At 48.6% G+C, this 57671-nt stretch carries 45 protein-coding genes and 1 tRNA gene (1 of these 46 running past the window's edge); 19 read left to right on the top strand and 27 right to left on the bottom strand.

All coding sequences use genetic code 11. The annotated features are described in order from the left end of the window. Window positions 1–565: 565 nt before the first annotated feature. The 3 genes from H4O21_RS11335 to H4O21_RS11345 all read left to right on the top strand — a co-directional run bounded on the left by H4O21_RS11335 (window position 566) and on the right by H4O21_RS11345 (window position 5394). On the top strand, window positions 566–1837 hold the full coding sequence (locus tag H4O21_RS11335; RefSeq protein ID WP_182808988.1) for a GGDEF domain-containing protein: 1272 nt from the start codon (window positions 566–568) through the stop codon (window positions 1835–1837). A gap of 44 nt (window positions 1838–1881) precedes the next feature. After that, entirely contained in the window at window positions 1882–2511 is a 630-nt protein-coding gene (locus H4O21_RS11340) for an SOS response-associated peptidase (protein WP_182808989.1), read from the top strand. A gap of 132 nt (window positions 2512–2643) precedes the next feature. Then, the gene (locus H4O21_RS11345) at window positions 2644–5394 is read left to right on the top strand and encodes an insulinase family protein (RefSeq protein ID WP_182808990.1); all 2751 of its coding nucleotides are present in this window, start codon (window positions 2644–2646) and stop codon (window positions 5392–5394) included. Window positions 5395–5466: 72 nt separating this feature from the next. Here H4O21_RS11345 and sbcB read toward each other — a convergent pair whose 3' ends face one another. The 5 genes from sbcB to phbB form a co-directional block, all read right to left on the bottom strand. Further along, complete coding sequence (sbcB, locus tag H4O21_RS11350; protein ID WP_182808991.1) at window positions 5467–6912, bottom strand: exodeoxyribonuclease I; 1446 nt, start codon at window positions 6910–6912, stop codon at window positions 5467–5469. 44 nt (window positions 6913–6956) lie between these two features. After that, window positions 6957–7217: a cell division topological specificity factor MinE gene (minE, locus tag H4O21_RS11355; RefSeq protein WP_182808992.1), complete on the bottom strand. Its 261-nt coding sequence runs from the start codon at window positions 7215–7217 to the stop codon at window positions 6957–6959. Further along, the gene (minD, locus tag H4O21_RS11360; protein ID WP_182808993.1) at window positions 7217–8026 is read right to left on the bottom strand and encodes a septum site-determining protein MinD; all 810 of its coding nucleotides are present in this window, start codon (window positions 8024–8026) and stop codon (window positions 7217–7219) included. The genes minE and minD overlap by 1 nt, the downstream gene beginning before the upstream one ends. A gap of 53 nt (window positions 8027–8079) precedes the next feature. Then, the gene (gene minC, locus H4O21_RS11365) at window positions 8080–8772 is read right to left on the bottom strand and encodes a septum site-determining protein MinC (RefSeq protein ID WP_182808994.1); all 693 of its coding nucleotides are present in this window, start codon (window positions 8770–8772) and stop codon (window positions 8080–8082) included. Window positions 8773–8994: 222 nt separating this feature from the next. Beyond that, window positions 8995–9732, bottom strand: coding sequence for an acetoacetyl-CoA reductase (gene phbB, locus H4O21_RS11370; RefSeq protein ID WP_182808995.1), 738 nt, complete (start codon window positions 9730–9732; stop codon window positions 8995–8997). Between the two features lie 176 nt (window positions 9733–9908). Here phbB and H4O21_RS11375 point away from each other — a divergent pair. The 5 genes from H4O21_RS11375 (at window position 9909) to trxB (ending at window position 15131) form a co-directional block, all read left to right on the top strand. Further along, window positions 9909–9985, top strand: a tRNA-Met gene (locus H4O21_RS11375). Window positions 9986–10299: 314 nt separating this feature from the next. Beyond that, a complete protein-coding gene (locus H4O21_RS11380) occupies window positions 10300–11112 on the top strand; it encodes an inositol monophosphatase family protein (protein WP_182808996.1) in 813 nt (270 codons plus the stop codon). Window positions 11113–11266: 154 nt separating this feature from the next. Then, on the top strand, window positions 11267–13288 hold the full coding sequence (locus H4O21_RS11385) for an ATP-binding protein (protein WP_182808997.1): 2022 nt from the start codon (window positions 11267–11269) through the stop codon (window positions 13286–13288). Window positions 13289–13563: 275 nt separating this feature from the next. Beyond that, window positions 13564–13767, top strand: a complete 204-nt coding sequence (locus H4O21_RS11390) for a CPXCG motif-containing cysteine-rich protein (protein WP_255487273.1) — start codon at window positions 13564–13566, stop codon at window positions 13765–13767. A gap of 410 nt (window positions 13768–14177) precedes the next feature. After that, window positions 14178–15131 carry a thioredoxin-disulfide reductase gene (gene trxB, locus H4O21_RS11395; RefSeq protein ID WP_182808998.1) on the top strand — a complete coding sequence of 318 codons (954 nt, stop codon included), beginning with the start codon at window positions 14178–14180 and terminating at the stop codon, window positions 15129–15131. A 120-nt stretch (window positions 15132–15251) separates the two neighbouring features. Here trxB and H4O21_RS11400 read toward each other — a convergent pair whose 3' ends face one another. The 6 genes from H4O21_RS11400 to nfo all read right to left on the bottom strand — a co-directional run bounded on the left by H4O21_RS11400 (window position 15252) and on the right by nfo (window position 22797). After that, window positions 15252–15977 carry a tRNA-uridine aminocarboxypropyltransferase gene (locus H4O21_RS11400; RefSeq protein ID WP_182808999.1) on the bottom strand — a complete coding sequence of 242 codons (726 nt, stop codon included), beginning with the start codon at window positions 15975–15977 and terminating at the stop codon, window positions 15252–15254. Between the two features lie 107 nt (window positions 15978–16084). Beyond that, on the bottom strand, window positions 16085–18541 hold the full coding sequence (locus H4O21_RS11405) for a putative bifunctional diguanylate cyclase/phosphodiesterase (protein ID WP_182809000.1): 2457 nt from the start codon (window positions 18539–18541) through the stop codon (window positions 16085–16087). Beyond that, window positions 18538–20181 (bottom strand): FecR family protein, encoded by a 1644-nt coding sequence (locus H4O21_RS11410; RefSeq protein ID WP_182809001.1) that lies wholly within the window; start codon window positions 20179–20181, stop codon window positions 18538–18540. The genes H4O21_RS11405 and H4O21_RS11410 overlap by 4 nt, the downstream gene beginning before the upstream one ends. A gap of 271 nt (window positions 20182–20452) precedes the next feature. Beyond that, window positions 20453–21184, bottom strand: coding sequence for an SIR2 family NAD-dependent protein deacylase (locus tag H4O21_RS11415; protein WP_255487274.1), 732 nt, complete (start codon window positions 21182–21184; stop codon window positions 20453–20455). Window positions 21185–21193: 9 nt separating this feature from the next. Next, window positions 21194–21943 carry a tRNA (guanine(46)-N(7))-methyltransferase TrmB gene (trmB, locus tag H4O21_RS11420; RefSeq protein WP_182809002.1) on the bottom strand — a complete coding sequence of 250 codons (750 nt, stop codon included), beginning with the start codon at window positions 21941–21943 and terminating at the stop codon, window positions 21194–21196. Next, the gene (gene nfo, locus H4O21_RS11425; RefSeq protein ID WP_182809003.1) at window positions 21943–22797 is read right to left on the bottom strand and encodes a deoxyribonuclease IV; all 855 of its coding nucleotides are present in this window, start codon (window positions 22795–22797) and stop codon (window positions 21943–21945) included. The genes trmB and nfo overlap by 1 nt, the downstream gene beginning before the upstream one ends. Window positions 22798–23321: 524 nt before the next feature. On the opposite strand from nfo, the gene H4O21_RS11430 reads away from it, so the two are divergent. Next, window positions 23322–24182 carry a sulfurtransferase gene (locus H4O21_RS11430; protein ID WP_182809004.1) on the top strand — a complete coding sequence of 287 codons (861 nt, stop codon included), beginning with the start codon at window positions 23322–23324 and terminating at the stop codon, window positions 24180–24182. Between the two features lie 66 nt (window positions 24183–24248). Here the strand turns inward: H4O21_RS11430 and H4O21_RS11435 are convergent, their stop codons facing one another. Then, complete coding sequence (locus H4O21_RS11435; RefSeq protein WP_182809005.1) at window positions 24249–25031, bottom strand: ParA family protein; 783 nt, start codon at window positions 25029–25031, stop codon at window positions 24249–24251. A 350-nt stretch (window positions 25032–25381) separates the two neighbouring features. On the opposite strand from H4O21_RS11435, the gene H4O21_RS11440 reads away from it, so the two are divergent. Continuing rightward, window positions 25382–27298, top strand: a complete 1917-nt coding sequence (locus tag H4O21_RS11440; RefSeq protein ID WP_255487275.1) for a beta-ketoacyl synthase — start codon at window positions 25382–25384, stop codon at window positions 27296–27298. A 78-nt stretch (window positions 27299–27376) separates the two neighbouring features. Here H4O21_RS11440 and H4O21_RS11445 read toward each other — a convergent pair whose 3' ends face one another. From H4O21_RS11445 to H4O21_RS11470, 6 genes are all read right to left on the bottom strand, one after another. Further along, entirely contained in the window at window positions 27377–27991 is a 615-nt protein-coding gene (locus tag H4O21_RS11445; RefSeq protein WP_182809007.1) for an OmpA family protein, read from the bottom strand. Window positions 27992–28054: 63 nt separating this feature from the next. After that, window positions 28055–29068 (bottom strand): OmpA family protein, encoded by a 1014-nt coding sequence (locus H4O21_RS11450; RefSeq protein WP_182809008.1) that lies wholly within the window; start codon window positions 29066–29068, stop codon window positions 28055–28057. A gap of 98 nt (window positions 29069–29166) precedes the next feature. Next, window positions 29167–30204, bottom strand: coding sequence for a hypothetical protein (locus tag H4O21_RS11455; protein WP_182809009.1), 1038 nt, complete (start codon window positions 30202–30204; stop codon window positions 29167–29169). Between the two features lie 90 nt (window positions 30205–30294). After that, on the bottom strand, window positions 30295–31320 hold the full coding sequence (locus H4O21_RS11460) for an alpha/beta hydrolase (protein WP_182809010.1): 1026 nt from the start codon (window positions 31318–31320) through the stop codon (window positions 30295–30297). A gap of 72 nt (window positions 31321–31392) precedes the next feature. Beyond that, the gene (locus H4O21_RS11465; protein WP_182809011.1) at window positions 31393–33006 is read right to left on the bottom strand and encodes a diguanylate cyclase domain-containing protein; all 1614 of its coding nucleotides are present in this window, start codon (window positions 33004–33006) and stop codon (window positions 31393–31395) included. Between the two features lie 7 nt (window positions 33007–33013). Then, window positions 33014–34144: an ABC transporter substrate-binding protein gene (locus tag H4O21_RS11470; RefSeq protein ID WP_182809012.1), complete on the bottom strand. Its 1131-nt coding sequence runs from the start codon at window positions 34142–34144 to the stop codon at window positions 33014–33016. Between the two features lie 353 nt (window positions 34145–34497). Between H4O21_RS11470 and H4O21_RS11475 the strand changes: the two genes are divergently transcribed. Then, window positions 34498–36672: a malate synthase G gene (locus H4O21_RS11475; RefSeq protein WP_182809013.1), complete on the top strand. Its 2175-nt coding sequence runs from the start codon at window positions 34498–34500 to the stop codon at window positions 36670–36672. Window positions 36673–36724: 52 nt separating this feature from the next. On the opposite strand, the gene H4O21_RS11480 is transcribed toward H4O21_RS11475, so the two are convergent. The 3 genes from H4O21_RS11480 to H4O21_RS11490 all read right to left on the bottom strand — a co-directional run bounded on the left by H4O21_RS11480 (window position 36725) and on the right by H4O21_RS11490 (window position 39036). Next, on the bottom strand, window positions 36725–37150 hold the full coding sequence (locus H4O21_RS11480) for a helix-turn-helix domain-containing protein (RefSeq protein ID WP_182809014.1): 426 nt from the start codon (window positions 37148–37150) through the stop codon (window positions 36725–36727). 64 nt (window positions 37151–37214) lie between these two features. Continuing rightward, complete coding sequence (locus H4O21_RS11485; RefSeq protein WP_182809015.1) at window positions 37215–37538, bottom strand: hypothetical protein; 324 nt, start codon at window positions 37536–37538, stop codon at window positions 37215–37217. Between the two features lie 103 nt (window positions 37539–37641). Beyond that, entirely contained in the window at window positions 37642–39036 is a 1395-nt protein-coding gene (locus H4O21_RS11490; RefSeq protein WP_182809016.1) for an RNA-binding domain-containing protein, read from the bottom strand. A 423-nt stretch (window positions 39037–39459) separates the two neighbouring features. Between H4O21_RS11490 and H4O21_RS11495 the strand changes: the two genes are divergently transcribed. From H4O21_RS11495 to mgtE, 6 genes are all read left to right on the top strand, one after another. Further along, window positions 39460–40689, top strand: coding sequence for a hydrolase (locus tag H4O21_RS11495; protein WP_182809017.1), 1230 nt, complete (start codon window positions 39460–39462; stop codon window positions 40687–40689). Beyond that, the gene (locus H4O21_RS11500; protein WP_182809018.1) at window positions 40689–41705 is read left to right on the top strand and encodes an arginine N-succinyltransferase; all 1017 of its coding nucleotides are present in this window, start codon (window positions 40689–40691) and stop codon (window positions 41703–41705) included. The genes H4O21_RS11495 and H4O21_RS11500 overlap by 1 nt, the downstream gene beginning before the upstream one ends. A gap of 221 nt (window positions 41706–41926) precedes the next feature. Further along, window positions 41927–42955 (top strand): arginine N-succinyltransferase, encoded by a 1029-nt coding sequence (gene astA / locus H4O21_RS11505; protein ID WP_182809019.1) that lies wholly within the window; start codon window positions 41927–41929, stop codon window positions 42953–42955. Window position 42956: 1 nt separating this feature from the next. Beyond that, entirely contained in the window at window positions 42957–44426 is a 1470-nt protein-coding gene (gene astD / locus H4O21_RS11510) for a succinylglutamate-semialdehyde dehydrogenase (RefSeq protein WP_182809020.1), read from the top strand. Window positions 44427–44438: 12 nt separating this feature from the next. After that, window positions 44439–45776, top strand: coding sequence for an N-succinylarginine dihydrolase (gene astB, locus H4O21_RS11515; protein WP_182809021.1), 1338 nt, complete (start codon window positions 44439–44441; stop codon window positions 45774–45776). 319 nt (window positions 45777–46095) lie between these two features. Further along, window positions 46096–47448, top strand: a complete 1353-nt coding sequence (gene mgtE / locus H4O21_RS11520; RefSeq protein WP_182809022.1) for a magnesium transporter — start codon at window positions 46096–46098, stop codon at window positions 47446–47448. A 130-nt stretch (window positions 47449–47578) separates the two neighbouring features. On the opposite strand, the gene H4O21_RS11525 is transcribed toward mgtE, so the two are convergent. Both H4O21_RS11525 and H4O21_RS11530 read right to left on the bottom strand, forming a co-directional pair. After that, complete coding sequence (locus H4O21_RS11525) at window positions 47579–50239, bottom strand: EAL domain-containing protein (protein ID WP_182809023.1); 2661 nt, start codon at window positions 50237–50239, stop codon at window positions 47579–47581. A 138-nt stretch (window positions 50240–50377) separates the two neighbouring features. Beyond that, window positions 50378–50860, bottom strand: coding sequence for an Lrp/AsnC family transcriptional regulator (locus H4O21_RS11530; protein WP_182809024.1), 483 nt, complete (start codon window positions 50858–50860; stop codon window positions 50378–50380). A gap of 271 nt (window positions 50861–51131) precedes the next feature. Here H4O21_RS11530 and H4O21_RS11535 point away from each other — a divergent pair, with 271 nt between their 5' ends. Continuing rightward, window positions 51132–52187 (top strand): arginine N-succinyltransferase, encoded by a 1056-nt coding sequence (locus H4O21_RS11535; RefSeq protein WP_182809025.1) that lies wholly within the window; start codon window positions 51132–51134, stop codon window positions 52185–52187. 444 nt (window positions 52188–52631) lie between these two features. Then, window positions 52632–53900, top strand: a complete 1269-nt coding sequence (locus H4O21_RS11540) for a tetratricopeptide repeat protein (RefSeq protein ID WP_182809026.1) — start codon at window positions 52632–52634, stop codon at window positions 53898–53900. Between the two features lie 242 nt (window positions 53901–54142). On the opposite strand, the gene H4O21_RS11545 is transcribed toward H4O21_RS11540, so the two are convergent. The 4 genes from H4O21_RS11545 to H4O21_RS11560 all read right to left on the bottom strand — a co-directional run. After that, entirely contained in the window at window positions 54143–54739 is a 597-nt protein-coding gene (locus tag H4O21_RS11545) for a hypothetical protein (RefSeq protein ID WP_182809027.1), read from the bottom strand. 4 nt (window positions 54740–54743) lie between these two features. Next, window positions 54744–55433 (bottom strand): hypothetical protein, encoded by a 690-nt coding sequence (locus H4O21_RS11550; RefSeq protein WP_182809028.1) that lies wholly within the window; start codon window positions 55431–55433, stop codon window positions 54744–54746. 383 nt (window positions 55434–55816) lie between these two features. Continuing rightward, entirely contained in the window at window positions 55817–56614 is a 798-nt protein-coding gene (locus H4O21_RS11555) for a DUF1338 domain-containing protein (RefSeq protein ID WP_182809029.1), read from the bottom strand. 162 nt (window positions 56615–56776) lie between these two features. Next, on the bottom strand, window positions 56777–57671 hold the 3' portion of the coding sequence (locus tag H4O21_RS11560) for a LysR substrate-binding domain-containing protein (protein ID WP_182809030.1). Its footprint extends 101 nt past the window's final position; the window shows 895 of its 996 coding nt (coding positions 102–996); its start codon lies off the right edge, out of view; its stop codon occupies window positions 56777–56779.

The raw sequence follows: 57671 nt of genomic DNA on the forward strand, positions 1-57671 counted from the left end.
ATCTGAGCCATGATCAAACTCTTCAGTTTAAAATCGTTGATTGACTGATCCGAAGACCGGCAATCCAAACTTAGCTCAAAGTTAACAACCCCATCAATTCGAAGAATTGACAGTGAACACAAAAATGAATTCGGGTTGCTTACTCTGATAATCTTGTGACTTTTCACAGATCATCACAGCAAGCGCCCACACGAATTATCTGACTGAATTTTTAAAGAGCAGGCTAAGCGACAAACTCGTCTCGCTCAACCGAGGCTGCGTATTTTACAGAAGCAGACCTCAGAGTCAATCATTTTTTAATCTTTTTCCGATTCTTCCTGAGAAGAGAGAAAAGAACCTGAGAGAGACTTAAAAGTAAAACTCAGTAAAAACAATTGGTTACTGCTGTTCATCGGGTCACCCCGTGACAGCGAGGGCGTATTATACGCACCTGGAAGCAGAGTACAACCCTTATTTTTAATTTTTTACATTCCAATCAAAATTTTATTCTCCTGGCTACGAAAAAACCTTGTTTTCCCTGACCGAGCTTTTAATCTAGCCTCAGCATATCGAAGGGGAATGCACAATGCATCGATTAATCAGCCAGCTAAAAGAGTCAACAATAATCCCTCTGGCACTCCTGATGATTACCATACCTGTTGCCCACTTCGGCTATCAGGAGTTTTCTGTCACAGTAAAGGGACTATTTTCACTGGCACCCTATATAGCATTCACTGCAGCAACAACACTTAGCCTGGTATACGGACGCCTCAGAGTTCTGATGACACTTCTGGTCCTTGTGATTTCTTACTGGGCATTTTCAACCCTGACAGGCCCTGTTGGCCTGTCATGGAACAAGTTCACAATAGAAACTGTATTTAACGCCATTACAATACTTGGCCCTCTGAATATCGCCCTCTTTGCATTCTGGGCTGAAAAAGGCTCACTGATCAGCGATTTGTTTACAAAAACAGCCGCTATAGCGATTCAGGTATTTTTTGTCTGGCTGGTGGCAGAAAACCACTATACGGGTGTCCTCCATTTTTTTACCCTGATTTTCTGGCCCTCTATGCACCCCGACTGGCTTAACATCGCTCCCTTTTCATTTATAGCCTTTATTATTGCTCTACTGGCGATGGCAATCCGCATTATTACTCAACCATCAACAACAAACGCCGCGCTGCTCTCATCCCTGGTCATTCTCTTTATTGTCAGCCAGCAATTATTAATTCCAGGCTACCTGCCAGTTTTTATGTTCCTGGCCGGTTTACTTCTGGTCGGCGCCATTGTGCATGAAACCTTTAATATGGCATTTAAAGATGACCTGACAGGACTACCAGGCCGAAGAGCATTGAACGAACAACTGGCTAAACTGGGTCGCCACTATACTATTGCAATGATGGATGTGGACCACTTTAAAAAGTTTAATGATACCTATGGTCATGACATTGGTGATCAGGTGTTGAAAATGGTCGCAGCAAAAATCAGAAAAGTGACCGGAGGAGGTAAAGCATTTCGTTATGGTGGCGAAGAGTTCACCATATTATTTCCAGGCAGAGACCTTCAACATACACTACCTCACCTTGAAATAGTAAGAGAAGTTATTGCAGGCTATCTGATGCGAATCAGAGATGAGGACCGTCCGGAGGATAACGATGAAGGTAAAAATATGCGTGGACGAAAAAATACAAGAATACAGAAGACACAGAAGAAAGACAGCTCCGTTGTTTCCGTAACCATCAGCATTGGAGTTGCCCAGAGAGAAGGGATGAATAAAACACCAGAACAGGTTATCAAAGCCGCTGATGAAGCCCTGTACCGCGCCAAGCATGGCGGAAGAAACAAAGTGAGCACCTGATGACCGGCCGATTGATTGTTACCCCATTTAATACAGAAAAATTGTTGCACGACCCTCTACTGGTCAGACAACCCGTACTAACCGGTTACAATATCCCTCCTAAACAATTCGTCAGCATCATCTGTAACGATCAGACGACCGGAGTCCCCTGTGTATCCGAAGCCTACTGGGGATACAGTCCTCATTGGCTCAAAGTACTGGATAACGCCCCGTATCTTGCCAGAAGTGAAACTCTCAGCGATAAAACCATGTTTCAGGAAGCTCTTACACGACGCTGCCTGATACCTGTATCCGGCTACTATGAGTGGAAACGCTATACCCGGCACAAAAAAGCCTTTGCTATCCGACGACCAGAAAACAGATCCTTTCTCCTGGCCGGGGTATGCATACGTTATCCCACATCAGAACATACCTGGTATGAAACATTTGCCATACTGACTATTGCATCTAACTCTTTTATTAATCTGGTCAGTGAACGCATGCCCGTCGTTATTCACAGACAGGATGCAGAAAGCTGGCTGAATAGCGATATATCGGAAGCAGAGCAACTCATTCAGACAGCTGAGGAGGATTATCTGGAATACTACCCGGTATCAGAACTGGTTAATAATCCAGCCAATCAATCCAGAGCAGTATCCGAACCAACCAGCAAACGATTTCGTTATACCTCATAAATATCCGAACCCAACGCCCGGATATGAGTCATAGATCAGACATCAGGACAAATAAGAGAGATCAGAATGCCTGCCTCAAGCCGAGTGTTACTTAGTTTTATAGGTCTTTTCTTTTTAACAGCGTGCTCACTTATGCCCAATCAATCCACGACAGACATCATAAAAAGCGAGAATGACTCCCGTAGTTATCGCAGCCTGACCCTGCAGAATCAACTCGAAGTTATTGTCATTTCAGATCCGGATACCGACAAAGCCGCAGCAGCACTGAACGTAGCAACCGGCAGCGGCAATGACCCCGACGATTATCCGGGACTGGCACACTTCCTGGAACACATGCTGTTTCTGGGCACAGAGAAGTACCCTGAAGCGGGTGAATATCAGAGCTTTATATCGAAACATGGTGGCAGCCACAATGCGTTCACCTCTTTTGAAGACACCAATTACTTTTTTGAAGTAGATAGCGATTACCTTAGCCCTACCCTGGATCGCTTCGCTCAATTCTTTATCAGCCCACTCTTCAGCGAAGAGTATGTTAAAAGAGAGATCAATGCTGTCCATTCGGAATATCAGTCAAAACTGAGAGATGATGGTCGCCGCCAGTTCGACATACTGAAAGCCATTATCAATCCGGCACACCCCTACAGTAAATTCAGCACCGGCAGCCTGGAAACCCTGAGCAGTAAAGGCAAAGCTCTGAGCACACGTGAAGCGATGCTCAACTTCTACCAGACAGAATATTCTGCCAACCGCATGTCGCTGGTTATTCTGGGCAAGGAATCACTGAATCAGCTGGAACAGCTGGCTCGTGAGCTATTCAGCCCGGTTATCAACAGAGAACTGAAAGTAAAAGAGGTTAATCAGCCTCTGTTTACCGAAGGTCAGCTGCCGGGACTACTGACCATCAAACCACTTAAGGCCAGGCACGAACTCAAGCTTCAGTTTCCGATACCACAAAGCACACCCTTTTATCGGGAAAAACCCACTGGATACCTGGCAAACCTGATCGGCCACGAAGGCAATGGCAGCCTGTTATCTGCATTAAAAGCCAGAGGCTGGGCGACAGGTTTATCTGCCGGAAGAGGCATAAGTACTCGTGAAAACAGCCTGTTCAGCATCGCCATAAACCTGACAGAAGACGGCTACAAACATCAGTCTGAAGTGATCAATGCTGTATTTAGCTATCTGCAACTGTTAAATCAGAGCGGCATTGAACTATGGCGATATCAGGAGCAGAAAGTACTGGCGGAACAGGAATTTCGCTTCAGAGAGCAGATATCCCCCATCCATTATGTCAGCAACCTGGCATTCAGCATGCCTCGTTATCCTGCGCAGGACCTGCTGGTCGCTCCTTATCTGATGGATAACTTCAACGAATCGCTGATCAGAGAATATCTGAGTTATATGACCCCGGACAACGTCCTGATCACCCGTATCAGCCCTGACGCAGAAACAGACCAGGTATCACCGTGGTTTAATGGCTCTTATGCTTTCAAAGCGGCATCATCAGATAAGATTGTGCCACTGAGTAGCAATATTTTTAAACTACCAGAACCCAACCCATTCATTGCCAGTAATTTACATCTGAAGAAAGCTCAACCCACCCGCCCTATAAACATCAGCCCCGTCCCACAGGCCACACTCTGGTTCAGTCATGACACCGAATTCAACACCCCTAAAGCACAGCAGTATTTCAGCCTGCAATCACCTGTGAGCTCTGAATCTGTACGTAATGCGGTACTCAGCCAGATGCTATCCAGCTGGCTGAAAGAGGTCAGCAATGAATTTGCCTATCCTGCACGCCTTGCTGGCCTGGATTACACCGTGTACAAGCATATCAGAGGTATAACAATTCAGCTGGGCGGATACGATGAACAACAACACCAACTGCTGGACAAATTACTTTATCTACTGACCCGGACTCCAATTGATCAGGAAAGCTGGCAACTGGTTAAACAAAGCCTGATCAAGCGCTGGAAAAATGCCGACAAAGCCCCTCTGTATCATCAGATAATGGGAGAAACATCCGCGGTACTTATGACGCCAGACTGGAATGAGAAACAACTGCTCAGTGCAATCGAACCGTTGACACTGAAAGACCTTGAAGCATTCAGGTCACAATTTCTCAGCCAGATCTATATCGACAGCATGATCATTGGCAACATGACACAAGAAGAGGCTCTGAACAGCTTTAATACCGTCATCAGTACCCTGAAGCCAACTCTGACCAAACAGGATGTACCCGGTATTCGAGTCCACGCCCTGACTGAGAACCTGCTTCAGCATCAGCCGGAGATTGAACACAATGACAACGCTGTCGTTCACTACTATCAGGGACAGTCAGCATCAATTAAAGACCAGGCATTATGGATGCTGGCCGCCCGTCTGCTGGAGGCGCCTTACTACCATGAAATGCGTACTCAACAACAACTAGGCTACATTGTCTTTGCCAGCTATCACCCTATGATGAAGCTACCGGGGCTTAGCCTGATTGTTCAGTCGCCAGGGCATACCCCGGAAGATATCACTCAGCGCAGCAATACGTTTATCCAGACATTCAGCCAGCAACTACCTGATATGCCAGACCGGGAATTTGAGCAGCAAAAAGCAGGCCTTATTGCCAACCTGCTGGAAAAAGATGACCACCTGAAAGCCCGCTCTCAGGGTTACTGGAGGGATATGGCTCTGGAGTATACCGGATTTGACCGACGGCAACAGCTCGCCACAGCGGTAGAACAGCTGTCTTTACAGGATATCAGCCAGCTGTTTAATAAAGAGATCAACGGAAATCAAAGCCGCCAGCTGATTGTCAGCTATCAAAGTGGTTCAACCCGTTTCTCAGACTCAGGTACCCTGAAAGCCAGGCTACCAGCAGTTGATCAATAACAAAGAAATACTGCTAAGCCCCAATCACAGGGCTTAGCAGATATTCAGGCATACAGACAAGCAAGACTTTAATCAGAACAGATGAGAGGGAACCAGTGATTCAACATACAACACCAGGTCTTCCAGAATAATCCGATGCTTCGGAGACAGCTCTGTCTGGCTCAGTTCGACCAGACGCTGATTAAACTGCTGAGGAGTCATATTACTGGCTGAGGGGTCATTGATCCGCTGCCAGCGATACTCGTCCCACCTCTGCTGCTCTTCCCCGGACAGATACTCCGGATAACTCCGGGCACGATAGCGGAATAGCATCTCTTCTAACCGGGCATCCTTAAAGGCCAGATTAAGTCCCGCCAGGTTTTCTGGGGCTGTCTGCCGCACGACTTCCATCTGTTCTTTATCCTGCGGACTGAAGAACCCTCCGGAGTACAGCATTAAATCAGGATCATATTCAACGGGACGATCACTATAACGATCATCAAATACCTGCTGCAATTTAGCTGTCAGATCAGGCACTACCTGCAGATTATGCCAGTGCTGTTCGCAAAGCTGTCGGTTAATGCCTGTACGCGTTTCAACATCAGCATCCAGCATAGACACCGGAAGCACAATCGGACATCGATTCAGATGAATCACCTTCAGAGGTATCCGACTGACATCCAGTTCATCCTGCGCAGTAAAGACCCTGCGACGAATCTCATCAGCACTTAACTCTGCCAGAATAGAAGGATCTGCCGACAAATCAAAACAGATTACGCCATTTTTATTGGAAGGATGCTGAGCCAGAGGCACCACAATAGCGGCATTACCACGAGCAGCCCCAAACATACCAGACACATGCAGCACCGGCCGCTTGCTGACAATATCCAGCTGGTCCGCCACTTTTCGTTTATCTCTGAGGGTAAACAGGTAGTTAAACAGCTTAGGCTGACAGGAGCGAAGCAAACGGGCCAGCGCAATGGTTGCCCTGACATCGGCAACCGCATCATGAGCACCAGCATGTTCAATACCATTGGCTGCCGTCAGCAGCTCCAGCTTAAAGCTGGGTAATCCCTCTTCATTAACGGGCCATTCGATTCCCTGAGGGCGCAGTGCATAGGCCGTTCTGACAACATCAATCAGATCCCAGCGAGAATTACCGTTCTGCCACTCTCTGGCATAGGCATCATAGAAATTCCGATACAGAGTATGGCGCGTCAACTCATCATCAAAACGCAACGTATTGTAGCCAAGAGCACAGGTACCCGGCTTACTCAACTCATGATGAATCAAACGGATAAACTCAGCTTCCGGAAAACCATTCTGTTGCGCATGCTGAGGGGTAATACCCGTAATCAGACAGGCATCAGGGCTGGGGAGGAAGTCATCGGCGGGTGTACAAAAAAACTCTACAGGCTCACCGATTTCATTCAATTCCAGATCAGTTCGAATACCTGCAAACTGGGCCGGACGATCTTTTCTGGGGTCGGCACCAAAACTTTCATAGTCGTGCCAGAAAAATGTGGGCTGTGAACTCAACGTCCAAGTCCTTATAGATTACTGAAAGGCCAGAGAAATCCTGTTCAGGACGTGTTCTTTGGCCAGGATACATTAACTTCAATCTGTGACCGATGAGGCAGCGCATGGCAGCTGACCTGAATATCATCACTGGCTGAATGAGTATAACGCCGGATTACTTCAATCAGTTCTTTCTGCAAACGAGGCAGAAAGTCTGGTTGATTTCTCTGCATTCTATCCTGAGAAATCATCAGCTTAAGACGTTCCCGTGCTACATTAGCAGAAGCGTCCTGGTCCCGCTGAAAAAAATCACGCAGCCTTTTCATTAGCGGCCTCCAAACATACGGCTTAAAAATCCTTTTCGTTCAACTTCCAGAAAACGCATCGGACGTTCTTCCCCCAGGAAACGGGCCGTCGTATCCAGATACGCCTGACCGGCATCACTCTCTTTATCATGAACAACCGGGGTTCCTTTATTGGATGCTCTCAGTACAGCATCAGATTCAGGCACAACACCGACCAGAGGAATTGCCAGAATTTCTTCAATATCCTGCACCGACATCATATCAGCGTGCTCAACCCTCTCCGGATCGTAACGGGTAATCAGCAACTGAGCAGAAACGGGTTTTCCTTCTTCCGCCATTCGGGTCCTGGAGTCCAGTAAGCCGATAATGCGATCTGAATCCCGGACAGAAGACACTTCAGGGTTGGTCACAACCACTGCGGCCTCAGCAAAATACATTGCCATGATCGCTCCTCGTTCAATACCTGCCGGAGAGTCACACAGAATGTAATCAAAATCATCTTTCAATTCATTGATGATTTGCTCAACACCTTCTGTTGTCAGGGCATCTTTATCCCGTGTCTGAGAAGCAGGTAGCATATAGAGTCCATCAACTCGCTTATCCTTAATCAGAGCCTGGCTTAAATTCGCTTCACCACTGAGCACATTAATCAGGTCGTACACCACCCGACGCTCACATCCCATAACAAGATCCAGGTTACGCAGGCCAACATCAAAATCGATCAGGACGGTACGAAACCCCTGCATAGCCAGAGCCGTACCTATAGACGCACAACTGGTTGTCTTGCCAACCCCACCCTTACCTGAGGTAATAACAACTACTCTAGCCAAAAACAGACTCCCGTTTTTAAATTAACCATGTTTCAATACAATACAGATACTATTCATCTGATAATCAGATTGTCGCCATCCAGCCCAATCTCAGTCACGGTTTCATTTTCAGGCCATTCTTCTTTTTCAAAAGTCTGAAAAACACCAGCGATGGACACCAGCTCAGCTTTAAACTGCTGACAAAAAATTCTGGCATCCAGGTTCCCCTGAGCTCCAGCTATCGCCTTACCTCTCAAAGAACCCCAGATATGCACATTGCCGTCGGCAATAATTTCTGCGCCTTCATTCACAGAGCCTACGACAATCAGATCACTGTCCCGGGCATAAATCTGTTGCCCGGACCTCACCGGATTTCTCACAATCCTGGCAGGTTTAACAGATAATTCTCTGGATTTGCTTACTTCCTGTAACCTTTTCTCACTCTGGGGTGGAAACCATCCCAGGCCCAGAGCCCAGGCAGACTGTTTTATCGCATCCTGTGCACAGCGAACGGCGATGGGCATCAGTCCGGACCGTTTACAGACCGCACTAATCAGCTCCAGAGAAACAATCTCGTCACCAGATAACCGTTCAAAAGCCAGTACAACCGGAGTATGACTAAAAAATGCCGGTGCCCTTCGGGTCTGCTGCTCCAGCTCACGCTCGATATAACCGACATCAGCAGTAAAAAACTCCAGCGTAGTCACTGTCAGAGCCCCGCCTTTAAACTGGAATGCTGCTTGTTGTCCGGATACGTTCAATGCCACAACTCAACCCTGATAAAGTAAATAAGCTTAGCCGTTATACACACTAAATCTATGTGACCACAGGGCATTATACAAGATGTCATTTGATTATAAGAAAAAAGAAGCCGGAAACAGGGAGAAATGTCACAAATTCCCATATTCCGGCTTCTTTCTATACAAGAAACAGCTCAGACACTATTTCTTCAGTATCCCCGAATATATCGGGGGGGGAACAGCGGAGCATCAGCACATATGCTGCCCACCATTAATCGCCAGGTTAGAGCCTGTAATGAAACCAGCCTCTTCTCCTGCCAGGAAGGATACACTGCGCGCAATCTCTTCTGGTGTACCAAAACGTCCGACCGGGATGCCATCCATAATAGAGTTACGAATCGGTTCATCAATCTTCATAATCATATCGGTCGCAATATAGCCCGGAGAAATCGTATTAACAGTAATACCTTTGCGAGCTGTTTCCTGGGCAAGCGCTTTAGTAAAGCCATGCATGCCTGCCTTTGCCGCAGAGTAATTTGTCTGCCCCATCTGACCTTTCTGGCCATTAATAGATGAGATATTAACAATACGACCGTATTTCATCTCCAGCATATTTTCCAGACAGGCTTTACTCATATTGAACACACTGTCCAGATTCACTTTCATCACTTCATGCCACTGATCCCAGCTCATCTTTTTCATGAAGCCATCACGGGTAATACCAGCGTTGTTCACCAGTACAGAAACAGGACCAACCCGCTCTGTCAGCTCCTGGCAGGCCTGCTGACAGGATTCAAAGTCCCCTACATCAATATGACTGATTTCAAAATCATAGCCATCTTCTTTTTGCGCAGCCTGCCATGCTCTGGCTTTTTCTTCGTTTGTATAAGCTGCAACAACCAGCATGCCATCATCAGCCAGACGACGACAAATAGCTGTACCAATACCACCAGTTCCGCCAGTTACCAGGGCTATTTTTTTACTCATTGAAATTCCCTCTGCTTTCGATAATTCATTCTGCACTCCCATATTTAAGGCTTCCGGGTGACAAATCCATGACAGAAATATGGGTATTCTGTGATCCGTGTTATGCACATCCAACAACTATTTTTAAAATAAAATTTGACATAACATCAAACCTGTCTATAATGTGCGCCAGTCGATGCGGGGTGGAGCAGCCTGGTAGCTCGTCGGGCTCATAACCCGAAGGTCGTCGGTTCAAATCCGGCCCCCGCTACCAAATTTAAAAAGCCCGGTTTGCTTATGCAAACCGGGCTTTTTGCTGTCTGCCATCTGGAAATTTAACAAATAAGTTCCGGCTTAACAACACCTTAATGACCAACAGGTCACACTTCAAACCCGCCTCAGGACAGTGCCTGTCTCACCGGACTCAGGCGTCACCGAACGATATCACCAGACATATAAAACACACTCAGTTATTCCATCTGAGATCTTCCTGAATCAGAATAAAAATACACGCCCTGATAGCGGGCAAGAATTCTGAAAAAAAGCGGCACTGCCCCAACAGTTAACACCTGACAGAAGAGCATCACGATGGAAAACACATCTGAAGACCTGAACTATATCGCCCAACAGGCAAAGACTATTGCACTACAGGCTGGTCAGCTAATACTGGAACTGCGCCAGGATCAATTAATCAGAAACTACAAATCCGGACATGAACTGGTCACAAATGCCGATATCCAGTCAGACCAGTTGATACGCTCTGCAATCCGACAACAGTTCCCGGCTCACAATATCCTGTCTGAAGAACTGGCCAGCGACTATTCCGACCCGAGCATATTTCAGCAACCACTCTGGATCATCGACCCGATTGATGGCACAGTGAATTACGCTCATGACCAGCAACATGTCGCTGTTTCCATCGCCTATGCAGAGGGCGGGGATGTTAAAGTCGGCGTAGTATTTAATCCGATACTGAATGAATGCTTTTTGGCTATACAGGGACAGCCCGCGTGCCTGAATGATCAACCAATCCGCGTCAGCCAGCAGCAACAGCTGAAACATGCCCTGATTGGAACAGGCTTCCCCTATGACAAGTCACAGATTCCAGCACTACTCCCCCGATTACATCAGGTACTCAGTCATTGCCAGGATATACGCCGTTGCGGGTCCGCAGCAATGGATATCTGCTATGTCGCTTGTGGTCGCCTTGATGCTTATTACGAGACAGTTAAGCCCTGGGATTTTGCAGCAGCCCGATTGATTGCCCTTCAGGCCGGAGCCACAGCTGGTCATCTTGATCGATGTCCGAATGACATCCCTCCGGCCTTTTACGGGGAACAGATGATTGTGGCATCTCCCGGCATTTACGACGAATTACATCAGCTTTTGCAGATTCAATAAAAACCATGCCAGAAATATGGTAAAAGAGAGCAGGCATAAGCTTATTCAGAGTTCTGATGCTAAAAATGCGTCTTGAATTCCACTTTAAAAAGCAATAACGTCCATAATGTTATCGAGAGCAACATCTCGTTTACTTATGTAAAGGTCACCGATTATGTCGCTTATCTCTGCCCACATGGATGTGTCAGAAGAATTAAAACTTCTGGCTACGGCATTTGATGCTCATCAACCCATTGCGATCCTGGACCGTAATGGCACCTTTATCAGGGTGAATCAGGCTTTCAGTAAGCTTACCGGCTATCCCGGACATCAGCTGAAAGGCCATAATGTACGCATGCTTCGCTCCAAGAGGCATCAGGAGCAGTTTTATCGGGATATATGGCAGAGCCTTTATGACAAAGGGCACTGGCAGGGGGAGTTATGGAATCAGCTAAAAGAACGGGAAGCCCTGCACCATGTCAACATTACCGCAGTGACAGATGAGGCAGGACATTTTACTCACTATGTCGCCTTCTACGAAGATCAGAGCGAAATTTACTACCAGCAACAGCTACTGGAGCAAAAAGCCCGCCAGGAAAACACTCTGAGCATACTGCTCGCTTTATGCCTCGAGGACTTGCCAATGCAAGCCTTTCTCAGTCAGTGCCGCAGACAACTGGAACTGAAAAATCTCTGGAGCTGGAAACAACTCGCGCTTTACACGACCGATCACTCCGGACTCAGAACCGTTATCGAGCACGGAGACTGCACAGACCAGGGTTGCCAGAAAATACCCATGACCCTCAGCCTGTGCAAACAGGTTGCAGAACATCAGATCCCCAGAGAACTGAAGCTGAAATCAGAATCGGCAGGTATCTGCATCCTCGAAGAGACCCATACTCTTTATGCCATCCCTCTGCAACAAAACCAGCAAAGCTGTGTCCTGGTTCTCTCTTTGCCTTCTGACACTCTCAGCTCCCCTGTACAGAAAGATTTTGTTCACAGGGTGGTACATATTCTTGGTATGGGTATCAATAAAAGGGCAACAGAGCAGGCTCTGATTGAAGCGAGGGAAAAGGCAGAGCAGGCCAATAAAGCAAAATCACAGCTGCTGTCCAGCGTCAGCCATGAGCTGCGCACCCCCCTGAATGCGATTCTGGGATTTTCTCAGATTATGCTCAGCGATGGGCTCAACGATGAGCAAAGGGAAAATGCAGAAGAGATCCACTCATCCGGACAACACCTGCTGACACTGATAAATGATATTCTGGATCTGGCTCGCATGGAGTCAGGCCGGATCAATCTTCAGATTGAATCTGTACCCGTACGCAATATCATTGATGAATCAATCAGCCTGATCAGACAACTGGCCAGTACCCGACAGATCACAATCAGCATTCAGCACAACCTGACAGACATCCCGAATATTCTGGCCGATAAAACCCGACTGAAACAGGTTATCGTTAATTTGCTGTCCAATGCAGTTAAATATAACGTCGATCAGGGCCATATCGAGGTTACTCTGGAACAGAGTGATCCGGCCTTTCTGTCAGTCGGAGTCCGTGATACTGGTATAGGCATTAATCCGGACTATCACTCTCAGATGTTCCAGGTGTTTAATCGCCTTGGCGCAGAAGACAGTGCAGTAGAAGGCACAGGCATTGGTCTGGCAATATGCAAACGACTGATGCAGATGATGTATGGCCAGATCAGCTATCAGCCAGCGGAACCTTCTGGCAGCATTTTTACACTGGATATTCCCATAGCCTCGACAACTGATAGGACAGAGCACCACCAGAGCCGTTTCAGTATTCTTTATATTGACAATGATCCGATTCGGCAGCAACAGATTCAGACGATGTTACAACAAAGAGAAGATATCAGGCTCTTTACCGAAAATAATGCCAGCTATGCACTGGACCTTGCGCTCAAGCACAGCTTCGACCTGATACTACTGGACACGGATATGCCGGACCTCAGCGCAGAAGAGGTTCTGGAAATTCTGAAAGCCAGTCCACGTACTGCCACTGTGCCTGTGGTCGCTATCAATGGCACTCAGGACAACAGTACGATCAGCCAATCATTAAAAGCAGGCTTTAATGAATACCTGCCCCGACCTCTGGACATGGAGAAACTGCTGTTGATTATCGAACAACTACAACAGGAACAGCATCAGTTATTACTGAATACGGATTAGTCACTCCGCGTCAGACCAGAGATATGCTTGTGAATAAAAAATTAAAAAAAATTCTGCAAAACCATCAGACCAGGCTATAGTTAAATTCGTGAAGTGAATAGTTACTGACTATTAAAAGGCGCCCACTCAGCGCAGGTTAAACGCCATTAGCAGAAACGAACGAAAGAACTCTTCTTTTCACTACAGCCAACAGGAATAAGGTTAACGAAAGATTACTCTGGCAGATAAGCGCGACAGGTATCTGCCAGAACTGAGACGATCCGGAGGGAGCGTTTATGTTAGAGGAGATGCTCACCGCGGTACATGGGCAATGTCCTTATTGCGGGTCTGCACTGGAAACAGCCGTAGATACCACAGGAGGAGACCAGGACTATTATGAAGACTGCCAGACTTGCTGCGCTCCTGTATATATTACAATCCGAGTCAATATGGAGGGTGAACTGTTAAGCGTTGAACTCAGACGGGAGGATGACTCCTGATAGTGACACCTTATCAGGTCTGAACGAGGTTCAGGCATTCATTAACCAATCCAGTATCACAGTATTTTTGTTTACCAAAAAGCCCTGAATAGTCAGGGCTTTTCCTTTTCGTAACAGATAAATATTTGCCCGATTAACCCGATACACAGGCACCATAGGCTATACCTATGTAACCCATCTGCATTACCCATTCGCCAAATTATGATCTTTTTATTAGTCTGTTCATCATTGTTCAGAATCCTTTAATATTGGCCCTGTAGGACAGATCTGCACCGGCCTTTACCAGAAGATCGGATGACCAAATAGCTTTTTGATATAAGCAGACACTGGCATTCTGAAACTTCGCCCTTATATTGGTCGCAAGAGATCATTGAAATGAATACAGGGCTCAGGCCCGGCAGGAGAAAATAATGAGCGAAAGCCGTCACGAGAGACTGATTATTCTGGGTTCCGGCCCTGCAGGTTATACCGCAGCGGTTTACGCTGCCCGCGCCAACCTGAAGCCTGTGATTATCACGGGCATGCAGATGGGCGGACAGCTGACCACAACAACCGATGTGGATAACTGGCCAGGTGCATTTGATGGCATTCAGGGCCCTCAGCTGGTTGAAGATATGCGTAAGCACGCTGAGCGCTTTGATACAGAAATTGTTTTTGATCATATCAATGAAGTAGAGCTGACCCAGCGTCCATTTACTCTGAAAGGGGATAACGGCGTCTATACCTGTGATGCTCTGATTATTGCTACAGGTGCCAGCGCTCAGTACCTGGGGTTACCAAGCGAAGAAACCTTTATGGGTAAAGGCGTGTCAGCCTGTGCGACCTGTGATGGTTTTTTCTATCGCAATCAGGAAGTCGCCGTTGTCGGTGGTGGTAATACTGCAGTAGAAGAGGCGCTTTACCTGTCGAACATCGCGAAGAAAGTGACTCTGATTCATCGCCGCGATTCTTTGCGCTCTGAAAAAATACTGCAGGACAAACTGTTTGAGAAAGCAGAAAATGGCAACATTGAAATCATATGGAATCATACTCTGGAAGAAATTCTGGGTGACGAGCAGGGTGTCACAGGTTTACGGCTAAAGAGTACGGAATCTGATGCCACTCAGGATATTGATGTGATGGGTGTCTTTATTGCCATTGGCCATAAACCAAACACAGATATTTTCCAGGGACAACTGAACATGGAAAATGGCTACCTGAAAGTTAAATCAGGCCTGGAAGGTAATGCCACTCAGACCAGTATCGAAGGCGTGTATGCTGCCGGTGACGTTATGGATCATACTTATCGTCAGGCTATCACTTCAGCGGGCACAGGATGTATGGCTGCTCTGGACGCCGAACGTTTCCTGGACGGGCTGGAATAATCAACTAAGCTGAATAGCTATTATAGCTGATTTTCAGTGATACAGATTATTGAACTGATGCCCCACATCAGCTCTGAAAACCGATTCAGATTTTATCTGAATCGGTTTTTTTATTCACCGTCAGAGGGTATCACTTGAAGCCTCACCCTGAATCCTTCTGAGCACCTCTTTTCTCATTCCCCTGGATTCGGCATACTGGCGATTAAATGCTGAGAAATAAGCTTCCACGGCCTCTGAGGCTATAGCTTCTCCCGCCTGTTTCAACAACTCTATACCCACTTCTACAGTACACAGATGCTGGTCACTGGCCGGTTTTCGCAAAGCATAACGGGTAAGACGATCTGTTTTCAGCGGTAATACCGGCAATGCTGCAAGATAGGGACTTTTTCTGAACATACGCCGGGCCTGTCGCCAGGTGCCATCCAGAATAATAAAGACTGGTATTTTATCGGGACTCTTTGCCATAACAGGCTCAAAACTGACGACCCGATGGGCATAGTCTTCCATGTCATCCGGAAAAATAATGAAGGGCTGATACTGATCATCTTCCAGTAAAGCCAGTAATCCAGCATCGGGAGCTGTTCTGTACCAGTAAAATACCCGGGTATCCGGCAAACAGTCTGCCAGCAAACGTCCGGTATTGGTCGGTTTATAAATCTCTTCCGGATGCATCAGTAACCAGAAGCGGGCGCGACAGGGCACGTTCTCAGGTCTGAGATCACAGATACAGGCCGACAGTGCCATCAGACATCCGGGGCACCGGTTCACTCGTGACCCTCTGGCAGAGAACGGCTTTCGTTCTGCATCAGGCGCTGCAGGCATAGGAAGGGAAAATGGTCTGGACATGGGCACCCCCGTAACAACAAGGGCGCCAAGTGTAATGCAAAGCAAAGACCGGGTACATCAAAGAAGCTACCCTTCAAAGTCCATTTTGACGCTTGCCTGATAGCGGCTTACTGCCCGCTATTTCTGGCCATCAATACAGATACAATCTCATCCGGAGGCAACGGTTTACTGAACAGGTAACCCTGTAATTCTTCGCAAGTCTGACCTTGCAGGAATTTCTGTTGCTCCTGGGTTTCTACGCCTTCAGCGATCACCTTCAGATTCAGACTGTGTGCCATATTGATAATCGCCAGTGCAATATCAGCGCTTTCTGTATTGGTTGTCAGATCCCGGACAAAACTCTGATCAATTTTCAACCGATCCAGCGGGAATGTTTTCAGATAACTCAGTGAAGAATACCCTGTACCAAAGTCATCCAGCGCAATCTGCACGCCTAAGGCTTTCAGCTCAACCAGAGTATCACGGGTCTCACTCAGGTCGTTCACCAGAGCCGATTCTGTAATCTCCAGCTCCAGACTATCCGGTGGCAGCTGATTAACGTCCAGTGCAGTACGTACCTTATCAACCAGAGTGTGATTAAACTGCAGGGCTGAAATATTTACCGCCATACGAATGTTCAGCCCCTGGCCTCTCCAGGAGGCAGCCTGCCTGCAGGCCTCTTCCAGCACCCAGTCTCCGATCCCCAGAATCAGTCCTGTTTTCTCCGCCAGCGGAATAAACTCACCCGGCGACACCATCCCTCTGACAGGATGATGCCATCGAATCAGTGCTTCCAGGCCAATCACATCCCCCTCATCAGAACAGACCTGAGGCTGGTAATACAGCTGGAACTCGCGATTAGGCAGAGCCTTACGCAAATCTCTCTCCAGAGATCCAGTATGCTCAATCTGTTGCTTCAGTTGCCGGGAATAGAAGCATACATCTGACCGGCTATCAGTTTTGGCTTTATGCATTGCCGTATAGGCATTGCCAATAAGCACCTCGGTTTCCCGACCATCATCCGGATAAATACTGATACCAATAGAAGGTGTCAGATAAATTGACTCCCCATTAACTTCACAGGGTTGCTGCAATAACGCAATCAACCGGGAAGCAATATGCCGGATCTCGTCTGTACTGTTCTGCTGACATATCAGCACAGAGAATTCCAGACCACCTGGTCGGGCCACCGGATGACTATGACTGACGGCAGTCTTAATCTGATGGGCAATATTCAGCAGCACCAGATCCCCAGCCTGCAAACCAAACCGATCATTAATACTTTTAAGTCCGCCAGGCTGAATCAGAACAAGAGCAAAGCGACTATCCGGAGCACGGGTAATTTCTTCACTGATCTGCTGGCTCAGCATATTACGGTTAGGCAGGTGAGTCAGCGTATCAAAGTTAAGCTGTTGATAAACCTGATCATTCAATGTGCTTATTTTTCGTCGGGCTTTAAATGCCTGCCACCATGCAGCACACAGAAAAATACCTGCCTGCATCAGCACAGCATTCACTGGCGCAAACCAGATCTGACTGACAGAAAACAGCAACCATGATATCGCCAGTGGCATCAATAACAGCGGCAGGAAGAGCAAATAAAGAAATCGAGAAGCCAGCTGCCAGAGTACAAGTAAAGAAAAAACACCCATCGCCAGCATCAATAACAGGCAGTGATAAGGCGATAGCGGCAAAATCTGACGCTCTTCTAGTAACGCCTGAACAATATTGGCATTAAACTCCACACCTGCCATTCGCTGCCTGGGCGTCGACAGGATATCACTTAACCCTGTCGCAGTGGCTCCAACCAGGACAATCTTGCCCTGGAACGCCCCCTCAGGCACCCGATCATTCAGTACATCCACATATGAAAAGTGTTTGAAATGCTGATCACCACCGGCAAAAGGAATAAAAACTGGCTGCACCCTCACCCAGCCCGTTGTTTTTCCTGTAAAAGCTTCCAGAGCCTCCTCATACTGCATTTGCAGGTAAGAAACCTCCGATAAACGTATTTCATATCCCAGTTGCTGAGCAACTGCCAGCGCAAAAAGCGGCCACTGTGGCGACTCCAGCCCCGCCTGCAGAAAGACTTTGCGGGCATGACCATCCTCATCCAGATCGACATGTACATGTCCCATAGCCCCTGCTGCAATAGCAAAATCAGTCAGAGGAAGTAACTCTCTCATCTGATCACCGACACCTGTCTTTTCAGGTGCCAGAGCTAGCACAACACGTCCATGAGTACGTATAGCCCAGGCCAGAGCCTGATCAGCAGCGGGTGATTCAGGCTCAGAAAAAATCATATCCATGCCGATAATCCTGGCTCCGGCTTCTGTCAGATTATCCAGCAAACGAGCGTGCTGAGCCCGGCTCCAGGGCCAGCGCCCCAGCTCATTAATGCTCTTGTCATCAATACCTATGATCACAATATCATCTCTGGCAGGCCGCTCAGCACTTCCCATCCAGGTGTCATAAAAAAACAGATCAGAATGTCTGGAAAAAGATGACAGCGCGAATAGCAGCAATACCAGTATTACTGTGACAGGAATCAGCACAGGCCAGACGGCACGGATATTGATTTTCATAACAGGAACGCAGCGCCTGACAGCCAGCTGATCAGAGCAGCCGTATCATTATGAATATCCGGAGCGATCATCTGAGACTCTCCCCATTGCCCATGCTGTTCTCCTTTTACCGAAGCGATTCGGATATAACGTACAGACATAAAACGGTCCAGTTCCAGCTCCCCCGGCCCCCGGTTCCACTCTTCCAGTATCTGCTGAAATTCAGTATCAGCTGCCAGCTGTACCTTGTAACGGTCATGAGACAAACCCGGAATCTGTATACGAACGGTCTGACGATCCGCCAGCCAGTCTCCCTGCAGGATTCTATGCTTACTCTGGACATTCAGTGTAGCGGCTGGAGAGAAAACACCTTTATTTCCGTTTTCATCAACACTGGCCACTCGCCAGAAGTAATCTCCAGGCTGGTCCAGGAAGACTTTCTGACTCAGGCTCTGCCCCAGATCCTGCTGATCCGACACAATCTCTGAAAAATCAGCATCCCGTGCCACCTGAAAGTGCCAGCGAATCGCTTTTTCCGGCGCTGACCAGCTGAACTGATAATAATTGCCGACAACGGCCTGTTGCCACGGGTAATACACCATAAGAGGAGGCAAAGGCTGTACTCTCAAAGGTAGCTGCGCCACACTGCCACGGCCTTCAATGTCAAGATTATCAATCCCGCGTACCCTCAGATAATAATCCCCATTATTAAATTGCGGGAGAAAAAAACCGGGCTGCTGAATAATTTCATCTGTCTTTAATGTAGAAAAACGAGGGGTATCTGAGATCTGCACACGATAGGCCTGAGCCCCTTGCAAAGGCTGCCACTGCAGGTTGTAGTTACGCTGAATAATCTCATTGGCCACTGGCATAAATTCTGCGGGAGGTAATAACTCTTTTGGCTGAACCGGTGCTTCACCCTGCTTAACCCGGGTACCAAAACCAGCAGGAACCAGCTGACTGACACCTTCGGCGGCGACAGCAACGCCTCCGGTCAGAACCTCAACGCGGGCTGCCGCAGAACCTTCCTGATATACCGAACGGAATTCTGTTCCCCGAACCGCAGAGATGGCTGATGGAGTATGAATTTCAAAACGGGCTCTGGCATCCATTCTTGGCTTGACTCTGGCCTCAGCACTGCCCTGACTCAGACGAAGTTTAGAATCCACCATACCAGAATCACCAAACAGACTGAGCTGATCAAAAATCAGCTCAGAGTTCTGCAGCAGAGTCAGTTCCGAAGTATCGGCAAAGCGAATGGTAATGCTACTGTCGTCACCAGTGGATAAACGATCCCCCAGCACTAGCCGGTCATTCATTTTAAGGGCAGCACTGCCATTACTATCTTTACGCTGAACACGCACATCACCGGTCATGGCAACCACTTCTGCGGCAGAAGGTTGTGCATTCAGCCAGCTGGAAGGCACCCGGATTTTCTGTCCGGGTCGGATCACATCCGGATTTCTGATCTGATTCAACTTCTGTACCTGACGCCAGTCGATATCCTTACGCAGATACTGCTTACCAAACTCAGACAGGGTATCGCCTTGCAACACGGCATAAACCCAGTCTGAGCTGGCAGCAAGCAAAGAAGCCGGAGCTAAGCCCAGACAGGCAGAAAGCAAAATCCCTTGTTTAAAACCCGTTAGTCTGTTTCGCATGTTATTTTTTCCTGGTCCGAATCTATGCACAGAATACACCTGCCGACAAAAACATAAACTATGAATACATCTTATCCTGACATTATACGTCAGATACTTCACGAAAGTCTGATATAAAAACATTACAGAGCCCGATCACTGCTCGAAAAATACACAGCAAACAACATGCCTGACTCACGTGGAAACAGAGCTTAAGACCCTCTCTTTTAAACATAGCAATAAAAAAGGAGGCTTCCGCCTCCTTTAATCACCAAAGCAGATGCGAGTCAGGTTACAGCTTTTCAAGGCCAGACAGATCGCTAATGCCTTTTTCACAAAGATATTCCACCAGAGACGGCATAACGGCACCTGCTTTCTCTCTGAGATAAAAAGCTGGCACATCGGCTTCCGCCTTCGGATCAACCACAATCCGGGCAACGTGATAAGGTGCCGCACTGGCCAGAAAGGAAGCGGGCTGCACCTGCAAAGATGTACCAACAACAATAATCAGATCAGCTGTCTGTGTGATTTCGTGGGCAATAGGGTAACAGGGCACATCTTCACCGAACCAGACAATGTGTGGCCGGAGCTGGCTACCTTTATCACACAGATCTCCCGGATAGATATCGTTCCGCCCCAGATCGTAAACCAGACGTTCATCCAGGGTACTGCGTGCTTTAAAGATTTCACCATGCAGATGCAAAACCTCAGAAGAGCCTCCCCGTTCATGCAGGTCATCAATATTCTGGGTTATCACGGTCACTTTAAAATGATCTTCCAGGCTGGCCAGCGCCTTATGGGCAGCATTAGGCTCAACACCACGAATCTGCTGACGTCGTTCATTATAAAAGCGGAGTACCAGTTCAGGGTCTTTATGCCAGGCTCCAGGGGTAGCAACATCTTCAACCCGATGATTTTCCCAGAGTCCGTCAGAATCACGAAAGGTGTTAATACCACTTTCAGCGCTTACCCCGGCACCACTGAGCACCACAATATGCTGACGCTCCATTTCAGTTTTCATCATTACACTTCCTTAATCTGCCTCAGCACCCTGCCCGGCAAAAATCCACTGAAAAACATCCTGCCCACTGGCCAGATACTTACGCTCAAAAGGTGTCATAACCGGATCAGGCCTTATGGCCTGCACTTCATCGGCAAAACCCTGCAACTTAAACTGAACATCTTCCTCAGATAAAAACAGCAGTCCTTCAGACTTCAGTAAACCATAGGCCATTGCCATTTCCTGGACATAAATTTTCCAGTTACTACGACATTCAAAAACCCCACCCAGCTGAGCAATAAAGGGCAGAACAGGCCCTCCGTGCCAGCGCAATTTGAACTGGCTCTTTTTGGGATAAGGATTGGGATACAACAGATAATGGCGCTCTGGCTGCCAGCCTTCTTCAACGGCTAACCGCCAGAAATCCAGTAAATTAGCTCTGACCAGCAACCCGTTATCCGGCAATTCACCATGCTGACGACTTAACCGGTCTGCCGACTGATCAACGCCAATGACAGCATGATCAGGAAACATATCTGCCAGCCTGCGGGTACTTTCTCCTATACCACAACAGCTATCCAGAATCAGTGGCTTATTCTGGCTGACAAGCCAGGACTGAGCTTGCTGAAAAGCCTGAATATTATGTTCCTGCAACGGCTTTTTAAACGGCTGATACAGGTGCTTCATAACCCGTTCAACCAGTTCCTCATGCGGCTCTTGCTGAGTACTGCTGATCTCTCTGGAATTACCGAAGCTGATATTGCCGTGGGGACGATGTTTCATCAGGTGACCTCACCCAGTTCAAAACGCCTTAACATCTGAATCTCATCCGCCCAGATTTCAGGCTCAATGGTTTCCAGCACCAGAGGAATGCCATTGAACCTGTCGTCCTGCATCAGCCAATGAAAGCATTCCAGTCCAATTTCACCCTTACCAAGACTATGATGTCGGTCCAGACGACTGTTCAGTCCACCTTTAGAATCATTCAGATGCATACCATACAGATAGTTAAAACCGATAGTCTGATCAAAATCAGCAAAAGTGCTGTCACAGGCTTCAGCGGTTCTGAGATCGTAACCGGCAGCAAACATATGACAGGTATCCAGACAAACACCGACCCGGTTTTTATCATTAACCTGATCAATAATTGCAGCCAGCTGATCAAAACTATGCCCCAGATTAGAACCCTGCCCGGCCGTGCACTCGATAACCGCAATAACACCTTCTGTCTGCTCCAGAACCCAGTCGATGGATTCTGCAATACGGTTCAGACAAGCAGCTTCATCAATTTTCCTGAGGTGGCTGCCAGGATGGAAGTTCAGATACTTCAACCCCAGTAACTCACAACGCTGCATCTCATCCAGAAACGCATCCCGGGATTTTTGCAGGTTTTCACTTTCCGGGTGCCCCAGATTAATCAGATAACTGTCATGGGGCAGAATCTGATCGGCTGTAAATCCCAGTTTTTCACAACTGGCTCTGAACTTCCGTACCGTCAGCTCATCCAGAGGTTTTGCCTGCCAGCGCCGCTGATTCTTAGTAAACAGGGCAAAAGCATTTGCCCCGATTTCATGCGCATTAACCGGGGCATTAAACACACCACCGCTGGCGCTGACATGGGCACCAATATATTTCATGCAGAACTCCGTATTCACAGATCAGAACCGGTGCAAAAAGCACAGATGTATTGACGCTATTTTACTCTCCTCTCCCAGTACATCCCAAACTCAATCCTTTTGAAATCATTAAAAAAGGCATATCAATCAATAGGATAAAAGTTTTTACATAAAATATTTTACTCACAGCCCTGTAATTATGGGAGATTACACTAAAATCATTACATTTCATAAAATGTAATTCCTCCCCTGACAATGCCTTCAATATGACATTCACGATCTGAGTATCAGGAGGGTAACCTTTGACAGCCTCTATAGGGTAAAGATGCTAACCTGCTCAACAGCGACTTCCCTCTTGCCCTGTCAGAGTTACAGGATTAATCTCATATTCTTACCTGGCTCTTACACACCCCACACCCAGACTAAAGATTTCGATATTTTCAGCCAGCAGCAGGAGAATATGGCGATTTTTAACGGGCAAACCTTTTTTACAGTGCTTAACCCGTAAGAGCTATTCTGAAACAGAAGTACTCTCAGGACAGGCTATGACACAGGATGCGATTCATCAGCAGAACACTCTGATCAGCGTTCAGACCCTCCAGCAACATTTATCTCAGGATACAGAGCACCCGGTTATTATTGACTGCCGCTTTGCCATGGCCGCTCAACCTATGCCGGATGCCGGACAAGAAGCTTATCTGAACGGACATATACCGGGAGCTGTGTATGCTGATCTGGACAGACAACTGTCTGATCCGGTTAAACCGGGCCTCACAGGTCGCCACCCGCTCCCTTCAAGCGAGCGTTTAATGGCAGCCTTTAAGCAATGGGGCATCCGTCAGAATAAGCCGGTTGTGGTTTACGATCAGAACAATAGCTCTATGGCCGCAGCCAGAGCCTGGTGGTTATTGCGCTTTGCCGGATTAACCGATGTACGAGTACTGAATGGCGGACTGGATGCCTGGCAAAGCCAGGGGTTGGCTCTCGAAACCCAGGAGAACAGCTGTTCAGATGCAACAGATTTTCAGCCGGAATGGCAGACTGAACGCCTGGTGACCGCCAGAGATATTGAACAGGGAAACCCGGACCTGGTCGATGCCAGATCCAGAGAACGCTTTGCAGGTCAGGCAGAACCAATTGACCCGGTAGCAGGCCATATTCCAGGCGCCAGCTGTCTGCCTTTTACGGAGCTGGTCGACAGCTCAGGTTTTTTTCTGCCTGAAAACGAGTTACGACAGAAACTGACAGTATTTAAAACCCCTGATCCGGTGGCTTACTGTGGCTCGGGTGTCACAGCCTGCCACTTGATTCTGGCCTGTGTTGCAGCAGGCCTGCCCGAACCCCGTCTGTATGCCGGTTCCTGGAGCGAGTGGATTACTCAGGATCGGGCTGTGGCAACAGAGTAAGCTATCAACCAGGTACAGACAGACTGCTCAGAGCGCCCCACAGCCCTGCAAACAGAACGGGTAAGGTCAGCGACTCTGAGCACCTTCTTTAAGATGATTAAACAGGTCAACAAACTGTCCTGTCAGCTTATGCTTAGGCAGATGGTAGATCAGCGGTTTATTCAGCTGATGGGACTCCCGCATTTTCACGGATGACATCAGATGTACCGGCAAAACCGGATAACCATCATTCACCAGCTGCTCAACCAGCTGCTGAGGCAATTTAGCCTGTGGCTGCATCTGATTAACAACAATACCCTCGACTGAAAGATCAGGATTATGGTCCTGCTTCATCTCCTCAATAGCGTCCAGCAGCTGAGTCAGTGCCTGTAAAGAAAAAGCATCACAATCAAAAGGTATCAGACAGCGGTCAGCACCAATCAGTGCTGAGCGGGAAAAAAAGTTCAGCGCAGGCGGCGTATCAATAAAGATATGATCATAATGCTGAGCTTGTTGCTGCAGCATCTCTTTCAACTTATAAATTTTATAACGGGATTCCAGCTTAGCTTCCAGTGTTTCAAGATCGGCATGAGCAGGTAACACATCCAGGTTATCCCAGGGTGTAGGCTGAATCAGCTGCTCAACAGGCTTTCGCTGCGAAGAGATAGTCAGAGCCTGTTCAAAAAAATCAAACACAGTATCATCCAGCTGCCGGACCGGCATACCCGTCAGATAGTGACTGGAATTTCCCTGCGGGTCCAGATCCACCACCAGCGTTTTAAACGACTGACTGGCACTAATTGCTGCCAGATTACATGCAATGCTGGACTTACCAACACCACCTTTCTGATTAAATACAATCCGGATCATGCTTTCCCCTCTCGCCTGATTCTGCCTGAGAACTGATTATCAATGATAAATATTGCGACGCAGCACAGAATTAGTGTATTCCTTTTGCTGCAAAGGGTCGAGCCTGCAAAAGACCAGGATTCCGTTTGCCATTAACGACATGGTTTTACCAGAGAAGATGCAACGACAAAGCCCGCTGAATGTGACAGAAAATCATGCCTTATGCTGGTGCAGGGCGTAGCCGGGGGGCCTGGTTAGTGTTAACATTCCTGGTTCATTTTTTGGCGATCAGGTCGTGCAAAACCTCTCAGCCATTCCCGTTTTACATCTGTAACAGACTTTCGTTGCGTCACCGATATGAGGAGTGGGGCTTGTCACATTTACCGGTAATCATTGGTTTTGGCGGCGTTAATGCCGCAGGGCGAAGCTCAGGTTTTCAGAGCTTCCGCCGCACCGTTTTAAACAACCTGCCTCAACAGGAGCAGACCAGAACCCTGATCAGTCTGGCATGTATGATGGGACTGTTAAAGCCCGAACAGGATCAATGGCAGACCAAAGATAATCAGCTTCTGAATGACGACGCTGCAGCGGAATTTGTACGCCAGCAGGTACTGGAGAATACACTGATTCGCAAGACCCACCCGAATCTGTTTGATACGGAAGGTCTGCCTGCAAATAGTAAGCTGAATATTGAGCAGGAACAGAACGAGCCACTTTCATTCACGATCCGCCAGAGAAATCTGCCTGAAACGATTCCTGCAAACTGGGATATCAAAGAATTACCAGCGGGCAAAGTCCGGGTCACAATTCAGGGCAGTTTTGAAGCGCTGGTACCGGACAAAAAACAGGCGCAGGTCAAAGCTTCAGCTCAGATACCCACAGGCTTTAACCCTGGCGATTTTTATCGTTCAGTGCACCACCCACGAGGATTACAGATGGCGGTCTTTGCCGCCTCGGATATGCTGGGTAATACAGGGCTGGACTGGGACAGCGTAAAAAGCAAGCTCCGCCCTGATCAGATGGCAGTCTATGCCGGTAACTCAATCGGTCAGCTGGATCAGTTTGGCTGGGGTGGCCTGCTGCAGAGTTTTACCGCCGGTAAACGGGCAACCTCCAAGCAGATGCCACTGGGTTATGGCCAGATGCCTGCTGACTTTATTAATGCCTATGTTCTGGGCAGTGTCGGCGCTACCGCAGGTCACCTGGGGGCTTGCGCCAGCTTCCTGTACAACCTGCAGGCCGCTGTCAGTGATATTCGCAGTGGTCGACGTCGACTGGCTGTTGTGGGTACCAGCGATGCTCCGATCACACCTGAAATTATCGAAGGTTTCCGGGTTATGGGCGCCCTGGCTGATGATGCCAGTCTAATGGCACTGGATGCCCTGGAAAAACTGACCGATGCCGATTACCAGAAAGCCTGTCGACCATTTGCTGAGAACTGTGGCTTCACTATGGCAGAAGGGGCGCAGTATCTGATGCTGACGGACGATACTCTGGCGTTGGAACTCGGCGCTCAGATCTTTGGTTCCGTACCCGATGTCTTTGTGAATGCCGATGGCTACAAGAAATCTATCAGTGCACCAGGTATTGGCAACTACCTCACTCTGGCTAAATCGGCAGCTCTGGTGAAATCCATTCTGGGGGAGGAATCCCTGCAGAAGCATAGCTATGTGCATGCTCATGGCACCAGCACCCCTAAAAACAGAGTAACGGAATCCCATGTACTGAACGAAGTAGCAAAAGCCTTCAGTATTAAAAGCTGGCCAATTGCCGCCATCAAGTGCTACGTAGGCCACTCTCAGGGCACAGCAGCCGGAGATCAGGCTATCAGCGCCTTAGGCACCTGGGCCTGCAATATGATTCCAGGGATCGCAACCACTGAGAAAGTTGCCGATGATGTCTATCAGAGTAATCTTGAATTCTCCCGGCAAGCTATAGACCTGACGGAACGCCGAATGGATACGGCATTTATCAATGCGAAGGGCTTTGGCGGCAATAACGCAACGGGGGTTATCTTTTCCCCTGAAGTCACCCTGTCTATGCTGGCAAAAAAACACGGTCAGCAGGCTATCCGGGACTGGGAAAATAAGGTAACTCACATACGAGAACAGGCCGCTCAATACTTACATCAGGCCGATCAGGGCCAGTATCGCATTGTTTATCACTTCGGGGATCAGCAGGTATTGGAAGGGCCTGAACTGGAAATCACCGATCAGGAAATCAGCATTCCGGGATACGCTAAGAGTGTTAGCCTGCAACTGGATAATCCATTTCAGGATATGACCTGAGCGGGTATACCTGAATATCAGACAGATATCTGTAGCCAGAATTAAAAGTGCCGGACTATTCCAGTCCGGCATTTTTGCTTATTCGGTTCTTAGCAATTCCCGGTACTGTATGCCATACGCCACGACTTCTATTCGCCGGTTCTCTGTATGCGCTTCATCAGTATCGGCCAGGTTTTTCAGCTGAGTCTCGCCGTAACCTTTTGCAACCAGCCTGTCATTCTCAAAGCCAAACTCGGCTTTTAACATTTCCAGCACAGCCTGCGCTCTTTTTTCTGACAGTAAGAGATTATATTCCTCACTGGCAGTTGAAGAAGTATGTCCAGCCACTTCAATCTGAGCATTCGGATAGTGCTGTACAAATTCAATCAAACGCTGAAACTCGCTGATAAAGCCAGGCTTCACAACCGCAGAATCATTATCAAACAGAATATTCAGCTCAATGGCTGCCAGTTGCTGCTCAATCATATGGCAACCGTCAGTATTCACCCGGTACTCAACCGGTGTCCCCGGGCAAAGATCCAGGCGATCAATCACGCCATCCTGATCCGCATCCGGTTCTGGCAGTGAGATAATACGGGTGGTCACCGTCGGATGAGGTTGTTGCATACCAGTCTCACTGTAAGTATGCAGCTCATCAGCACAGATTGATGCAGAAAACATTCCGGTAAGCAGAAAAACAGACAGGTTACGCATTATTCCCCCGTATTCAGATATTCAGGCCAGAGCTGACACAGATCAGCTCCGGCATACAGGTAATCAGCGCTGCTTTTTACGCAGTTCAGTTGCTGATACGCTGGCTTCAACGCGGCGGTTAATACTTGCTTCCGCTTCGTTGCTGCTGCTATTAATCAACTGAGTTTCACCAAAACCTTTGTACGTGACACGATCCGGAGCAATACCGAATTCATTCACCAGCAGACCCGCTACATTACGGGCGCGCTTATCAGACAGTTTCTGGTTATAGTGAGCGCTGCCCATTGAACAGGTGTGCCCCTGAATCTCAACCTGAGTATCGCTATACTGATTCATAAAATCAGCAAACTGACCCACACGCGCCAGATACTCACCCGTTACTTCAGCTGAATCTTTGGTAAATTGAACAGTCAGTGTTTCAGTAACCGTGTGTTTTTCAATAATGACACAACCATTAGCATCTACCGCGTATTCCATTGCGGAATCAGGACACAGATCATTATCGTCAATTACGCCATCTTTATCCGTGTCAACCGGTGCTGCAGGCTGCAGGCTTGCAGTCTGCAGACCCGGAGTACCGCCAAAGCCATAACGCAGGCCCATCTTAGCACCAAAATCGGTATGATCACCCAGGTAAGCAGCGACTTCAGCAAATGCAGCCAGACCACCAGAAATAGTTCCCTGAGCGCCCAGGCCCAGGTTAACAACCGTATCTTCGTCACCCGCCGTCAGCTGCTTAATACCTGCGATAGCATACGCAGCACCGTAATCCTGGAAACGATACAGCAGGTCTGCACCGTAACGCTCTGCATCTGTATCTGAACGACCGCCAGAACGATCAAAATCCAGCGAGGACCACTCAATACGCGCGCCCAGACGCGGATCAAAGAAGTAACCCAGTTCCAGACCCAGGCCCTTACCATCTTCAATATAGTCAAACTTTTCCTTTGAATCTTTATTGTCAGAAGGAATATTTAACTCACCAAAACCACCAACAAACAGTCCTTCAGGGCTGGCGGCAGATGCTACCGGAGCAATCGCCAGAGCAGAAAGAGCAATTAACAGAGAACGTTTCATAAGACATCCTGTAAGTATAAAATTTCAGATAACAGACCAGTTACAATTGTACACAACCTTCTGCCACCCTGTGTGTGTTCAGGATCACAAAAGGCTTGTTATTCTTTTCTGAGAATAAAGCTTTTCAGAACAGACTGTTGCAGCATAGATGACAGCTCCTGAACTGTCAGCTTTTCAGCCTGCTCAGATGAATCGGCCATCAAATGATGGCGATGATGAAATGTCAGCAGAACATTCCCCTGATTATCCTTTATATCAAAAATCCCATCACTATCTGTCTGATAGTGATTATCACGCTGTTGACGTTCAATACTGAGGTCAAACTCCAGTTCAAGATCAGGAGGTACACCTTCCTGCCCAGAGCAAATACGATCTCCGGCCAGAGTAAAACCGGCCTGAGTGACAGACTGTCTGATAGTACGCAACTCCGAAGGTGGCAGGCTGTTTCCTGGCTGCAGACAAATCTGTGTATTGTTCAGAATACGTAACAGCTGTTCCTGCTTCTGCAGGAGCGGTACTGTCAGACTTTTTCCCTCTTCTGAGCCAGACACCCACCTGAACAGCTCGGCTTTTTGATAACGCTCTGCAAACAGCATCAGCTGCTGCATCACCCGGCGTTTCTGCACCCGGCTATCCATTGATACGGGGCGCACCAGCTGACTCAGTCGATCATCCAGTTGCTTAATCTGCTGAGCTATGAGTCCGGCAGAAAAGCGTCGATTCAGATGTGCCAGTACGTAGATCTGGTTCTGACGTTCATCATGCCACTGAGCCTGCCAGTCCAGCCCGGGCAGATCAACATCGCCGCTATTGTCGGTGAAAAGCTGATAAATCGCATCCGATAAATTGTGACCATGTTCAACCCGTCCCTGATCACCTGTTTTATACGACCGGATCAGCTGGCGTTCAAGCTGATAACGGGCCTGAAGCCGCGCCTGATCCAGCACATCGGATTGTTTGTCATATACCCCGGCAAACCCGACACCATAAAGGTGTCCCTGTCTTTCTGGCCTCTGTTCAATCCACCCCGGACGTTCTGTTTTTATGATTCTGGCAGAGTGCAACCCACACCCGAGCAGAGACCAGCTAATCAGAGCCAGACCAATGAGATTCCTTTTCCTACCGCATACAAACACGTGTATTCCTCTAACAACAGATAAACTGACCACTGATACTACCTGATGACAGGTTATTCCCTTATCACAAGGCGGTTTTGCCTGATAAACTCAGAGATGATCCAGATAATAACGCAGATGGGCCAACCATTGCTGTCTGATCTGGAGAGATTCATTAACCAGATGATGACGGGCCGACGGATAAAGCCTGATTTCAGACTCGACAAACTTCTGCTGTAAAAATTCCACATTAAATCGCCAGTCAACCGTTTTATCTTCCTCTCCCTGAATAATCAGAACCGGTACAGCAATCGGGTCAGCCTGCTCCGTTTGTTCAATCCACTTTTTCAGTGCTCCCACCCAATCGGTTGCCAGATAACAGGGTTGAAGCGGATCTTCCCGTAAAAAATGCAGAAAATGTTCATTATGGCTGTTCCGTGAATAGCTGCGCTTTACCCGCTTCATAAAGGGAGATAACAGGTGATAACTGAGCAAACCCTGAGACCAGTTCCAGGGCCTGACCAGAGGCGCCAGCATAATAGTACAACGAATATCTGTTTCAGCGTGATATTCGTGGTTCAGCCACCAGTCTGTCAGAATCGCCCCACCGGTGCTCTGTCCGATCAGATGCAGAGGCTCCGGTAAATGGTGACGTGAAGAACACATCACATCCCACAAGGCATGGGTATACTCTGAAAAGGAGATAATCGAAGCCCTTGGTCCTGATGATAACCCATGTCCCGGCAAATCAGGAGCAACCACCGCATAGCCCTGCAATAACAACGCCTCAATCAGATGCGTATATAAGCCAGTATGATCATAATAGCCATGTAACAGATAAAAAGTGCCTCTGATATGCTCTGTCTCAGGCAGCCATGTCTGATAAAACACTTCATAGGGCTTAGAAAAAACGCAATTCAGGCGATAAACTGCGGCCGGTAACCGATCCAGACAATAATATCTCCGATAAAGCTGATACCCCTGCCAGGCTTTGACGGCAGTAATGTCCGGACATAACCTGTTATCCGGATCAAACCGGCTATTTTTGCCTGAACATCCGGGATATACCGCATCTGCTAAAGCCCCTGACAGCAAGGCTTGTCTGATTAACACACTGGAAAAGGGGTCCTGTTCCATGGGATAGTCTCCGGGCAGCAAGAATAACAACACTTAACCAGCAGACTGAATCAGACCGGAACAGTCCGGTGCTCAGTCTGCTGAATCAGGCTGATAATCAGTACTCTCTGCCTGATAACGACAACAGGCATTTTTACCAGCTTTTTTAGCCTGATACATAGCAATATCTGCCAGGCGTAGTAACTCCGTACTGTTTGTAGCCTGTTCAGGACTGACAGCGATACCAATACTGCCTGAAATACGTACCGGATGCCCGGCAATATTAAAAGGCAGTGCCAGTTGCTCCAACAGCTGACTCGATAACAGATCAACCTGCTGTTCCTTCTGCAAATCAGTAGTACCCGCGGTTGATAAATGATGATGTACAAGCAGTACAGCAAATTCATCGCCCCCCAGCCTTGCCAGTAACCCTTGCTGCTGTACCACCGATGACATTCGGCGGGCGGCAGCAATCAGTAACTGATCGCCAATCAGGTGCCCCAGAGTATCATTCACCTGCTTAAAACCATCCAGATCAATAAACATCAGCGTCAGCACCGGCCTGTGATGATCAGAAAACTGAGCCTTCAGCTGCTGCTGAAAGTTATGACGGTTAGCCAGTCCGGTCAGACTGTCAAAGTTGGCCTGCTGTTCAATCAACCGCCAGGCCTGATTAAGCTGAGTGATATCAGACAGTACGACCAGATGCCCTTTATAGAGCTGATGTTCATCGAACTGGGGGACTGCAGTGATCAGAACATCCAGGGTCTGATCACCCCGACGGAAAAGCGCCTGTAATTCTGATACCGACTGCTGACCATAAAACGCCTGTTCCAGCTGATAGCGTATCCTGTCGACATGATCTCCTGCGAGGAAAGACCAGAGCACTTCTCCCAGAAAATACTCCGCAGCCTGCCCGGCTTGCTGACATAGATAATCTGAAACTTCAGTAATATGCGCCTGCTCATCAATACTCAGCATCAGGGCGGGAGTATTATGATACAGCGCACGATAACGGGCCCGGCTGCTATGCAGCTGCTTTTCCTTTGTCGTCAGAGAGATCTGAATTTGATTATATTCACGGATAATCTGCCCGATTTCATCATCAGAGCGCCATTGTACCGGCTGCAGGCTTCCCTCCTGCTGACTCTGATTAATGGCCGCCAGCAGCTCAGACAGTGGTCGACGTATCACATAACGACTGATCATCAGTACACAGAACAGAAAGCCCAGCGTCATCAACCCGATCAGCACCAGATCCTGCAGAATTCTCTGAATCAACAACTGGTTCAGACGCTGATGGCTGAAACTAATCTGCAAACGCCCGGCCTGCTGCACAATATGTGCATTCTGGTAAACAATCGCCCGGCTGAGATGCTCAACTCTGGCCTTGCCTTCTGTTCCTCCCCGGCTCAGCACTTCATTACCGCCCTCATCCTCAATGAGGACCTGGACAATATCCGGGTCCGTCATCAGAGCAGTAATAATCTGTTGTAGCGCCTCATATTGATAGTTCCACAAGGGTTCTGCCATCACCAGGGCAGATGACTTCATCAACTCCTGCTCCTTTGCCTGTAGTTCCTGCTCAAAACGGACTACGGTCAGCCAGGAAAATAACCCCAGCATCAGCACAGCAATACCAGCAACAATAGGCAGTAACAGCAGAAAAAACTTGCCATGTAATGAACGTACATTAAACAAAGACAAAACCACCCTATCCGTTTTTATCACTGACGGATCTGAACAGAGCTTTCAGATCAAATAAGTATCCGCGCGACTCCCCCCCCGGAGATAAACGGAAATAAGAAAAATCCACTTTATCCCAGTTCTGATCTCCGAAAACGGCCTGGAATTGATCAACATTATTCTGATCAATAGCCGACATAGGAAAACGAATACGACCGTTCCAGGCAGACAAATCGACACCATCAGCATGATCTCTCAATATCACCATAGACCATGCTCCGGCCATAAAGTGACCACCATCGGTCAGCAGCATCTCTCCCCGTTCAACCATCGCCAGCCCTTCCGGAGACCAGTTCAGCCCGGCCACAAACACATCCTCTCCGGGTTTCAGGCCCTGCTTTCGGATCGCCTGTATCGCCCCCTCAGCAATAGGATCATTGGCAGCCCACAGAGCCTGCAGACGAACATTATTACGCGACGCCCATTGCAGATAACGCTCTGTCATCACCTCTGCATCCCTGGCGTTCCAATTGGCATACAGTAAACGATCCAGCAGCACATCATCCGCCTCATTTACCCTTTTCAGCATTCCCTCATTACGCAAAATAGAGGCCGGAGTAACCTTATCTCCGGCAATCGCCAGCATATGCACGGGCTGCTCTGGCTTTCCTCCTGCGGCCTGAATAATGCGCTCAGCCATACGAAAGCCTGCGGTGTAATTGTCCGGAGTCAGGCTCCCCAGCCAGTGTTTATATTTCTGGCCGGGTTCTCCCATTCTTACAGCCTGCTGCCCGGTGAAGTCATTCAGCAATAAAAACACAGGTATCGCCTTTTCCTCCGCCAGGCGCACAATGTTTTCGGCGGACTGCTCTTCATTAACGACCACCAGATAATCCGGCAGATTATCTGTTTCACTCAGCACGCTATCGCCTAACTGCTGCATCCGGATTCGATTACGTTCGGCATAAAGCACTGTCAGTTCAATATCCAGGTCTCTTGCCGCTGCCTGCATGGTTGCCGTCACCATGTCCCAGAAGCGTTCCCCCTGTTTACCCGGATTGATAAAACTGATCTTCAGAGCCTCTGCACAGACAGAAAAGCTCAGACTAAAAATCAGCCCGCCTACAAAAAAATAAGATAGGAAATGTCTTAACTTCATATCCGCCAGTCCTCAGTCCTGCCACCAGATCGGCAGGTATTTTCGCAACACTCACCAATACACAGATCAGGGGTTATTCACTACTCTGAATTCCGGTACATACCTGTTAAATATATGCAGCAAACCCGAAGATGGCGCTGATTCAGAACATTTTTTTAAAAATTTATGACCTGCGCGTCGCATATATCTCATTCATTAGGCGTACACCCAGGGACAAAAACCCCCTGTTTCGGGTATCTTTACCGGGCTGATCATGATGTAAATCATGGTATAACAAGCATGCAGCCACCTGTTCGCCGGCACACGAGCAGAGAAAGAGCTGCAAATAAAATATGAATTAGAGGCACATATCCATGACTGAACGCGTTCAGACCGGCAACCTGAGTGTTGCTAAAACGCTTTTTGATTTTATTAATAACGAAGCTGCACCCGGCACAGGTGTAGACGTTGCACAATTCTGGGCTCAGTTTGACGCCATCGTTCACGATTTAGCGCCGCGTAACCGCGAGCTGCTGGAAAAACGTGAACAGCTGCAGGCTCAGATTGATGAATGGCACCGTGGTCGTAAAGGCCAGGCCTTTAATCTGGAAGAGTACAAAGCCTTCCTGACTGATATCGGTTACCTACTACCGGTTGGTGACGACTTTGAAGTCACGACTTCAAATGTCGATCCTGAGATGGCAACTATGGCCGGCCCTCAGCTGGTAGTACCTGTGATGAACGCCCGCTTTGCACTGAACGCGGCGAACGCTCGTTGGGGCAGCTTGTACGATGCACTATACGGCACTGATGCCATCTCAGAAGAGGGCGGTGCAGAAAAAGGTCAGGGTTATAACCCGGCTCGTGGCGCTAAAGTAATCGCTTTTGCCCGTGACTTCCTGAATGAAGCCGCACCACTGGCGTCATCTGATCACACCGAAGCGACTCTGTACGCCGTTAAAGACGGTGCACTGGTTGTGACGCTGAAAGACGGTTCTGAAACGGGTCTGGCTAACGCTGAGCAGTTTGTGGGCTACACTGGCAACGCTGAAGCCCCTGAATCTGTACTGCTGGTTAACAACGGCATGCACTTTGAGATTCAGATCGACCGTACTCACCAGATCGGTTCAGTCGACGCCGCTGGCGTCAAAGATATCGTTATGGAATCGGCACTGACCACCATTATGGACTGTGAAGACTCCGTTGCAGCAGTAGACGCTGACGATAAAGTGGTGGTTTACCGCAACTGGTTAGGTCTGATGAAAGGCGACCTGACCGAAGAAGTAAACAAAGGCGGTCAGACTTTTACCCGCAGCATTAACGGTGACCGTGAGTACACCGCTAAAGACGGATCTACCCTGGCGCTGAAAGGCCGCAGCCTGATGTTCGTGCGTAACGTGGGTCACCTGATGACTAATGGCGCGATTCTGGACAAAGACGGTAACGAAGTACCGGAAGGCATCATCGACGGTCTGTGCACCTCTCTGATCGCTCTGCACGATCTGAAAGGTCTGGGTCAGTTCAGCAACACCACCACAGGCTCCATGTACATCGTAAAACCTAAGATGCACGGTCCTGAAGAAGTGGCGTTTGCCAACGAGCTGTTTGCCCGTATCGAAGATGCACTGGGTATTGAGCGCTTCACCCTGAAAATGGGCATTATGGACGAAGAGCGTCGCACCACAGTTAACCTGAAAGAGTGTATCCGCGCGGCGAAAGAGCGTGTGGTGTTCATCAACACAGGCTTCCTGGACCGTACCGGTGATGAGATCCACACCTCTATGGAAGCAGGTCCTATGATCCGTAAAGGCGATATGAAAGCCACGCCCTGGATCAACGCTTACGAGAACTGGAACGTCGATACTGGTCTGGCTTGTGGTCTGAGCGGTAAAGCCCAGATCGGTAAAGGCATGTGGCCAATCCCTGATCAGATGGCAAACATGCTGGATGCTAAGATCGGTCACCCACTGTCCGGTGCGAATACCGCATGGATTCCATCACCAACGGCTGCGACGCTGCACGCTCTGCACTACCACAAGGTTGATGTATTCGCCCGCCAGGAAGAACTGCGTAGCCGTGAGTTCGCCTCTCTGGACGATATCCTGACGGTACCTGTAGCAGAAAACCCGAACTGGTCTGCAGAAGAGATTCAGCAGGAGCTGGATAACAACGCTCAGGGTCTGCTGGGTTACGTTGTACGCTGGGTTGATCAGGGTGTAGGTTGTTCTAAAGTGCCGGACATCAATGATGTGGGCCTGATGGAAGACCGTGCAACACTGCGTATATCCAGCCAGCATATCTGTAACTGGGTTCACCACGGTATCTGCTCTGAAGAGCAGGTGATGGAAACCCTGAAGCGTATGGCTGCAGTAGTAGACCGTCAGAACGAAAACGATCCGACGTATACTCCGATGGCTCCTGGCTTTGATGGCGTTGCTTTTGAAGCAGCTTGCAAGCTGATCTTTGAAGGCACCAAACAGCCAAGTGGTTACACCGAACCACTGCTGCATGCTTGCCGTCTGAAACTGAAAGCACAGCAGGCCTCTTAAGTCCCGCTGACTTTCAGACTGAGCGATAAAACGATCTCGTTTTATCGCTCTTTTATGCTCCGTTGAAAAAAACGGATGGTGAGATTTTAAAGCGCTGAGAAAGCGCCTGAATATGATCTCTGGTCAGACTTCTGGAACCATTTAAGATCATGGAAACAAGGCTTTTGCTGCCTAACTCGTCTTTCAGGTCGTCAGCTTTCAGATGATATTGATCCATTATTGTTCTGAGAATGGCTGCGCCATCGTCAAGCGCTGCAATTCTTTTGTTAAAGTCGGAAAAATACTCTGACTCCTCTTCCCACTTCTCAATAGAGACTGATAGCACCTCAATTAATGGCAGGTACTTGTCGTAATCCTCGATCAGTTCATCCATTAATTCCAGAGCTTGCTCATACTCAGCTTCATTATGGATGCGACCAACAAAGCTGGCTTCGGCAAAGAAATCGACAGCTTTTTGCTTCAGAATTGCGTACCTCATTAGTCAGCCTCCTTTGCGTACTCCGAACGAAGCGTTCCTGCTATCTGAGATTGTTATAACCAGCTTACTCTTTAATGGCCTTGAACCATGACTCATCGCCAAGATGAAAATAAAGCATACCGTAAATTTGATCTTTGCCAGTTACTTCAACCCAACCCCGGCCACTTACTGGATCGTACTCACTACTTCCATCCCAGGAAAATTCAGCTTTTAGTGGCTGCCCTTTACCTGAATAACGACAGTCCAAAAATCCCTGCACGGTTCCAAAAACAAACTCACCCCGTTGATCCGAACCAAAACTAATGTATCCAGGCTCAACGAGATCAATATAGTCTTGATCCCATTGCTCCATTTCAACTATTTTCCATCGTCCTCTCAGTTCTTTCATGTGTCACTTCCGTACGAAGCTATAATGCTTTGCTCACCGATTAATTAGGAACGTAGAGAGTAACTTACCGGGTACAGCAATTGTTAGCGGAAATACTATTACATCAAGAACTCACCAACTTGTAGCTAAACGCGAAAGCATTTGCATTCGGGTCTACAGGCTCTATTACACCTTCTTGTCTCAATTTCTGAAGTGCTTTTTTTACTTTATTAATATCGTCTTCACCGCTTAACTGACGCACAATTCGATTTGTAATTGAAATCTCTGGATTATCCTTGAGATGTTTAGTGATTACATCTTCCAATGATGCAAGATGCTGGTGGCGAATGGTCACCAAAAATGCATTCTCAAGCTCTTTAAATTCTGGTGCAACCAATCCCGCTTTCCTCAACTCGTTTCTGGCAGTATCTAGCCCCTCTCCGATATCATGATTTAATGGATCTGGTGCATTGTGAATCAGGCGGTTTATATTCGGATTACGTGAAAAACGATCAGTATATAGGTTGTCAATTGTCATAAATCCAGGCAGTTTTCCGGGGCTAACAATCTCTATTCTGTTATCGTAAATCTTTATATGCACGTCGTCGTTTAAGCTGTAGTCGCGATGTAACGCTGCATTCACAACTACTTCATTAATCGCATCCACCGGATATTTCATCTTCACCAGTCTTTGGCCATCTTTGAATGTTGCTCCTTCGAGCAATTCGCCTACCTTCTTGATAACTTCTCTCACTGCTGACTCTAATGGCCCCGAGATTGTTGTTGGCATTTCCGCAAGCTGCTCTCTTTTATACTCAGAACTAGTCGTTAAAAGCCTATAAACCTTAAAAGAACAGCGAGTAGGGAGCGAAGCCGGTGGGTTTTCATCAAAGAGGACTACCGCACCAACATTTGGAACTAATTGCCCTTCCACTTTTGCTAATAATTTTTGTTTCCGAAGAAAACCAGCTGGAGTCAGACTACTACCAACACGATTCATATAGTCGGCTAAATACTCACTGTCTTCCAGTTCATCAAGCTCCATTCCATCAACAGGTTTTCTTTCATAAACAAGTACACCTTTGCTATAGGAAAGCTGGGTAATTCTTTCTCCCTTAATTTTCTTCTTTTCAGCTCCGATTCTGATATAGCAATCTCCACTTGACGTATAGTGGACCTTTGGGCTCTTTGGTATAAACAATCTCAGGACTAAACCTTTTTTACCAAAATCGATAAGCTCAACATCTACATTCTCAACAGCCGGATCAGTTTCTTCTAGCAACGTAGGTAGGATCCCGTTGCATGCCTCTTGGTTCTCAAAACCAACTATTCGCTCACCAGAAACTGACTCATCTTCTATACCAATGAAAAGCTCACCACCGTCTGTATTCGCAAATGCAACGAAAGTTTGCTGGAGCTTTGCAGGGTTAATCCGTTTGCTTTTGAAGTCTAAAAAGTGGCCTTCGTCCACTAAGCGAAGTCTCTTTTCCTCATTATCTTCTGGTAACCTTACTTTCATAAATACTCCTCAAAAAACCTCTCTGACAGCGAAAATTTTATTTATTAATCCATACTTGCAAGCTTCTGAAGCTTGCAAGATAAGATCAGTTTCCCTGAGCTTACCACACATTTGTCTAATTTAGCCGCAGAGTACAGCCTTGCATAACCATAGCCGACTCAATCGCCAGGCTGATCTTTTCATCAATCTTCGTATTCAATGCCCACACCTTTGCCCAAGAGCTGGCAACCATCTGGTAAATCCCTCCCCTGATCATTTTGATAAAACATAAAATCGCGACGTCGCTACAGGTGAAATTGTTAAATTCGGACCGGGAAATCCCCTCTCAGATGTCCGCAATTTAAAAAAAAGGTCGCATCACTGACAGATTGTCTTGCTTTCTTCATCAATAATAAACACAACCAAGAAAACAGGATGAGAGTAATGACGACTGATTTCACCCCCTGGCTGAACTGGCTGGACGAGCAATACGATGAGATGCTGAGCAATACCATTATGCTGTCCGAAATTAACTCCGGCAGCATGAACGCTGCAGGTGTTAATCGTATCGGCCAGGAACTGATTCGTATCTGCAAACCTCTGGGGGGTGACGTTGAAATTATTCCTGTAACGCCTTTCCAGAGTGTGAATGCTCAGGGTGAGGTTGAACATCATCCGCTGGGTGATGCCGTACGTATCCGCAAGCGCCCGGAAGCGCCGCTGCAGATTTTCTTCTGTGGTCATATGGATACGGTATTTGCCATTGATCATACTTTCCAGAAAGTCACCTGGCTGGATGAAGAGACCCTGAATGGGCCAGGTGTAGCCGATCTTAAAGGCGGCATTATGGTGATGCTGAAAGCGATTGAAGCCCTGGAGCGTAGTCCCTGGGCTGAGCGTATCGGTTGGGAAATTCTGTTTAACCCGGATGAAGAAATTGGTTCTCAGGGTTCAGCGCCTCTGATTGCTGATGCCGCAAATCGAGTGCATCTGGGCATGATCTACGAGCCATCCTTCCCGGACGGTAACCTGGCGGGTGAGCGTAAAGGCAGTGGTAACTTCAGTGTAGTGACTCGTGGTAAAGCCGCTCATGCCGGTCGTGAACATCATCTGGGCCGCAATGCTATTCGTGCCATGTGTGACTTTGTTGCCATGATTGATGATCTGAATGGTCAGCGTGAAGGCGTTACTATCAATCCTGGCTTTATTGAAGGCGGCGGTGCCGTCAATATTGTGCCAGATCTGTGCCTGTCCAAATTCAATATCCGTCTGGAGCGCCCGGAAGATGAAGCCTGGTGTGAAGCTCGCCTGGCTGAGATTCTGGAGCAGATTAATCAGCGTGATGGCATCTCCATTGAATTGCACGGCGGTTTCACCCGTAAGCCTAAGGTGCTGAGTCCGGCGAATCATAAGCTGTTTGAACTGGCAAAAGCTTGCGGTGCTGATCTGGGCATGACCATTGAATATCTGCCAACCGGCGGTTGCTGCGACGGTAACAATCTGGCCGCAGCCGGTATTCCGAATATCGATACTCTGGGTGTTCAGGGCGGCAAGATCCACTCTGCCGATGAATACGTCAAAGTAAAAAGTCTGACTAAACGAGCCAAGCTGAGTGCGCTGATGCTGATGAAGCTGGCAACCAGTGACGATCTGAGCTGGCTGGGAGTAAGCTGATGCTGTTATTCCGACCGCTGACCTTTAATGATCTGCCAGGCCTTGAACGTCTGGCGGTGATCTCCGGTGGCAGTATGACCACGTTACCCGCAAACCGGGATCATCTGAGCCATCTGATCAACAACACCCAGCAGTCTCTACGTAAAAGCGTGGAGCGCCCGGAGGGTGAAAGCTACCACTTTGCGCTGGAAGATACCCGAACCGGTGACATTATCGGGGTATCCGGGATTGAGGCTGCGGTGGGAATCAGCGAGCCATTTTATAGCTATCGGATGGATGAAGTGGTTCATGCTTCCAGTGAACTGCAGATTCATAACCGTATTCCGGCACTGCATCTGTGTCAGGACTATACCGGCGCATCCCGTCTGTACACTCTGTTTATGGATGCCGGTCATCGTCAGCCTCGTAACCTGCACTTGCTGTCCCGCGCTCGTATGCTGTTTATGGCGGCGCATCCGGAACGATTTGCTCAGCGTCTGATCGTTGAGCTGCAGGGTATTGCGGACGAAAACAACCGCTCCCCGTTCTGGGAGTGTCTGGGGCGTCACTTTTTCAATATGGATTTCAATAAAGCCAATTACCTGACCGGCATTAATTCCAAAGGCTTTATTGCCGATCTGATGCCTCACTATCCGGTGTATGTGCCGCTGCTGTCACAGGAAGCTCAGGATGCCCTGGGCCAGCCTCGCGAAGATATGATTGCGGTACGCGAACTGCTGGAAGAAGAAGGCTTTGTCTATCGCAAATACGTCGATATTTTCGATGCAGGGCCAACCTTAGAAGCCCGCACGGATAACGTGCGCTCGGTCAGTGAGAACCGCCGCTTCAGTGTGCAGATTGGCGAAGCCGCCGATCAAGGCAAGCTGGCCCTGATCAGTAATGACGGCCTGCAGCAGTATCGCTGCCTGATGGCGGAGCTGAATCCGGACCATCCGGTACTGAGTGAGGAACAGGCCAAAGCGCTGCAACTGAATGAAGGCGACAGTATGCGTGTGCTCTGGCTGGGTAATATCTGAGTCAGACAGAAGCGATAGCAAAGAATAGCAGTAATAACGAATAACAGAAGTTCGGTGTCGTAACAGCATATCCACATGATCAGGGAATCACCTGCCGTTATCACAAGGCTGACGCCCGGACTTCTATACTCCCTATAAGACGTTTTTCAATATTAACCGGCTGGCAAAGGCCTGGTACGCCCTCCCTTTGCCTGCATTGACTGATTGGAGTGAACCCGACCATGATGGTAGTACGCCCGATACAGGCCGACGACCACGCTGCGCTGCGTGAACTGGCGCGCAAAACAGGTCCCGGCTTTACCTCTCTGCAGGATAACGACGAGCAGGTGGCCGCCAAAATGGAGTCGGCGCTGGCCGCTTATAATCCGGATTCTATTCCTGAAGAAGCCCTGTACCTGTTTGTGATGGAAGAGACCGACACCGGTGAAGTGGTCGGTATCTGCGGCATTGAATCCGCTGTGGGCCTGTCTGATCCCTGGTATAACTACCGGGTTGGCACCCTGGTGCATGCGTCCCGTGAACTGAATGTCTATAACCAGATCCACACCCTGACCATCTCCAACGATCATACCGGGTATTCTGAGCTATGCACCCTGTTCCTGAGTCCGGATGCCCGTCATAGCAAGCAGGGATCGTTACTGTCTAAATCCCGCTTTATGTTTATGGCAGAGTTCCCTCAGCGTTTTAACGAGTATCTGATTGCCGAGATGCGTGGCTACTCCGACGACAAAGGTGTGTCTCCGTTCTGGGAAGGTCTGGGTCGCCACTTCTTCTCTCTGGACTTTGCCGAAGCAGACAAACTGTCTTCTATGGACAAGGTGTTTATCGCTGAGCTGATGCCGAAAAACACCATCTATACCAACCTGCTGCCTCAGAGTGCGCAGGATGCCATCGGTAAAACCCACGAAGCCACCACTCCGGCCCGCAAACTGCTGGAAAGTGAAGGTATGCGTTACACCGGTTATATCGACATTTTTGACGGCGGCCCGACACTGGTGTCCCGCACCAATGATATCCGCGCTATTCAGGAAAGCCGTTACGTCAAAGCTCATGTTACTGACCGTCAGCCTGAAGGCGAACTTTACCTGGTCAGCACCACTGATTTCCGCGATTTCCGCTGCTGTATGACAGCACTGGATCTGGTAGGCAACCACGTTGTAGGCCTGCCTCAGAACGTCGCGGATGCATTAAAGATTACCGAAGGCAACACCGTACGTGTTGTACCTATGTCTTCCGGAAGGAGATTTTAAGATGACTGCACTGTTTATTAATGGCCAGTGGCTGACTGGCGAAGGTTCCGAATTCAAATCCGTTAACCCGGCAAACGGCGAGACGGTATGGTCAGGTGAAGCCGCATCTCCGGAGCAGGTCAACACAGCTGTCGCCGCTGCCCGTCAGGCATCCACGGACTGGGCTTTACTGGGCTTTGAAGCCCGCACAGAGATCGTACGTCGTTACGGCAAACTGCTGGAAGAACACAAAGAAGAACTGGCGGTGACTATCGCCGCAGAAACCGGTAAGCCATTATGGGAAACCCGCACCGAAGCCGGTGCCATGATGGGCAAAATCGAGATTTCGGTCAAAGCCTATAATGAGCGTACCGGTTCCCGTAGCAGTGATATGGCCGGTGCTAAAGCGGTACTGCGTCATAAACCCCACGGTGTGGTGGCGGTATTTGGTCCTTATAACTTTCCGGGCCATCTGCCAAACGGCCATATTGTACCCGCGCTGCTGGCGGGCAATACGGTTGTACTGAAACCCAGCGAGCTGACCCCTCATGTCGCCCATAAAATGGTTGAACTGTGGGAGAAAGCGGGTCTGCCTGCCGGTGTTCTGAACCTGGTGCAGGGCGAGAAAGAAACCGGTATCGCGCTGGCAAATCACAGTGATCTGGACGGTCTGTTCTTTACCGGAAGCTCCCGCACCGGTCATCTGCTGCACGAACAGTTCGCCGGTCATCCGGGTAAGATTCTGGCGCTGGAAATGGGGGGTAATAACCCACTGATCGTTGATGAAGTCAGTGATATCAAAGCGGCTGTGCATGAAACAATTCAATCCGCTTATATCACCTCAGGTCAGCGTTGTACCTGTGCCCGTCGTATGTTTGTACCGGCCGGTGAATGGGGTGATAACTTCCTGACTCAGCTGCAGCAGGCGATCAGTAAGATTAAAGTGGGTGGTCAGTTTGATGACGAAGCACCCTTCATGGGCAGCATGATCTCTGAAGCGGCAGCCGACGGCATGGTCGCTGCTCAGGCTAACCTGATTGAACTGGGTGCCACCTCACTGATGTCACTGGAGAAACTGCAGCCGGGTACTGGTCTGGTATCTCCGGGTCTGATCGATGTAACCGCTATTGCTGACGCTTTACCTGATGATGAATACTTCGGCCCTATGCTGCAGGTGATTCGTTACACTGATTTCGACGATGCAATCCGTCAGGCAAACAATACTCAGTATGGCCTGTCTGCGGGCTTGTTCAGTGACAGCGAAGAGCGCTTTAACTACTTCTACGACCGTATTCGTGCCGGTATTGTGAACTGGAACAAACAGCTGACAGGCGCAGCCAGTAGCGCACCATTCGGCGGTGTCGGCGCCAGCGGCAACCACAGAGCCAGCGCCTACTATGCGGCAGATTACTGCGCATATCCGGTCGCCGGTATTGAAGCAGACAGCCTGGCACTGCCAGCAACACTGTCTCCTGGTCTGACACTGGATTAATCGGGGCGAGATATGAAAGCATTTGAAGCCAACTTTGATGGTTTAGTGGGCCCGACTCACAACTACAGCGGCCTGTCTTTTGGTAACGTCGCCTCGCAGAACAACCAGGCCAATGTCTCCAATCCAAAACTGGCCGCTCTGCAGGGCCTGGCCAAAATGAAGGCGCTGCATGATATGGGAATGGTTCAGGGTGTGCTGGCGCCGCAGGAGCGCCCGGACATCTTTACCCTGCGTCGCCTGGGCTTTACCGGATCAGATACCGAGGTACTGGCAGCGGCCGCTAAAGATGCGCCACGTATTCTGGCAGCTTGCTGTTCTGCATCCAGTATGTGGACAGCCAACGCTGCAACCGTCTCCCCCAGTGCCGATACCGCGGATGGCAAAGTCCACTTTACGCCTGCGAACCTGACCAATAAGTTCCATCGCTCTATTGAGCATGAAACAACCGGGCGTATCCTGCAGGCGACCTTCTCTGACGAGAAACACTTTGCCCATCATCCGGCGCTGCCGGGTGTTGAGCATTTCGGTGATGAAGGCGCAGCAAACCATACCCGCTTCTGTCATGAATATGGCGAAGCCGGTGTTGAATTCTTTGTCTACGGTCGCGCTGCTTTTGACGGCAGCCGTCCCGCACCACAGAAATATCCGGCCCGTCATACTCTGGAAGCCTCTGAAGCCGTGGCCCGTAATCACGGCCTGAGCGACAAAGGCGTAGTGTATGCGCAACAGAATCCGGATGTGATCGACGAGGGTGTCTTCCATAACGATGTGATCGCGGTGGGTAACCGTGACATTCTGTTCTGCCACGAACGGGCGTTTCTGGACCAGTCTGCCGTCAAACAGGAACTGACCGAGGCTATGGGTGGTCGTTTCCGGGTGGTAGAAGTGCCAGCCAGCCAGGTATCCGTACAGGATGCCGTGCAGAGCTACCTGTTTAATAGCCAGCTGCTGAGTCTGCCGGATGGTCGTACTCTGCTGGTTATCCCGGAAGAGTGCCGTAATAACGAACGTGTCTGGAGCTACCTGACAGAACTGGAAAGTGGCGACGGCCCGATTGATGCCCTGCAGGTGTTTGATCTGAAGCAGAGCATGAGCAATGGTGGTGGCCCTGCGTGTCTGCGCCTGCGTGTCGCGATGAATGAAGCGGAACTGGCGGCATTCAATCAGTCCACCCGTATGAACGATACCCTGTACAGCACACTGAACGACTGGGTTGAACGTCATTACCGTGACCGTCTGCTGGAAGCGGATCTGGCGGACCCTCAACTGCTGATCGAATCCCGCAGCGCTCTGGATGAACTGACTCAGATTCTGAATCTGGGTTCAGTGTACCCATTCCAGCGAGTCTGATTGATCGTAAAGTCACACTGACTTGATGCCTGAACGGCATAGCTGAGTAGCGTGCCTGCTCAGGCGTCGGGTTCAGCAAAGAATACGGATTATCCCCCGGTCTATGGATGACCAGCACAGCCATCACGATCTGCCCATTGTGGTGGCTGTTTTTTTGTCCCCCTTATTATTTCTTCCTGACCACAGGATGATCTGCGTCTGCAGAGCGATGGATATCGTTATGTGAATATCTTTTCTTCCCAGCTTTCGCTTTAATAGTCCATAACAGGTCTGTGACCAGACATATTTTTATTTCTGCACGGTAAAAGGCAAGGATTCTATGGTGAACAGTGGCGTTGAATTTGGCTCTGTCGATTGGGTACTCAACCATCTGACGGAAGATAAACATAGCAGTGTGCTCAAAGCGGCATTGATGGAGCTACCGGCTGCCGATGTTGCCAACCTTCTGGAATCTATGCCGCCGGAACAGCGGCATGATCTGTGGGAGCTGATTCCTCCTGAACATGAAGGTGAGATCCTGACCTGGCTGCATGATGAGGCCCGCGCCAGCATCATCAATGACATGGATGAGAAAGAACTGGTCGCAGCGGCAGACAGTATGGAGGTCTCGGATCTGGCCTTTGTTCTGGAAGAGCTGCCCAGGGATCAGACCGATCTGATCCTGGAATCTCTGGATATGGATCGTCGTTTACGGCTGGAAAAAGTGCTGTCCTATGAAGACGGTACAGTGGGTCGCCTGATGACCACTGACGTAATGGCGGTACGGCCCGATGTCACTGTCGCCGTTGTACTGCGCTGGCTGCGTCGTCATGAAACACTTCCACCCCATACCGATGCGCTGATGGTGACCAGTAGTGAAGGCGGTTTTATGGGTAAGGTAGCTATGAATACTCTGCTGTTATCTTCCCCTGAGCGAATGATTTCGGAGGTGATGTCTGGTGATACAGAAGTGGTCATGGCTCAGGCCAGTGAGCAGGAGGTCACTGCACTGTTTAACCGTCGGGATCTGATTTCCGTTGCGGTTGTCGATGAACAGCATCATCTGATAGGACGTATCACACTGGATGATATTGTAGACGCCATTCGCAGTGATGCAGAAGAAAAGGTTATGAAAAGTGCAGGTCTGGATCAGGAAGAAGATCTGTTCTCCCCGGTAATCCCCAGCGCAAAACGCCGGGGAGTCTGGCTGGGTATCAATCTGATTACGGTCTTTGCTGCGGCCTGGGTGATCGGACAGTTTGAGGAAGCACTGGGTCAGATTGTTGCGCTGGCGGTGCTGATGCCAGTCGTCGCCAGCATGGGGGGAATTGCAGGCAGTCAGACACTGACACTGGCCATTCGAGGGCTGGCACTGAATCAGATTGCTTCCAGTAATACCCGCTGGTTACTGATGAAAGAGCTGGCGGTCGGCGTACTGAACGGTACGGTATGGGCTGCTGTCGTCGCAGTCGTCGCCTGGTTCTGGTTTAACGATATCGGCTTATCTGCCGTAATCGCTGCCGCACTGATTTTTAATCTGCTGGCAGCAGCAGTATCCGGTATCCTGGTGCCTCTGACTCTGAAAAAACTGGGTATTGATCCTGCTCTGTCTGGCGCTGTGATTCTGACGACAGTGACCGACATTATTGGCTTTCTCAGCTTCCTGGGGTTGGCGACACTGTTCCTGCTGTAAATCGATTGGCTTAAGGACAGGCCTGACATAGTTAAAGTCAGGATTTCTGTGCCCTTACTTTCCAGGTCAGCAATAGCTATAAGTCGTCAGAGTCGTCAAACCGTCAATAATCAGACCGCCAGCCCCACTATCAATGGGCGTTGGCGGTACAGTTGTTCTGATGTGAGGCTTCAAGCCGTGCGGTAAAGTGTTCCCAGGGTTCTGGTTTTGCGAAGAAAAAGCCCTGTATCAGATCGGCCTTGTGTTGATGACAAAAGTCCAGCTGAGCCTCGTTCTCAACCCCTTCAACCACGACCCGGCAGTTCAGGCTGTGAGCCATTGCGATAATGGTCCGGGCCAGTGGCGAGTCATCCTGCTCCTCCAGGGCTTTAATAAAACACTGATCCACCTTGATCTCATCAACCGAGAAGTGCTGTAAATAGCTTAACGAGGAGTAGCCGGTGCCAAAGTCATCCAGTGCCACCTGCACGCCCAGTTGACGTAAGGCTTTCAACTGGCGGGCAGCACCAGGATCAGCCATCATAGATTCGACAATCTCGATCACCAGCTGGTGGGGCTGGAAGTCAAGCTCATTAATCAGTCCCTGAATTTCACGAACAAAGCCTGCCTGGCGCAGCTGCAAAACCGAAATATTCACAGACAAGGTGATGGGTAGCCGGGCCAGCAACTGACAGGCCTGTCTGAGAATCCAGCGGCTCATAGGAACAATCAGCTCGGTCTCTTCCGCCAGAGCAATAAAGTGCCCCGGCCCCAGCAATCCTTTTTCAGGATGTTGCCAGCGCAGCAATACTTCCGCACCCTCAATCCGCTTATCAGGGCTGTATTGCGGTTGAAAATAAAGTACAAACTCCTCACGTTCAATGGCCCGTTGTAGCGCCTGAATTGCCTGAGTTCTGGCTTTGAGTCCACGGCTGACATTGAGGGAATAAAAGGAGAGCGTATTGGGTTTATCTGCCTGGTTACGGATATGTTGCAGTGCCAGCCGGGCTTTATGCTGCAACTCTTCCAGCGAGCGGCCATCGGAAGGGTAGTGCGCACCACCGGCCTGAAGGCTCAGTGTGTAGTTTTTACGCTGGTAATCCCAGGTGGTGCCACTGACCAGATCAATCAGTAGCTGAACGCTGTGCTCTGCCTCACTTTGGCTGCCTTCAAATAGTAAACCCAATCGATTAGCCGGTAGGCGGAACAGATGTTTTTGTTGCGGCAGAGGCTCCAGTATCGCCAGGCACTGCTGGGCCAGATTTCTGAAGACTTCGTCTCCGGCTTCTACACCATGAAATTCATTGATCAGGTGCAGGCCATGAAGACGCAGAATCAGCAGATAACCTTCACCGCTCTCCTGTTGGACAAACTGATCCTCAATATGAGCCAGCTGGGGCAATCCGGTAACCTGATCAAAGTGAGTGGCCTGATAAAAATTTTCTTCGGCTTTGTGATGCTGGAAGGCTTCGGCAAACTGCGCGGTAACGCCTGCCAGTGCCGAGGCGGCATTCTTATCGCTATCACTCCATTGCCTTGGCTGGTACTGACAGAAGGTGAGCACACCTTGTAGCTCCCCTCCCTGATAAACGCCGGTGAGCAGGGCACTGTGTAAGCCAAACTCGTGAAATAGTTTCAGCATACCCTGCTGAGGAAGCGGGTCAGGTCTGTCTGTACCCGGCATATTCAGTTCAACTACAGGTTGCCCCTGAATCAACTCGATACAGGTTTGAACTTCACTCAGATTAAAAGCTTCGTGGGTCATCGAAGAGTTACTGGTTTGGCAGACCAGTTGATGGCCCGAATCATCCAGTAGCCAGACAGCCGTGATATCTGCTTTGATCAGCCGGGTGGCTTCCAGGCTGAGGGTGTGAAAGAAAGCTTGTTGAGAACCCTGGTACTGAAAGCGCTGGCGCAGGTTTTGAACCACCTTCTGCTGATCTTCCAGGTCTGACCGGGTATTGGCCAGAGCCTGCATCTCCTGCAAGCTGTGCCGTCCCTGTTTGACCAGACGATGGAACAACAAACCTGTCGTAATACCTAAAACCGTTAATAACAGCAAAATCCAGGGAAAAAGATGGAGCAGGAATTGATTGCCTGGCTTCATAGGTTGCCAGTTCAGGTAACCGAGTTGCTTACCTTGATTATCCTGTAAGCTGTAATAAGCATGGGAAGATGGCGGTTGCAGGGAGAAGTGCAAATCCTGATAACCTATATGGGCTTTCAGCTCATGCTGTTCTGCCGTATTCAGTGGAGTCGCAAAGACAAAGCTTTCACCATAACCTGCAGCATCAAGGGGGTCGCTCTCTTTTAATATCGGGTGTGATGCAACGGCATACACCTTATTATCCAGTAGCAGCAAGTCACTGCCTTGACGCAATAAGGCTTGTGTTAATGGTGCTAATTTTTGCGCCATAACGGTTGAGTGCGTTTTGCCCTGGTAGGCGCTGAAACGTATCCCCTGGCTTTGACTGACAACCGCAGCCCATTCGACATTGAGGTTTTCATACAGCCCCGTGCCCAGATTACTCACAACCCAGTCCCGATCAGGTTGCTGCTGTCTGATCCACTGATCGTAGGCACTGTCCCAGATAGCATAATCCCGTACATTATTCAGCAGCAGACGCCTGGTGCGCTGAATATCTTCCTCAATGGATGAATGCACATGCTTCCCATCCTCCTGATTGATCGTATCAGCGGATTCCCACAGCAGAGACGCGAACAGGAACAGGGAGGAGATAAACAGTGCAGCGATCCAGATCAGGCTCACTTTGTACTGGTGTGTAATCCGTTTAATAGGGCTGGACATCATGTGGAGTGACCTGTGTATCAGCGCAGTTTAATGTAAGGCTAGCTACAGGAAAGTCCATTTCGCAATATTAATCATCAAACCTTAAGTTTCTTTTATAATATATCTTTTGTAAGCTGCGGGGAAGTCAGTCTGGTTGTCTTAAAGCGTCTGTTCCAGCAGAGCATCCAACGGGTAACCCCGGAAAGGTTTCACATTGGTCAGTACGACATGGCTACTGATATTAACCATACCCGGCAGCACATCCAGCAGCATATCGTTAATATCGTTGTAGCGCGCCATATCCGGTGCCACGATACGCAAAAAGAAATCAAATGTACCACTGACGGTATAGCATTCCACCACTTCTGGATGGCTTTGGGCAGCACTCTGGAAAGAACGGAAGGCATCAGTACTCTGATCCTTCAGGCTGACGGTGCAGATCACTTCCACGCTACGACAGATTTTAGCCAGGTTCAGATTGCTTAGATAAGGCCCGATCAGACCGGCTTCTTCCAGCTTGCGGACACGATTCAGGCAGGAGCTTGGTGATAAGCCGACGCGGTTTGCCAGATCCTGGTTGGTGATACGGGCTTCCTGTTGCAGGATCGAAAGAATATTTCGACTAATACGATCTAACTGCATAATTGACCTTCTCCGGGTGATGTATCAGTGCATATTTCAGGGGCAGATCAGCTTGAGTATGTCCTCAGGCCCGCACTATTGCACGAAAATGCGCTAGTTTGACGTTGTCTGATGCCTTTCGCAACTTTCTTTCATGTTACCGAATTTTCTTCGACGATATTTTATTTTCGGCGCAGGATCTGCATTTTTCTATGAAAATCAGAAAGCTCATTTTGTCCGAAGCCTTCTAAAATTAGTCGCATTCAAAGAATAAAATCTATGGGTGTTGATTATGTTGTTGATTCGTCCCTGTCAAATGAGTGATCTTGATGATCTGATGGCGCTGTCCCGTGCTGTTGGTCGTGGCATGACCTCTATGCCAGCCGATGAAGCGGCATGGCTGAAAAAAATCACCGCCAGCGAGCGGGCCTTTTCAGAAGCAGGTGCAGAAGATGCAATGGGCACCTATTTTATGGTGCTGGAAGATCAGGCATCAGGCCGCGTGGTGGGTACGACAGCCATCTATACTGGTATTGGTCTGGATCGCCCATTTTATTCTTATAAGATTTCAACCCTGGTCAGCAGTAGCAATGAACTATCAATGACCCGTCAGGCGCGCGTACTGAGTATGGTGAACGACTATACCGGGGCTTCTGAAGTGGGTTCGCTCTTTGTACTGCCAGAATTCCGCAAGCCCGGCATGGGACAATTTCTGTCCCGCGCACGTTTTCTGACCATGGCGGACTTCCCGACCCGTTTTGGCGATACCGTGATGGCTGAGCTGCGTGGATGGTTGAACGATCAGGACCAGTCCCCGTTATGGGAAAATCTGGGCCGTCAGTTCTTCGGTATCGATTTCCAGGAAGCGGTTAATACAGTGGCACTGAAAGGCACTCAGTTTATTTCCGATCTGATGCCGAAATACCCAATCTATATCGACCTGTTACCACAGGAAGCCCGTGACGTCATCGGCAAGCCCCATGATTCATCCGCTCCGGCGCTGCATATGCTGAAAAAAGAAGGTTTCCAGTTCGCCGGTTATGTGGATCTGTTCGATGGCGGACCATCGGTACAGTGTCCGGTCAGTGAAGTACATACCGTACGCGACAGCCATACTGCCGAAGCCTGTATCGGCTTTGATATCGGTGAGCAGGATGAGCTGTTTATGCTCAGTAACGGTGATATCAATAATTACCGGGTGATGCTGGCACCCGCCCGTCTGGCAGCGGATGGCTGCGTGATGATCAGCAAACAAACGGCAGAATCTCTGGCGCTGAACCATACCTCAGCCTCTGTGCGCTGTGTACCGTTTAAACGGACACAGGCAACCCAGGCTGTAGCAGCCTGATTGTTTTCTGAGGAGCCGCCTCTCATCTCCCTGTTTTTAGTCTTAAATCTCGCTCTTACCCTGGCACACTCTTTTTTACGCTGAGTGGTTTAATGCATCAGTCTTTATCATACAGGCTCACTGTAGGGGGAAACTCTCAGAAATAGCCTGCCCTTTTCAGTAGCGGACCACATATATTGAAAGTATGGTAAAAATTTTTATCTGCCTGTAGTCTGTTTGGCAGACAACCATAAGTCTTGTGCTCATTTTTGTTTAGCTGGCAGATCAGGTGTAGCTGGGTATTGAATCTAACCGAAGACACACAAAGCCCACCAAAAATAGACTATGCCAATCTATAAGACTTTAAATTAAATCTATCAAATAAAACAATAACTCCCTTTTAAATTAAAGGGTTACATAAGCCTTCACTTTCTTAAGTAAATTTAATAAATCTGGAATACTGACGTGTTACTTGAAACGCTCAAACAGCACCTTTCTTCTGGCCAACTAACCAGTGCTTACACCCTGACCAGACAGCTATTAGAACAAGAGCCAGAAAATGGAGCGGCCTGGGTTGCTTTATATAACATCTACTCTCAGCAAGAAAAAAACAAAGAAGCTCTTATAGCACTAGAACGGGCGGCTGATCTTTTACCAAGTGATATTGATGTACAATTAGCATATGCATCCAGGTTATTTCAGTCCGGTGACTTATCTCAGGCTGAAGCCCGGTGTCTGGCATTGATTAAAAAGAGATCTGAGCTATCCAGGCCTTATGTTCACTTAGGCAGGATTGCAGAACAAAGGGGACAAATCCATGCAGCTGAGCAATATTACAGTAAAGCCTTAACTCTGGAGAGTGATGAGCTCTACTCTCGAGCTGGGTTAGGGCTATTGACTATGTATCAGGGGAAGCTACCAGAAGCGATTCATCATTTCCGAGAAGTATTAAGTATTTTGCTGAAAGGTGAAACTTTTGTGAGGGATTCCCCTCCTGACAATGGCTTTAATCGAACAGAAATAGAAACATTAATGTGGAAAACATTAGCTTCAATGTCCGCTAATGGGGTGCATGCATTTCTGACAGGAGGGGCTTTATTAGGTATGGAAAGAGAAGGGTGCTTATTACCATTTGACAGGGACTTAGATATTGCTGTACCTCATCAAGAAATACCTCAGGCAGCCCGTTTATTATTATCCAATGGCTGGGAAAAAGTAGTTCTCCCCATGCCTATGTTGACGCCTTTACCATTCAAGCATAAAGCGACCGGTATCGTATTAGATATTTATGCAGTTGAAATAGAGGAAGGTACCGGAAACGTTATAAGTGGTACCTGGATGAAGGGTATTCCCTGGGAGTGGCAAAGAGTAATAGTATTTCCCGGACCTCTTTCTCTGCATATTGAAGTTAGACCAGAAGGTAAAGTATGGACTCTCGATGACAAAGATAGCTGGTTAAGCGCGTTGTATGGTGATTGGAGAACACCTGATCCTTATTTTTCGACACCAGTTTGTGCTTATAATCAGCGTTCTTTCTCCTTGCTAGCACAGGTTTATGGTTACAATCGACTGACTGGTCTATGGAAAAATGGTTCTATTAAAAGAGCATTGCACATTGCGAAATATATGGCCGCTAATTTTGAGGATGATGTTTTGCTTAAAAGCGTACACTCACACTTACAACAAGTGATAGATTCTTCTGGCACTTCTGAAAAAGCAGCCAGCTCTGACTGACTATTTGTGAGTTGATTACCTGCTGTGTAGTGGTCAACTAATACCGGACAGGAGCTTAAGAGTTTTCTATGGATTAAGTGGTTAAAGAATAATCATATTCCACTTCGTATCCACATGGCTGACATTCAATACAGAGATAGGGCAATAAATCAATCATCTTATTGCCCATACCTCTTATAGGATCGCCAAAAATCCGTGCAACTTCAGGCGATTGCTGAGAATAGCCCCGCTACAATCACAGATCACTCCTGATAATCCAGACGATTATCCTGCTCCAGTAAAAAACTTCCGCTGAAGTTTTTATTCAATGTGTACTGATACTCTCCGGCATCCAGATCATATACAGTCAATGGAATCAGATGATCGAAAGGCACCAGATTTTCTGTACAGAGCGTCACAGCTTCGTCATACCATTCGTAATATACCGAGAGCTGGAAGAGATTGTTTTCCTGTTCAGAGATCACTTTACCAAACTGGCCACAGCCATTATTGAAGGTGCCTGTCAAACGCAGAAAGATCTGAACCGGGAATGAATCCACCTTTACCACTTCTACATTTTCAATCACATCAATCAGAGTGGATTGCCTTGCCTGGGTAAGCTGCCATTTACCCGCCTCAGTCTGAACCAGCTCAACATCCAGATAAGTGGCTGGATTATTATCAGAACCCACGGTCGGAATCGTCAGAGTATTGTTGCTGTACACAGGATAATCGGCTGCCACACTGTTATTCGGATCAGGCAAACTGGTATTTTCTGCGTCAGATGCCATTACGCCAGTGCTGTAACTTCCTGCTGCAATTAATGCCAGACATACCGCTTTAGCAAAATGTCGTTTCATCGCTTTATTCTCCTTTTATTGTCTGATCATAAGACTGATTTTCCCTGGCAGAACATGTCGTATCACCAGAAGTACAGACCTGAACACCTTCCGGGTATGACTCATACACTTCAGGCTCGAACACATTATCTTTATCCAGAGTAAAACTTCCGGAAAACGTGCCATTAACGCTGTATTGGTATTCTCCGGCCTGAAGCCCGTAGACAGGCAGAGGTACCACATGATTAAACGGCACCATCGCCATAGTGCAGGCGACCAGAGTGGCTTCATAAGGCTCGCTGTACACTGAAATATTAATACTATTACCGCTCACTTCAGTCACAACATCACCTACAGCTCCACATCCATTGGTAAAAGAGCCAATGATTTTCAGATAAGCCTGTACCGGAAAAGCATCGACCTGAATCAGATCTGCTCTATCAATCACATTCAGCAGATGACTCTCTGTGGCCCTCTTGAGTTGCCAGTCTCCTCTCTCTGTTTTTTCCAGTACTACATTCTGATAGGCCACCGGCTCATCAGCCTGACTGATACGCGGAATAATCAGAGTATCGTTACTGTAAAAAGGAGATTCTTCTAAAACGGTATAGCTGGTTGCAACGTTAACGACCGGGGCTTCGGCCAGGGCATTAGCCGTCATACCGAAAGACAGACAGGTTATCCCGGCAGCCGATAACATCAGGTAAGGTTTCATATGTGTACTCCATGTACAGAAATCGCCAGAAAGTTTGTTACACCTATTGAAGCGGGTCTTTACCTGAAGCTCAAACAAGAAAAATCTGATTAAAGGATCAATCGTGGAAGTCTGTCGGCAATGTATCGGAATGTTCCTGATCACTTTAAAAGGAGAGCGTTAGAAAACAGAAGGTTGCCCTCCTGATTGCTCAGAAATCAAGCGATGTACGGAGAGTTATCACTTTGTTTCTGCTTTGTAGATAGCAGCGCACCCGGTCAGGTGCGCTGAAGCATATCCGGACTCACAGAGAACAATATGTCCGCTGACAGTCGTTATCGGAGAGCAAAACCAACGGTGACAGCTATGATGAGCAGAGACGCAGATTAAAAACAAACGTAGTCTTATGCGGCATTAGTGGATTCAAAAATCTTATCCGCATTCGCTTCAATAAAGCCCTGATAGACCACGCCTTCACTGTCCGGATGACGCAGTGCAAACTCATAGAAACAGGTCGGGATTTCGTGACTCTGGCCGTCTGCAAAAGTAAACGGCATGCGATCTGCCATACTGGAACCCTGTTCCAGCAGAGATTCAGGTGTCCCCTTAACTTCACCACCCACCGTATTGACGGCGAAACCAGCATCTTTTACCCGCTGCAGCACTTCCTGGATACTGTTGGTGCTGGTCAGATGGTTAATACTGACGGTAAAGTGATTAACGCGAATACCAATCGCCAGCAGCCAGGCTCCATATTCACTTTCTTCCATAACGGTCTGGTAGTCTTCCCAGACCGGCGTGCTCCAATGGCGCCCGGACCAGAACACGCTGTGATCCACAGACTGCTCTTTCATTTCTGCCGTGTATTTACCGATAATAGCCTGCGCGGTATCGCTCAACTGATCGGTCAGCAGCTCAGAGATAAAAATCTTAGGTACGGTGTGATCCGGGTGAATAAAGCTTTTCGCACGCAGTTTTTTCGCTTTGAAGTCGTAGTCACCCTGCACTTCATAGCCCATATCCAGAATCAGAGGTATCAGGTTATCCAGCTGTAGCGGGGTATTTGCGAAGGTACGGAATGCCACATGATCATTAATAACTTCACCGTCTGTTGCTGCAAATAACTGACGAATCTGTTCAGCCTGAGGCGTAATATCAATATAGTTCTGCCAGAGGCTGTCGAAAAAAGCATTCGGTGTCATATCATTATCCTGTCACGGTCACAGGCTTACAGACCAGCCTGTTTATTATCAGCCGGTGCCTGGGGAAACAGACACCATCACATCAGTCAGAAGGGAGAAATTCCCGATATGACATTCAGTCTGGACTGATCTGAATCAAGCAGCAAACAATAAAACTTACCGTCATGACCAGGATAAACTTGCTCTGGCAGCTCTAGGATGATGATCAAGCCAGTCATGCATCCAGCTCAGAAAGCAATCCACAGCCGGATTATCTTCCGCCCCTTCTCTCAGTACCAGCCAGTATCCGGGCATCAGAGCCGGATTCAGTTCGCTGATTGGTCGATCGCTCAGAGGTGCCACCAGCTGACCATTATCGATTGCCTGACGGGCATCCGGCACAGAGATCAGGGCAACGCCCAATCCTCGAATAGCCGCTTCCACTAATCCGGCATGACTATCCAGAGGCAGAGTCTGGCGCTCCACCAGGGCATCCACCCCCAGAGTATTGAGTAATTTTCGCCACAGCTCGACAGATAACGGCGTGCACAATAAACGATGCAGGGTCAGATCATTCTGCTGCCGCAGAGGAATCTGCTCTGGCAAATCCGGTGCGCACACCAGTAGCTTGTCATCCGTCAGCAGCAACTGTTTATGGCTGAAAGGCCATTGTCCGAAGCCCCATTGCACCGCGATATCCAGTCGCTGAGCAGCAAAGTCGGGGAAGGGTACTGAGGTAGCAATATCAACATCCAGTTCAGGATGTGCCTGCTCAAACTCAGGCAAACGGGGTAACAGGCAATGTACCGCAAACCAGGGCGAAGCGCTGATCCTCAAACGCGTTTTCTGCTGCTGCTCTTTAACTTCCCGAATACCCCGCTCGATCACTCCTATGCCACGCTGTACATAATCCAGCAATTGCTCTCCGGCCGGACTCAGCTCGATACCTGAGGGATGACGAATAAACAGCTCCAGTTGTAGCTGCTGTTCAAGATTGCGAATCTGCAGGCTCACTGCCTGAGGCGTAATACACAAAGACTCAGCAGCCTGTTTAAAGCTGCCCATCCGGGCAGCCACT

This window comes from Oceanospirillum sediminis (genome assembly GCF_014164585.1).
In the GTDB taxonomy this organism is placed as follows: Bacteria; Pseudomonadota; Gammaproteobacteria; order Pseudomonadales; family Halomonadaceae; genus Oceanospirillum; species Oceanospirillum sediminis.

Bases quoted from the DNA above. Each gene is read 5' to 3' on its own strand.
- H4O21_RS11435 (WP_182809005.1), bottom strand. From the start codon at position 25,031: ATGATCCGGATTGTATTTAATCAGAAAGGTGGTGTTGGTAAGTCCAGC.
- H4O21_RS11380 (WP_182808996.1), top strand. From the start codon at position 10,300: ATGGAAAACACATCTGAAGACCTGAACTATATCGCCCAACAGGCAAAG.
- H4O21_RS11335 (WP_182808988.1), top strand. From the start codon at position 566: ATGCATCGATTAATCAGCCAGCTAAAAGAGTCAACAATAATCCCTCTG.
- H4O21_RS11550 (WP_182809028.1), bottom strand. From the start codon at position 55,433: ATGAAACCTTACCTGATGTTATCGGCTGCCGGGATAACCTGTCTGTCT.
- nfo (WP_182809003.1), bottom strand. From the start codon at position 22,797: ATGAAATATATTGGTGCCCATGTCAGCGCCAGCGGTGGTGTGTTTAAT.
- H4O21_RS11415 (WP_255487274.1), bottom strand. From the start codon at position 21,184: ATGATGAAAACTGAAATGGAGCGTCAGCATATTGTGGTGCTCAGTGGT.
- H4O21_RS11475 (WP_182809013.1), top strand. From the start codon at position 34,498: ATGACTGAACGCGTTCAGACCGGCAACCTGAGTGTTGCTAAAACGCTT.
- H4O21_RS11345 (WP_182808990.1), top strand. From the start codon at position 2,644: ATGCCCAATCAATCCACGACAGACATCATAAAAAGCGAGAATGACTCC.
- phbB (WP_182808995.1), bottom strand. From the start codon at position 9,732: ATGAGTAAAAAAATAGCCCTGGTAACTGGCGGAACTGGTGGTATTGGT.
- H4O21_RS11500 (WP_182809018.1), top strand. From the start codon at position 40,689: ATGCTGTTATTCCGACCGCTGACCTTTAATGATCTGCCAGGCCTTGAA.
- astA (WP_182809019.1), top strand. From the start codon at position 41,927: ATGATGGTAGTACGCCCGATACAGGCCGACGACCACGCTGCGCTGCGT.
- H4O21_RS11445 (WP_182809007.1), bottom strand. From the start codon at position 27,991: ATGCGTAACCTGTCTGTTTTTCTGCTTACCGGAATGTTTTCTGCATCA.
- minE (WP_182808992.1), bottom strand. From the start codon at position 7,217: ATGAAAAGGCTGCGTGATTTTTTTCAGCGGGACCAGGACGCTTCTGCT.
- H4O21_RS11495 (WP_182809017.1), top strand. From the start codon at position 39,460: ATGACGACTGATTTCACCCCCTGGCTGAACTGGCTGGACGAGCAATAC.
- H4O21_RS11430 (WP_182809004.1), top strand. From the start codon at position 23,322: ATGACACAGGATGCGATTCATCAGCAGAACACTCTGATCAGCGTTCAG.
- mgtE (WP_182809022.1), top strand. From the start codon at position 46,096: ATGGTGAACAGTGGCGTTGAATTTGGCTCTGTCGATTGGGTACTCAAC.
- H4O21_RS11470 (WP_182809012.1), bottom strand. From the start codon at position 34,144: ATGAAGTTAAGACATTTCCTATCTTATTTTTTTGTAGGCGGGCTGATT.
- H4O21_RS11480 (WP_182809014.1), bottom strand. From the start codon at position 37,150: ATGAGGTACGCAATTCTGAAGCAAAAAGCTGTCGATTTCTTTGCCGAA.
- H4O21_RS11460 (WP_182809010.1), bottom strand. From the start codon at position 31,320: ATGGAACAGGACCCCTTTTCCAGTGTGTTAATCAGACAAGCCTTGCTG.
- H4O21_RS11535 (WP_182809025.1), top strand. From the start codon at position 51,132: ATGTTGTTGATTCGTCCCTGTCAAATGAGTGATCTTGATGATCTGATG.
- H4O21_RS11400 (WP_182808999.1), bottom strand. From the start codon at position 15,977: ATGTCCAGACCATTTTCCCTTCCTATGCCTGCAGCGCCTGATGCAGAA.
- H4O21_RS11545 (WP_182809027.1), bottom strand. From the start codon at position 54,739: ATGAAACGACATTTTGCTAAAGCGGTATGTCTGGCATTAATTGCAGCA.
- H4O21_RS11450 (WP_182809008.1), bottom strand. From the start codon at position 29,068: ATGAAACGTTCTCTGTTAATTGCTCTTTCTGCTCTGGCGATTGCTCCG.
- H4O21_RS11385 (WP_182808997.1), top strand. From the start codon at position 11,267: ATGTCGCTTATCTCTGCCCACATGGATGTGTCAGAAGAATTAAAACTT.
- H4O21_RS11525 (WP_182809023.1), bottom strand. From the start codon at position 50,239: ATGATGTCCAGCCCTATTAAACGGATTACACACCAGTACAAAGTGAGC.
- H4O21_RS11490 (WP_182809016.1), bottom strand. From the start codon at position 39,036: ATGAAAGTAAGGTTACCAGAAGATAATGAGGAAAAGAGACTTCGCTTA.
- H4O21_RS11390 (WP_255487273.1), top strand. From the start codon at position 13,564: ATGTTAGAGGAGATGCTCACCGCGGTACATGGGCAATGTCCTTATTGC.
- astD (WP_182809020.1), top strand. From the start codon at position 42,957: ATGACTGCACTGTTTATTAATGGCCAGTGGCTGACTGGCGAAGGTTCC.
- H4O21_RS11485 (WP_182809015.1), bottom strand. From the start codon at position 37,538: ATGAAAGAACTGAGAGGACGATGGAAAATAGTTGAAATGGAGCAATGG.
- trxB (WP_182808998.1), top strand. From the start codon at position 14,178: ATGAGCGAAAGCCGTCACGAGAGACTGATTATTCTGGGTTCCGGCCCT.
- H4O21_RS11530 (WP_182809024.1), bottom strand. From the start codon at position 50,860: ATGCAGTTAGATCGTATTAGTCGAAATATTCTTTCGATCCTGCAACAG.
- H4O21_RS11405 (WP_182809000.1), bottom strand. From the start codon at position 18,541: ATGAAAATCAATATCCGTGCCGTCTGGCCTGTGCTGATTCCTGTCACA.
- trmB (WP_182809002.1), bottom strand. From the start codon at position 21,943: ATGAAACATCGTCCCCACGGCAATATCAGCTTCGGTAATTCCAGAGAG.
- H4O21_RS11410 (WP_182809001.1), bottom strand. From the start codon at position 20,181: ATGCGAAACAGACTAACGGGTTTTAAACAAGGGATTTTGCTTTCTGCC.
- H4O21_RS11555 (WP_182809029.1), bottom strand. From the start codon at position 56,614: ATGACACCGAATGCTTTTTTCGACAGCCTCTGGCAGAACTATATTGAT.
- astB (WP_182809021.1), top strand. From the start codon at position 44,439: ATGAAAGCATTTGAAGCCAACTTTGATGGTTTAGTGGGCCCGACTCAC.